A 48,030-nucleotide genomic window follows, 5' to 3' on the forward strand; every position below is an offset into this window, starting at 1 on the left:
TCCAGGACGTCACCATCAACCTCAACGGCCACCACCTCACCGCCGCCGACCCCCTGACCCCCGAAGCCGAGAAAATCCTCACCGCCCTGAACATCCCAACAGGGCACTAAAAACTGTGCAACTCAGGTTGAGCCGCGGCCGCCGTCCGGGCGACACTCAAGTGAGGGCCGGGAAGCGCAGTCGGGGGCGCATACCCGGCCCTCTCCCCTTGGCTCCGGCGGCCGCCCACCGGGCGCCACCGGACCCGGAAGGCTCTCGCGGACGCACCGGTGTCCTTGCGGGGTCCCACCACGGCCCCTGCCACGGCCACGAGTGTCCACAGAAATGACATTGGGCCGTACGGGTCTCCCACTTGCCGACTAAAACCGCGGAATCACGCGGTTTTCAAACCAGCATCAACGTCGTCGGGCATCCAATGTCATTTCTGTGGACATCCAGCAGGAGACACAGCCCATCAACGCCGGACGTTATCCACAGGGGCCAACCACTTCCTGGCACCTCAGCCTCCAGCAGTCCAAGAATTGCTTCATGGATGACGATGTACTGACCCGTGTGGGTAACGCGCTTGGCGCTGTTGCGCAGGCTGAGCTACATCTGAACCGTACCGAGCGCCGCCGCCTCCAGGCCCTGGTGGACGCGGGAGAGCTCAAACGGTATCCGCACGGAATCGTAGCGCTGCCCGACGTCGATCGACGCATCCTCATCGCCCGCCTTCACCGAGGTCTTATCACCTGCGAGCATGCGGCCGCCTACTATGACCTTCCGCTTCCTTCGCCACCACGCAGTGTCCATGTTCTGACTCCGCAAGGGCGTCGAGTACCTCCGTTATGGGGTGAACACAGGCACGAGACCCGTGGGCGTTCCGTCCTTCGGCTGGAGGACTTCCCGGTTGTCTCACTCGCCCGCTGCGTCTCCGATCTCCTGTGCTGCGCAGAAGAGTGGACGGCTCTGGTCGCCGCCGACGCCGCCCTGCATCAGGGCAGAACTACTCGCCAGCAAGTATCCGCATATCTGCGCGGTCCTCGCCGTGTTCTTGGCCGGAATCGCCTTGAGCGCACCAGTGATCATGCTCGCAGCCCGTTGGAGACCCTGGCCAGAATTCAGCTGCGGGACGCCGGAATAGATGTTGCCGACGGCATAGTGATCTCAGGCGTTGGAGAAGTGGACTTGGTGGTAGCCGGATGGCTGATCGTCGAGCTCGACGGCTACGAGTTCCATTCCGACCAGTGGTCCTTCCACCACGACCGGGAACGCGATCGCGAACTGGTCCGGCAGGGTTATACACCCATCCGCTTCACGTCCAACAACGTGCGTTCAGGGAAGATCGTCACTGACGTCAAGCGGATTCTCTCCACCCGCCCGTAGGCGATGTAGGGAGTCGAAGCGCCGTGCCCGGCTAAGCCTGATGTCCACAGAAATGACATTGGATGCCCGACGACGTTGATGCTGGTTTGAAAACCGCGTGATTCCGCGGTTTTAGTCGGCGAGTGGGCGACCCGTACGGCCTAATGTCATTTCTGTGGACACGCACCACGGGGAACACGGAGAATCAGTGCCCGGCAGAGCCCGTGGGCACGGCGGAGCCGATCGACGTCGGCCGGCTCCAGCGCAGGTAGGCCGCCGTCGCGGCCAGGACCAGGATGCCGCCCACCCAGAAGTGCGGCATCCACAGAAGCAGCCGCCACCAGCCGTAGCGCGAGAGCGACTGGCCGGCCAGGAGCCGCAGGACCAGGCCCGCCGAGCCGACCAGGCCATAGGTCATGAGCAGGACCCCCGAGACCCAGCCGAAGGCCAGGCGCATCCAGCGCGGCACCCTGATGACGTCCGGGCGCAGGAGAGCGAATCCGTAGACGACGAAGCTCAGCTTCACCAGCCCGGAAACAAGGACGACCACAACCAGCCAGGCGGGCAGCTCCTGGGCGAGCCGCAGGGCCTCGCCCTGAAGAGCCGTGTCGACCAGCCACGGGGACCCCAGCGCCCAGGACACACTGACGCAGCCGAAGAAGGCCCACCACAGCATCATGGCAAGCACCACAGCCCGCGACCGGCCCGTCATCTCAACGGCCCCTCGGGCCTACTCGGCCTCGACCAGGATCGTCACCGGACCGTCGGCCTCCATGTCAATGAGCATGTGGGCGCCGAACCTTCCGGTGGCCACCTCCAGGCCGCGCCCGCGCAGGTCCTCGGCCACGGCCTCCACCAGGGGCTCGGCCACCTCGCCGGGCGCCGCCTTGTTCCAGGTGGGGCGCCGCCCCTTGCGCGTATCGGCGTACAGGGTGAACTGGGAGACGACGAGCACCGGCGCACCGGCGTCGGACACCGACAGCTCACCCTCCATGAGCCGCAGGTCCGCGATCTTGCGGGCCACCGTGGCGACCTGCTTGGGGCCGTCGTCATGGGTGGCCCCCACCAGGACCATGAGGCCGGGCCGGGTGATCTCCCCGACCACCTCGCCGTCGACCCGGACGGCCGCCCGACTGACCCGCTGAATGACCGCGCGCATCAGCGACCAGGGCTCCAGTCGCGCGGGCCGCGGCCGGCACCACCGCCACGCCCCGGGCGGCGCTGCGAGGCTCGCCCCGGAATCCGGATCGAGGAACGCACCCGCACCGGCATCAGCGCCTGCAAGGCCGGGCGCACATCCACCAGGTAGATGGCACTGGCCACCACGGCCAGCAGACCGATGAACGACACCCCCGTCGAGGCCCCTGCGACGTACACGGCCAGAAGGGCCTCATACGCCAGGAAGGTCCCCACCACGGCAGCCACCGCGTTGACGACGAGCCAGAAGTTCTTGCTGCGCTTGTCCGCCGCGGCGTAGTACTGAGCCGGCCGCAGCGCCGAGTCGATGAGCGCCCAGACCCCGAGGACCGCGGCGGAGACCTGCGCCGCGCACCAGATCACGGCGACAGCGAGGGCGAGATAGTAGGCAACGAGACTGAGGATGCTCACGCGCCCCAGGCTACCGGTCGGTGGCCCACGATCCCAGCGATACGGCCACGCCCAGCGAGAACAGTTGACGCCTCACGCACCCGGCAGCGGCGCTCCTCGCCGCCACCCGACGGTAGGGCGCCCGACGCCGGGAGCGGATCAGAGCCTCAGACCCTTGCGCAGCTCCGCCCCGGGACGCTCGGAGGGACTGGCCTGAGCGCGACCCTCGGGCGAGACCAGCGGCTCCTGGGCGGCATCGACCCGGCCGACGGCGACCGTCTCACCGGTGCCCTCATCGACCTCAGTGATCTCCACGGTCAGCTGCTCACCCACGGGCACGGCGCGGCGCAGCAGGGCCAGGGCGATGGGGCCGAGCTCGTGGTGGCGCGCCACCGAGGTCACGGCGCCCACGGTCCGCTCCCCCATGCGCACGACCGCCCCCGGCCGCGGCAGGTCACCGCCCAGGCCGTCGAGCTGGAGCACCGTCAGGCGCCGCGGCGGGCGTCCCAGGTTGAGGGTGCGTGCAATCGTCTCCTGGCCCGGGTAGCAGCCCTTCGTCAGGTGCACGGCCGTGCGCAGCCAGTCCATCTCGTGGGGGATCGCGCGAGCATCGGCCTCGCGGGCCCGGCGGGGGCGACCCGCCTCGACGCGCAGCGCCTCCCAGGCCAGGGCCCCGGCCAAACGCCGGTTCGTCCCGGCGGCGAGGAACGTTCTCGCCACGGCGCCCACGCCGCTGGTGGGAACCAGGACGAACCCGGCCCGGTAACCCTCGCCGGGATGCGGTCGTTCCAGTCCGACGTCGTAGCTCGTGCCGCCCTCGACGACGCCCGGCCACGGGTCGCGCCACAGTCCGATGAGCGAGCCCTGCACCTCGGCGCCGGCGGCCTCAGTGGCCTCAGTGGCGTCAGTGGCCTCGACGGCGTCGCCGGCGTCGGTCTGAGCCCCCGCCGCCGGTGGCGCGGTGTCGCGCGCCGCCTGAGCCAGGGCGTCGAGCCCCTCCCCCAGGGCGCCCAGTGCCGCGACGTCGGGCCGCTCGGCGACCTCGACGCGCAGCATGAAGCGCATGGAGTCCAGGAAGGCCGCCAGGTCCGCGCCGCCGCCGGCCTCGGTGACGAGCCAGAGGGTACGACCGTCGTCGAGGGCCGCGAGCGCGTGGGTGATGTGCCCCTGGGCGTCGAGGAGGAGCGTCTCCACGCCGCCGTCGCCCGGTTCCAGTGCGGTGAGCACCTGGCTGGACAGGGTGGTCAGCCAACTCAGGCGGTCCTGCCCGGTCACGGCCACGACGTCGCGCGCCAGGGCGCAGGTGGCTCGTCCCTCGGCCAGGGCGGCCTGCTCGCGGCCGGGGTCGCCGAGGTGGGCGGGGACGGCCTCATCGGGGTCGCCCGGAGCGGAGGCGACGGCGCCGGGACGGTTCAGCAGCGGGGAGGGGAGCATCAGGCGGTCGGCTCGGCGTCGTCGGAGTCTGAGGAGTCGGAGGCGGGCTCGGAGGAGTCTGCGGGCTCGACCGGGTCGAGGGCCGATCCGGGCTGGGCGGCGGGGTCGCCTAAGTCGTCGACGCGGCCGAGCCTCCCGGAGGCGTAGGTGGTCACCTCGGTCTTACCGAAGGCCGCCATGTCCTGGGTCCACATGAGGTCGCCGCCCACGAGCCCGAGCATGCGGGTCATCTCCTCCACGGCGACGGCGGTGCGGGCCCGGCCCACGGCCTGGGTGCCGACCTGGGCGCGCGGCCCCTGGATCCATCCCTCCCAGACGGCGACGTGGCCGGCGGGGTCGGCCGAGACGAGCTCGAGCCGGGTGACGGGGATGAGGGGACCGCCGGCGTTCTCGGAGGGTGTCTCACCGGAGGCACCGGCCTCACCGGCGGCGTCAGAGGAGTCAGCGGTCTCGGTGGTGGCCTCGGTGGCAGTCTCGGCGGAGGCGCCGTCGGGCTGCTCCTGGCCGACGGGCCGCCAGTAGGTGGTCTCGGTGGACCAGATCTGGGCGGGGGCCAGGAGGGAGGCGCCCTGGAGGCCGGGCATCTCGAAGTCGAGGTTCTTGGAGCGGGTGGCGTCGACCGTCCAGATCGTGGTGGTCTGGCGCAGGTAGGGGCCGCCGTCGTGGTCGAAGGTCATCTCCTGGTAGACGGCCTGCTCGGGCACGGTCTCGCCGTAGGTGAGGATGCCGTAGCCGCGCCAGGTTCCGACCAGCCAGGCCAGCGGATAGAGCTCGGGGGCCAGGTCGTCAGGAAGCGTGAATGCCATGCCCGCAGCCTACGACGTCGGCCCGGCCCGGCACACACGCGCACCGCCAACCGACCAGGCTGCCCGACCCGCCAAGCTGCTCGGGACACCCAGGTCGCACCTTCGCGCGCATCGGGGACTGCGTCTGACCTCGGGGACTGCGTTTTCTCGCAGATGACTGGGCTCTGACCTCAGTGGTTTGCGTCGAAACGCAGTCCTCACGCGGAATGTAAGTCACCGCTCCAGGACAGTGCGGCCCTGGCCGGAGCCGCGGACCAGGAGGTCGCCATCAGCCGGCGAGGAAGCCGCCCATGAGCCGAGCGATCGCGTACACCGGAACGCCGACCGACAGGATCGGCACGAGCGCGGAGGCCACGGCCGCCCGTCCCCCGGGCACCCACCGGTGGGTCCACAGGACGCGGTTGCCTGCGGCCATGAGCACCCCGGCCACGAAGCCGACGACGACGCAGGCCACGGCGCTTTGCAGGGCCGCCGTCGTGCTGATGTGGGACAGGCCGAAGAAGCCGGCCGCGGCCAGCACGTAGCCGGCGCCGCCGGCGAGCAGCGCCGGAACCGTGACGGTGAGGGCCTCCAGCACGCGGGCGCGCACGTTGAGGACGGTCAGCACCGCGCCGACGAACAGGGCCAGACAGGTGGGCACGACGACGGCGGGGTCGGCCAGCCCCGGCTCCAGGGCGCACCAGGCCGAGCCGGAGACCACCACGAGACAGCCCGCCACCGTCGAGGACAGGTCCTCGACCAGGTTGTGCCGGCCGTCGCGCCGCAGCATCTGGCCGACGAAGGCCAGCAGGATCGAGAAGGCCATGACCAGGCCGGCGACCCCCATGTCGTCGAGGAGGTAGACGCTGGTCGCGGCCGCCAGGCCGCTGATCGTCATGACGATCGTGGCCCCCAGGTCGTGCCGGGCGCGCACGAGCGCGGGCCAGCCCTGGGCTGCGGTCGGCACCAGGAGGGCCACGAGGACCAGCCTCACCCATCCGGGCAGCACGGAGCCGACCGCCAGCAGCAGCGGCACCAGGCCTGCGAAGGCGAGCCGGGTCCAGGCCGGGTCCACCAGGCCCGGCTCCTTGGGGCGGTTGGAGGCCCGGCGAGTGGCGTAACCGAGGTCCTCGGCGAGGTTGAGGGTGTCCACCGAGTCTCCCGATCGGGCCGATGCCGGGGCGTCGGGAGAACCGGCCGAGTCACCGGAGGCCGCCGAACGGGCTGAGCGCGGGGAGGCGGCCGAAGCGGTCGACCGCCCGGAGCCGCCCGAGCCACCTGGGTCGCCCGAGCCGATGACACTGGCCCAGTCCGTTGCGCCACGGACGGCCGCAGGCGCCGTCGGGACGGCCGCACCGCTGGAGTCGTCGCGGGAGTCACGGGAGGCTCCACGGGCGCGTGCAGCCTGCTGAGCTCGTCGGTGATGGGTAGTCACAGCACGCATCGTCCCACACCCGGACGGCCGCGGGCCCCACTCCGGCGTCTCCCGATCCGGTCATTTGTCTCCCCGCGGATTCCGCTCTCGGCCAGGTGTGGTTGACTTGCCCCGACAGTATCGCCGCTGCTCAGCTCGTCTGCGCCGGTGAGTCCCGGTCGAGAGCCCCGGAGGGAGCAGTCATGCGGATCATCATGTTCACTCGTGAGAGCGACGCCACCGATGTCCTGCCCGCAACCTCCTTCCTCGACTCCCAGGTGGAGTGCCTTCCCCCGATCCCCTCCTCCTATGCGGAGGTGGACAGCGCCGACGTCGTCATGATCGACGCGCGCGGGGACCTGACCCGGGCCCGCGCCCTGTGCCAGCTCTTCACCGGTCCCATGGACTGCCCGCCCATCATCCTCATCCTGGAGGAGGGCGGTGCCGCCGCCGTGCAGATCGACTGGGGGGCCGCCGACTTCGTCATGGCCGGCGCCAAGCCCGCCGAGCTCTCGGCCCGGCTGCGGCTGCTGCGCGCCCACGTCCCGGTGGTGGACGAGGTCGACGACGACCGCATCGACGTCGGCGACCTCGTCATCGACGTCACCGCCTACACGGCCCGCCTGCGCGGTTCGATCCTGGACCTGACCTACAAGGAGTTCGAGCTGCTGAAGTTCCTGGCCGCCAACCAGGGGCGGGTGCTGACCCGCGACGCGCTCCTGCACGAGGTGTGGGGCGAGGACTACATCGGCGGCTCGCGCACGGTGGATGTCCACATTCGTCGTCTGCGCGCCAAGTTGGGCACCGAGCACGACCACCTCATCGGCACGGTCCGCAACGTCGGCTACCGCCTGGACGCCCCCGAGGACGCGTAGAGGCGGGGACGTCAGGCCTAGTCCGGGCAGGTTCGGCAGGGCCGTGGTACAGCGCTCCCGACCGACTGGTGGACACCGGCGCCGCCTGTGTTCCGGACCTGTACACTCTTGGGCGGCGTCGGGCCGTGACGGGCCCCGGGCTCCAACTCAAGCCGCCGCGAGCGGCATTCGCGCCGACTGGCGCTCTCCGGCCCGACGTCCTCACTCTCCTGATACCGAGTCGGGCATTTTTCGCGTAGCCCTACCGAAAAACGGTTGTCCTACGCGAAAAATGTCCGACTCGACGGATCCGATCGGTGGCGTACCCGCCCCCTCAGCCGAAGCGGCCGGAGATGTAGTCCTCGGTGGCCTGCTCGCTGGGGGCGGAGAAGATCTTGTCGGTGGAGTCGTACTCGACGAGGTGGCCGGGCTTACCGGTGGCCTCCAGGTTGAAGAAGCCGGTCATGTCGCTTACACGCGAGGCCTGCTGCATGTTGTGGGTGACGATGACGATCGTGTAGTCCGTCTTGAGCTCGGAGATGAGGTCCTCGATCGCCAGCGTGGAGATGGGGTCCAGGGCGGAGCAGGGTTCGTCCATGAGCAGGACGGCGGGCTTGACCGCGATGGCGCGGGCGATGCACAGGCGCTGCTGCTGGCCGCCCGAGAGTCCCAGCCCCGGCCGGTCGAGGCGGTCCTTGACCTCGTCCCACAGGTTGGCCCCGCGCAGGGAGGCCTCCACCAGGTCGTCGGCGTCGGACTTCTTGATCCGGCGGTTGTTGAGGCGCACGCCGGCCAGGACGTTCTCGGCGATGGACATGGTGGGGAACGGGTTGGGCCGCTGGAAGACCATGCCGATGGCGCGGCGCACCTGGACGGCGTCGACGCCGGGGCCGTAGAGGTTGACGCCGTCGACGATGACCTGGCCCTCGACGCGGGCGCCGGGGATGGTCTCGTGCATGCGGTTGAGGGTGCGCAGGAAGGTGGACTTCCCGCAGCCGGAGGGGCCAATGAGGGCGGTGACGGACTTGGGCTCGATGACGACGTTGACGTCCTTGACGGCCAGGAAGTCGCCGTAGTAGATGTTCTCGCCGATGACGTCGATGCGCTTGGACACGTCGGTTCCTTTACCTGAGGTGGACGGTGGAGTGCTCTGGGGGCTCTGGAGGTACTGGGCGCGCTGCGGCTCGGGCCGGGCTCAGCGCCGGCCGCCCTTGGGGCTGAAGTACTTCGAGATGAGGCGAGCCGCGAGGTTGAGCAGCATGACGAGGATGATGAGGGTCAGCGCCCCGGCCCAGGCGCGTTCCATGGCGGCGGCCTCACCACGGGAGTACTGGTCGTAGACGAGCACCGGCAGGGTGGCCATGGAGCCGTCGAGCGGGTTGGTGTTGGTGCGGATCGTCAGGCCCACGGTGATGAGCAGCGGCGCGGTCTCGCCGATGACGCGGGCGATGGCGATCATGACGGAGGTGGTGATGCCGGCCACCGCGGTACGCAGCACGACCTTGACGATGGTGAGCCACTTGGGCACGCCGAGCGCGTAGGAGGCCTCGCGCAGATGGGAGGGGACGAGCTTGAGCATCTCCTCCACGCCGCGGATGACCACCGGCGTCATGAGGACGCTCAGGGCGACGGCACCGATGATGCCGGCCTGGTAGCGGGGTCCGGCCGCGACGAGGAAGATCGAGTAGGCGAACAGCCCGGCCACGATCGAGGGGATGCCGGTCATGACGTCGACGAGGAAGGTGATGGCCCGGGCGATCCAGCCGCCGTTGTACTCCACGAGGAAGATGGCGGTGAACAGGCCCAGCGGCACCGAGATGAGCGTGGCGATCCCGGTGATCTGGAGGGTCCCGACGATGCCGTGGTAGAAGCCGCCGTTGGAGGCGTCGGCGCCGCGCATGTTGGTGGTGAGGAAGTCGTAGCCGAAGCGGGCCGAGCCGCCGGACAGGACCATCCACACCAGGGAGACCAGCGGCACCATGACGATGGCGAAGGACAGGTAGATGAGGAGGGTCACCAGGGTGTTGCGGCCCCAGCGCTCGCCCTCGCGCACCCAGGAGACGGCCGTGGCGCCCACCACCCACGTCAGGGCGGTCAGGGTGACGACGGCGGCGATGCTCCAGCCGGCCAGCAGCCCGACCCCGCCGACGACGACGAAGGCGGCTCCCAGCGCCGCCCAGATGAACCAGTCGGGCAGGCGGTAGGAGGTCAGGGGCACGCCCTCGATGGAGGGCGGGTCGGCCAGGGGGTCGACGGGGGCGGCCGGGGCCTCGGCGGCCGCGAGCGCGGCCTTGAGGGACTTGGGGGCGGGCGCCGCGCCGGCCGGATCGGCGGAACCGTCGGCAGCAGAGCCAGTGGGGCCAGTAGGGCCGGCGGGCTCGGGGCGCAGGTCGACGCCGTCGGAGGCCGTGCTAGACCTGGGGTCGGCAGCGGGGCCGCCAGCCGGGTCGGGCGTGTTCGTGGGTGTCATGTCAGCTGGCTCCTGAGAACTCGGAGCGGCGCGCGATGATCCACCGCGCCAGGGAGTTGACCGCGAAGGTGATGATGAACAGGACCAGGCCGGTGGCGATGAGCACGTTGACGCTCAGTCCGTAGGCCTCGCGGAACTGCGAGGCGATGTTGGCGGCGATGGTCTGGTGCTGGCCGGCCTGGAGGATGCGCAGGTTCAGCCCCATGCCGGGAGAGAGGATCATGAGGACCGCCATGGTCTCGCCCAGGGCGCGCCCGAGCCCCAGCATGGAGGCGGAGATGATGCCGGAGCGGCCGAAGGGCAGGACTGCCTGACGGATCATCTCGTAGCGGGTGGCGCCCAGGGCCAGGGAGGCCTCCTCCTGGAGGGTGGGGGTCTGGAGGAAGATCTCGCGGATGGTGGCGGTGATGATCGGCAGGATCATGACGGCCAGCACCAGGGAGGCGGTGGTGATGTTCTTGGCCGGGGCCGTGTAGTCGGCGAACAGCGGGATGAAGCCGAGGTTCTCGGTCAGCCAGGTGTTGACCGGGTCGAGCAGGGGCACGAGCCACAGGAAGCCCCACAGGCCGAAGACCACCGAGGGGATGGCGGCCAGGAGGTCGACCATGTACCCCAGCACCTGGGCCAGGCGGCGCGGGGCGAAGTGGGAGATGAACAGGGCCACCCCGATGCTCAGCGGCACCGCGACGCCCAGGGCGATGGTCGAGGACAGCAGCGTGCCGAAGACGAGCGGGGCCACGTAGCCCCACAGCCCGCTCTCGCGCATGAAGGAGACCGACTCGAGGGTCTCGCGCGAGGCCGTCAGGGCGGGCAGGGCCTCCCGGATGAGGAAGGCGGCCACGAGGGCGAGCACCACCATGATGAGGGTGCCGGCCCCGAAGGACAGGCCGGTGAAGATCCGGTTGCCGGTCTGCCCGGGGGCCTTCCCGGGCTGGATGGCGGCGTTATCGGCGGCATCGGGCGCGGTCACGGCGCCCGCTGGGGGCGGTGGGGCCGACGACGGTGCGGTGGTGCTGGCCACGGCTGACCCTCCTCGGGGTGTCTGGGGCGGCGGCTGGGCGGGTGGGTTGTCGGTGGGCATGTGCGGTGCGGTTCGGTGCGGTCCGGTGCGGCGACTGGCCGGCCAGCGGCTCAGGCCTCGATCTTGTCGATGGCGGCATTGATCTTCTCGCGCATCTCCCGGGTGATGGGGGCGCAGCCGGTGGCCTTGGACGAGGTGTCCTGGCCCCTGGTGGAGGCGGCGAAGCGCAGGTAGGCCTTGACGATGGCGGCGATCTCGGCGTCGTCGTAGCTCAGGCGGGCGACGAGGTAGGAGACCAGGACGATGGGGTAGGCGCCGTCGGCGTCCGGGCTGGGGGTGTAGACCAGGCGGGTCTCGTCGGCCTCGGCGCTCAGGGTGGCGGCGTCGAGGGCGGCTGCGGCGGCGTCGGCTGAGACGGAGACGAACCTGCCCGACGCGTCCGAGTCCTTCTCACCCGACTTGTCCGAGCCGTCCTGGTCGGACTTCTCCGAGTCACCGTTGTCCGACTCGCCGGAGCCATCCTTGTCCGACGCGTCCGAGTCCTTCTTACCCGACTTGTCCGAGTCGTCCTTGTCGGAGCCGTCTTTGTCCGAGCTGCCGATGGCGACGGTTCCCAGCGTGGAGGGCACCTTGGAGGCGTCGGCGTAGCCGATGGCGCCGACGGCGGCGGAGACGGTCTGGATCATGCCGGCGGTGCCGTCGCCGGACTGGCCCCCGCGCAGCGGCCAGGTCTCCTCGGGCTCGTGGGTCCAGACCTCGGGGGCGATCGTGGCCAGGTAGGTGGTCAGGGCCTTGGTGGTGCCGGAGTCGTCGGAGCGGCCGACGACGATGATCCGCCGGTCCGGCAGCGCGGCCTCGGGGTTGAGGGCGACCAGGGCGGGGTCGTTCCAGCGGGTGATGGCACCGGCGAGGACCTTCGCGAGGATCTCGCCGGTCATGTTGACGTGGGACTCTCCGGTGAGGCCGGGCAGGTTGTAGGCCACGGCGATCGGGGAGATGTAGAGGGGCAGCTCGACGACGCCGCCGATCTTGTCGATCTCGGCGGTGGTCATGGGGGTGTCGGTACCGGCGAAGTCGACGGCGCCCTCGACCAGCTTGGTGCGCCCGGCCCCGGAGCCGCCGCCGGCGTAGTCGACGGTGGCGCGTAGGTTGGCGCCCATGAAGGCGTTCATCCAGGCGTCCTGCGCGTCGGACTGGGAGGTGGCGCCCGCGCCGCGGATCTCTCCCTCCAGGTCGCTGGAGGCGTTGGGGTCGGGGGCGCCGGCGTCGCGCCCGCAGGCGGCCAGCGCGGTCAGGGCGGCCGCGCTCAGGGCGCCCAGGGCGCCGCGACGGGTCAGGAGCACAGGCTCTCCTCGCTGAGTCGGGGTTTCAGTCGGGTGCCGGGCGGATGTCTGGCAGCGCAGACGATAGGCGCCCCGGATGAAGGTTCCGGGTGACTGCGGTAAACAGCGGGTGAACTCCTCTTGTGAGGACCGCCACCGGGTTCCGACGACGTCGGACGACGTCGGATACGGCCTCGGCCTCAGAGAGCGCTCGGCGCGCGCTCAGCGCCCCTCGGACAGGACTGGGCGCTGCTTCTCGATGGCGACGGCGCGGATCTTGCCGCGGGGGCGGCGGGCCATGTGGACCACGAGGATCTCCCCCGTCTTGAGCCAGGGGTCCCGGTCGGGCACGGAGCGCAGGAGCTTGCCGGGCGCGTACTGGGAGACGACGTCCATGATGGTGGGCAGGACGGGCCGGTGGGTGCACAGCGCCGTCGGCTCCTCGCGCGCGCCCAGGACCTTCTTGACCACCGAGCGCGCACCCTTGGGGCGCTCGGCGTGGGCCATCTCGGTCAGGGCCCCGGCCGTCTCCAGGGTCAGGCCGGCGGCCGTGGCGTAGGGGGCGACCGTGTCCACGCAGCGCTTCCAGGGACTGGTGATGACCCGGCCAACCCCGTATGCGGCCAGGATCGGGACGAGGGCGCGGGCACGGGTCTCACCCTGGTCGTGGGTCAGGGGGCGGGTGGCCTCGTCGGTCTCCTTGTCCCGCTCCTTGGGGCGGTTCCACACCGAGCGCTTGACGGCGCGGCCGTGGCGCACGAGGACCAGGGTCCAGGTGTCGAGCTTGCCGTCCTCCCACAGGTCGACCAGCTCTCCGAGCAGATCTCGGTCGTAGGAGTGGGTCAGGCGCTTGCGGGCCTGGCCCACGCGCAACCACTCGACGTCGTCGATCTCCTTGGTGGAGGCGGGCTTGACGGCGGCGCGGGCGGCGACGGCGGCCGAGGAGCCGGGGGCGACGCGGGCGGCCCAGTAGTGGACCTCCTTGCGGGTGCCGTCGCCGATCTTGTAGCGCACGCGGCTGAGCGGTTGGCCCAGGATCACCTGGACGCCGGTCTCCTCGGCGACCTCGCGCACGGCGCAGGTGCGCACGGACTCGCAGGGGTCGACCTTGCCCTTGGGGATGGACCAGTCGTCGTAGCGGGGGCGGTGGACCAGGAGCACCTCGAGGTGCTTGCCCTTCTCGCGCCACACGAGGGCGCCGGCGGCCCGCACCGTCTCGCGCGAGCCGTTCTTACTGCTGGACGGACTCATGGCACGGCCGTCTTCAGTGACGACCCTTGACGCGCGAGCGCGCCCGGGCCATGAGGCTGTCCTGGATGTCCTCGAGGCGGTTGCCCTCGGCGTCGAACAGGTGGCGCTCCCAGGAGCTGTCGGGCTGGAGGTGCCAGGAGGAGACGTCGTCGGAGGCGCAGTGGGTCACCAGCCACTCGAGGTCCTCGACCATGGCGGGGTCGGTGATGCGCACCAGGGACTCGACGCGGCGGTCGAGGTTGCGGTGCATGAGGTCGGCCGAGCCGATGAACAGCGTGGTCCGGCCGCCGCCGGCGAAGGCGTAGATGCGCGAGTGCTCCAGGAAGCGCCCCAGGATGGAGCGCACGCGGATGTTCTCGCTGAGGCCCTCGACGCCGGCGCGCAGGCCGCAGATGCCGCGCACGACGATGTCGACCTGCACCCCGGCGCGTGAGGCGCGGTAGAGGGCGTCGATGACGGTCTCGTCGACGATGGAGTTGACCTTGATGCGGATCCAGGCGGGCAGGCCGGCCCTGCGGTTGGCGATCTCCTGCTCGATGTGCTCGACGAGCCCGTCGCGCAGGCCGCGGGGCGCCACGAGCAGGCGACGGAAGCGGGCCCGCGGGGCGTAGCCGGAGAGCTGGTTGAACAGGGTGGTCAGGTCCTGGGCGACGTCGCGGTCGCAGGTCAGAAGCCCCAGGTCCTCGTAGCCGCGGGCGGTCTTGGGGTGGTAGTTGCCGGTGCCGACGTGGCAGTAGCGGCGCAGGCCGTCGGACTCCTGGCGCACCACCAGCAGCAGCTTGCAGTGCGTCTTGAGGCCCACCATGCCGTAGACGACGTGAACGCCGGCGCGCTCGAGCTTGCGGGCCCAGGAGATGTTGGCCTCCTCGTCGAAGCGGGCCTTGATCTCCACGATGGCGACGACCTGCTTGCCGGCCTCGGCGGCCTCGATGAGGGCGTCCACGATCGGGGAGTCCCCGGAGGTGCGGTAGAGGGTCTGCTTGATGGCCAGGACCTTGGGGTCGGCGGCGGCCTGGGCCACGAACTCCTGGACGGAGGTGGAGAAGGAGTCGTAGGGGTGGTGCAGGAGGACGTCGTGCTCGCGCATGGCGGCGAAGACGTCCGGCGCCGAGGAGGACTCGTAGGCGGCCAGGCCCGCGGCGGTCACCGGCACGAAGCGCGGATACTTCAGGTCGGGGATGTCCAGGTCGTGGAGCTGGTTGAGGCAGGTCAGGTCCAGGGGCGCGGGCAGCTCGAAGACGTCGTCGGCCTTGAGGCCCAGGGCGCGCACCAGGTAGCGGCGGGTGAAGGAGGAGATGGTGTTCTCCACCTCCAGGCGCACGCAGTCGCCGAAGCGGCGCCGCTCGAGCTCCTTCTCCATGGCCTTGAGGAGGTTCTCGGCGTCGTCCTCCTCGACCTCGAGGTCCTCGTTGCGGGTGACCCGGAAGAGGTGGTGCTCCAGGATGTCCATGCCCGGGAAGAGGTGGTCGAGGTGCTGGCCGATGACGACCTCGAGGGGGATGACGGCGCAGCCGGCGGACTTGTCGGCGGCGTCGAGCTCGCGGCCGGGGACCTGGACCAGGCGCGGCAGGGAGTCGGGCACCTTGATACGGGCGAAGTGCTCCTTGCCGCTGCGCGGGTTTCGCAGGATGACGGCGAGGTTGAGGGACAGGCCCGAGATGTAGGGGAAGGGGTGGGAGGGGTCGACCGCCAGCGGGGTGAGGACCGGGTAGATCTGGTGGCGGAAGTAGCGGGTCAGGCGCTCCTGCTGATCGGAGTTGAGCTCGTCCCAGCCCAGGATGTTCACGTTGTGCTCGGCCAGGGCGGGGCGGATGTCCTCCTGGAAGAGGGCGGCCTGGCGGGCGGTGAGCTCCTTGGCGCGGCTGGTGACCTGGGCCAGGACCTGGTTGGCGTCCAGGCCGGAGGCGCGCACCGGGGTGATGCCGGCCTTGATGCGGCGCATGAGCCCGGCGACGCGCACCATGTAGAACTCGTCGAGGTTGGAGGAGAAGATCGCCAGGAACCAGGCGCGCTCCAGCAGGGGCAGGGTGCGGTCCTCGGCCTGCTCCAGGACGCGCTCATTGAAGTCCATCCAGGTCAGCTCGCGGTCGATGAAGCGGTTCTTGAAGGACTTCAGCGGCGGCAGGAGGTCCTCGGGGTCGACCTGGGCGGTGTCGGCGGAGGCGGCCGAGGCCGCGGCGTCGGCGGCGCTGGCCGAGCTCAGTGAGGAGGCTGAGGAGGCTGAGGAGGCGGCGCTGGCGGGGCTGACGGCGTGGCCCGAGCTGGCGGCGCTGCCGGGGACGAAGGTGCCGCGCTCCCCCGGCGTCGCGGTCGAGGGCGTCGCCAGGGTCTCGGCTGCGGAGGGGGCCGACTGCGAGCTGGCGGAGGTGATGGAGGACGGGGCGATCGCGGGGGTCGCCGTGCCGACGGGGCCGGGGGCCGGGGCGGCCTCGCCGTCGATGATCTCGTCGAAGTCCTCGTCCTCGTACTGGGGGCCGGAGTCGTCGGCGAAGTCGCGCGGGTCGGCGACCTCGATGATGTGCTCCTCCTCGGCGTCGTCGGCGTCGGGGTCCGATGACTCGGGGCCGTCGGGCTCGTCGGCGCTCGTGGCGCCCTCGGGGGCGACGGCGGGCCGGGCGGGCTCGACTGCGGTCTCGGTGGGAGCAGCGGAGCCGTTGGTGGGACCGGCGGAGGTGGTGGAGGCGGCGGGATCCGCCTTGGTCGCGGCCGCCTCGGGAGAGGCGGCCGACTGGGGAGCCTCGGCAACCTCGACAACCTCAGCGCCCTCGGTGCTCTCGACAGCCTCGGGCGCCCCGGTCGCTTCGACGGCGGCCTCCGGGGTGTCGTCGGCCGGCTGCTCCTCGGGCTCCTGGGGGCTCGGGTGACGCATCCACCCGCCCAGGAAGCGGGAGAGCGGCGTGGGGGCGGAGTGGGGCGCGTCGTTGGTCATGGCCACATGGTCCCACGTCCGGGCGACCTTGTGGGGCGGTGATCACGTCCCGGTTGCGGGGAGCGCGGCCAGGCCGGGACCTGGCCCGCTTCTCCTGCTCCTCGGGCCCCTGTGCGGGCCCACCGACGGGGCCCGATCAGCTCCCTGCCCGGCGCGCTTGTCCAAATCTGCGGCAAAGCCTCCGATCGGGCTCAAGCCGGCGACGCAGAACCGCACAATTCCAAGGTTCTGCTTTCGCGTTGAAGAGTTCTTGGGTCCCTTTGCTGCAGTTTTGGACATTCAGATCCCCGACGGCCTCCGGGAGGCGCCCTCAGTCGAGCAGGCCGGCGGCGGCGCGGCGGGCGGAGTCGGTCAGCTCGTCGGCGGTGGCCAGGAGGGCGGAGTCGCGGCGGGTGACGCGGTCGGCGAGCTCATCGGCGTCGTCCTCGATCCACACGGGGTTGGAGCCGGCCGCGAGGGCCCGCAGGAAGTCGGCGGTGGCGGTCAGCAGCGGGGCGATCTCGGTGACTGAGTCCTCGACGCCACCGGTCAGCACGACGTCGAGGCGCTCGCGCAGCTCGGCGGGGGCAGGCACGGCGCGCGCCTGGCCGAGGGCGGTCTCGAGGCGGGCGGTGGCGTCGTCGTCGGCCCCGGTGAGGTCGACGACGGTGGCGTAGCGGCGGGCCACGAGCCCGGGGTCGCGGCGGATCCACTCGCGCACGAGGAACAGGCGCCACAGGGTGCCGGGCAGGGTGGTGGCCGGGGAGTCGGCCCACAGCTCGGCGATGTCGTCGACGCCGTTGGTGGCGACCGCGGCGACGACGCCGGAGCGGGTGATGGGGTCGTCCTCGGTCTCGGTGCCTGGGAAGCCGCCGATGAGGGCCTGGGCGGCGCGGTGGGCGAGCTCGGAGGCGACGGCGGTGTCGGCGCTGCCCTCGATCTGCTCGGCGGCCTCGGGGTCGAGCCGGGCGGGGCGGTGGAACTGGCGGACCATGGGGACTCCTCACGCGGGGCGGGCGCGCCGGCGACCGCGCGCGGCCCCATTGTCTCGCGGCCGAGGCGCCGATCCGCAACGGTTCACTTCCGGCCGACGGCGGAGGTGGGCGAGGCGGGCGGCGAGTCTGAGGGGCCGGCGGTGAGCTGAGGGGCCAGCGGCGCGGCGAGTTCGACACAGCGGTCGGTTGTCCGGTTATGCTGACCCCTGCCGACGACGTCTGGACTCCGCTTCCGGCCGTCGGTGCGCCCCCTTAGCTCAGTTGGTCAGAGCTGCGGACTTTTAATCCGAAGGTCGTGGGTTCGAGCCCCACAGGGGGTACAGCCCCAGCCTCGGCCCCGGAAGGAACCACCGGGGCCTTTTCCGTACCCGGGACGTAAGGTGCTGGCACCCAGCCGCCCTCACTGCGGGTGGGATAGAGGTAGGCAACCCCTACTCCGAACACCTCAGCAGCCATAGCCAAGTCACCCGCGGTCCAGCGCACCTTGCCGCGCAGGCGGCTGAATGTACTGATCGGGAGGGTTGGTTGTCAGCTCGCGGCGGCCATGTCGATGGTCAGGCGCAGGTCCAGCGCGCGGGCGATACGCCAGAGAGTCGAGACGGAGGGGACCTGTCCACCGTTCTCGATGGCGGAGATGACTGACTGCTGGGTTCCCATGCGTCTGGCCAGCTCGGTCTGGGTCAGTCCTGCACGCGTGCGTGCGGCGTAAACAAGCTCGGCGAGCTGCAGGCGGGCCTCTTCCTCGGCCTCAGCAGCATCGAATCGGGCGCGCTCGTCCGGGGTCATGGCGGCCAGGGCCTCGGCCTCGGCCTGCCGGAACGGTGTGGTCGTCATGATTACTTCCTCTTCTTTCGGGCTTCCTTGGTCGCCGCTTGGGCGGCTTGGTGGGCCGCCTGGGCCAGCCGGGCTCGTAGGATCTCCCCTCGCTCGTTCTGGCGCTGCTTGGGGCTGATGCCGAGGTAGCGTGCGGTTGTCGGCAGTGATGATTGGCGCATACAACTCGGCTGTCAGTGCCTGCGGCCAGGAGCTCTGTAGCGAAGGTGTGACGGACCTGGAGGGCAGTCGCCTGAATGTCGGCGCGGTGCGGCGCGTCGGCAATCACCTGGCCGATGCCCTCACCGGTGACGGGCCGCGTCGGCTGGGTCGATGACGGGAACCAGCACCCCCGCTCCGGCCTGGTGGCGGCCTCGGTGTTGGCAGCAGCGTGGTTCAGGCGCTGGCGAGGTACTTCTCGACGGCGTCGCGGATCACTGCGCTCGTGGTAGTGCCGTGTGTCCTCACGTACTCAGTGAGGGCCGCGTCGGTGGCGGGGCTGAAGCGCACGTGGCGGGCCGGGGACCGGCCGGCACCGGTCGCGTGAACCTCCCCCAGGTTGGGACGACCTCGGAAGATTGCGTCGAGCTCGTCGTCGCTGACGCGGGTGCCCGGGCTGGTGCGCAGGGTGGTACGTACGGGCTTCACGCGGCCGGCGACGATGTCCTCGTCATAGGCGTCATAGTAGGCGTCATCATTACGCTCGTTGATCTCGGCCATGATCGATTCCCCTCTCCTGTGGTTCAGCGGTCGTCCCGCGGGACGATATAGCGGTACAGGTCCGTCACTTCCATGGCATGGAAGATCTTGCGGTTGCCGCGGCCGTCGACGGCGACGCCGACCTCGATGTAGCGCATGGCATGCTGATGGGGCAGACCAACGAACATGAAGCTCCTCTCCCCCGGCCGCCTCGCCGGAAGGTCGGCGTATCCGGCATGGTGCAGCACCGCATATACGGCGTCCTCGCGGGGAATCCCGTGCTTGTCGGCGGAGGAGGAGAACTCGAACGGCACGCCATTATGGTAACACCATAATGGTGGTGGGCAATCCCTCGTCGCGCTCCGCTGGTACCAGGTTTTCGCGATTCGGCAACGAAAACTGACATCTATCCATCTTTCTTCGCCGTCCCGACCACCCATACCGGCCCCCAGCGTGAGCCGACGTGATGCAGGCGGGGTGAGTGACTTACCTGTGTCGGGCTCAGTAGTGACCAGAGTTGAACCTCGTGCGGGAGGCGGGGCCAGCATAGGGCGCCGATCACGGGCTGCTGCTGGTCGGGGCTGACGCCGAGTTGCGGGCGGGGGTCAGCGGGAGGTGCGGACTGGCATGATGGGGCCTTGCCTCCCTTCGGCACCTTCTCCCGGAACACCCGTTGTCCTTGTCGGGGAGGAGAGGAGCTGGGAAGGAGGTGAGGGCCGTGTCCAAGCCGAGAGGTCGACACGTCAGAGTCCCCAAGGACAAGGTAACGGCCCGGAAGGTGAGCGAAATCCTTAACTCTCTCGCTCGCCTTGTCCGGGCCGTCGGTGTCCTTGTGGATGCCCTCAGCAAGTGGATCGGCTAAGCCATTCCCTTGCTAGGGGAGTCGCCCGGCCGTTACCCGGGTGGCTCCCCACCATTATGGCCGGCGACGCTCCACCATGTCCACACCTCGACGAGACTCATCAAGGATGCCCGCGTAAGAGGCTCGGTGCCTCATGTAGGACTGCCCGCGAAGCTCGTGGACCGTGGTGGGCATGGGAAGCGAGTTGCCCGCCGCAGGCCAGAGCCAACCCGGCAGGCACCGGCCCGACAAGGCCGCACGCACCGCCAGGCCCAGGCCGCCCCTGCCCGGACCTTCTTAAGCCACCGGCAGGCGAGCTCAGCCGCCCTCCTTGGCAGCGTCGAGCACTCGGCCGAGGTAGCGGCCGAACTTCTCGGTGATGCTGCCGTGGTCGTCGTCGGGCCACTCGCTCCAGGTGCGGCTGAATCCCGCCGAGCGGTAGTAGGCCAGGCTGTTGCGGGCATGCCCGATGCCGTCGAAGCCGTCGACGCTGTCGCCGGGCACGTCGCGCGTCCCAGTCACCCAGTTCAGCCGGAGTCGCCCTTTGACGTCGTCGGAGAACGTCGACGTCCCGCTCTCCGGCGCATCACCGCCCCCGAAGAGAAGGAAGCCGCCGCCCACCATACGCTCGGCGTAGGCGGGGAAGAACCACTGGCTGATGAACTCCGAGCCGCCGGAGTAGCCCACGAGCCAGACCTGCTCCGTGTTGGCCCCGCACTCGGCCGCCACGTAGTCGAGCGCCTCCTCCAGGAAGCGGACCTTCTCATCCTGGTCATCCAGCCACCAGATCCCCTCATCCCCGGGAGAACGCACCGAGACGACGTCGTAGCCGCGGGCGCCCGCCGCCTCGACCACTCCCCCGGCACCGGCCAGGCCGCCTTGGGACCTTTCGCCACGGCTCTGGCCGCCCTGGCTGTGGAAGGGCTGACCGTCACCGTCGAGGTAGACGACCAGACCCACCGGCACGTCGGTGGCCGCGTAGAAGATGCAGTCGGAGGTCTCGTCATCGGTGTCGGTGTAGGAGAAGGCGGCGGGGACCGACAGGTCTCCGGACGTCGGTCGCAGGCTCGGGGCGACACTCGGACCGCGTGAGCGCAGGTGCGGCGGTGGGCTGGGGTGCGCGGCCGCCTGCTGCGGCCCGCGGGGAGCGCACCCGGCCAGGAACAGACCCGCCATCGCCCCGGTCAGGGCGCGACGCGAAAGATGCGCTGCCACGATCTCCACTCACTCTCCCGGTCTTCGTCAGCCACTCGACCGTAGCACCGCCTCCTCACTCCCGCGCGGCCAGCGCCGGCCGGCCGACCTGGGGGCGGCAAGGCTGCGGAGCAGCCCGACGGCGTCAACCTCCAGGGCGTCCGCCGATTGCGGCTCATCGCGGGAATCTGGGCCGGATCTCCATCACCGGCCAGCCCCGTGGCGCCGTCCGCCAGTTCCGCTGCGTCTGCTCTGCCCGCCGCGGCCGGCGGACTGGCCTGCCCCGCGCGCGCCGCTCCTGCTGCTCCCGCCGCGCCGCTTGGCCCCGCGGCCGCGGCCGCCGTGACCGGCCCGGTCTCGCCCGGCTTCCGCATGGCCGTGGCCCGGACGCCCGGTGGAGGCCCGCCCACTGGGGCTGCCGCCCTTGACGGCCACGCCCTCGGGCATGTCCTCGAGGGCGACGGCGTCGGCGACCTGCCCCACAAGGGCCGTGACGGCGTCGTCGTCGGGCCGGATGCGCTCGATATCCGCGCGGATCCGCGCCTTCTTGAGCAGGACCTGGACGTCGTGCTTCTGCTCGGGCAGGACGAGGGTGATGACGGTTCCGGCGGCCCCGGCGCGGGCGGTGCGTCCGGAGCGGTGCAGGTAGGCCTTGTGCTCGGCGGGCGGGTCGACGTGGACGACCAGCTCGACGCCGGAGACGTCGATGCCCCGCGCGGCGATGTCGGTGGCGACCATGACGTGGACCTGCCCGGTGGAGAAGGCCCGCATGGCGCGCTCGCGCGCGTTCTGGCTCATGTTGCCCTGCAGCTCGACGGCTGGGATGCTGGCCTGGACGAGCTTACGGGCCAGGCGCCGGGCGAGGTGCTTGGTGCGGGTGAACAGGATCCGCTGCCCCTGCCCGGAGGCGAGCCGGCGCACGAGGCCGTCCTTGGCGGTCTTGTCCGCCACCATCCACACGCGGTGGGCCATGGCGTCCACGGGCGAGGTCGAGGGGTCCACGGAGTGCTGGAGCGGCTCGTGCAGGAACTCCTTGACCAGCGTGTCCACACCGTTGTCGAGGGTGGCGGAGAAGAGCAGGCGCTGGCCGCGCCGCGGGGTGGCGCGCAGGATGCGGCGGACGTTGGGCAGGAAGCCGAGGTCGGCCATGTGGTCGGCCTCGTCCAGGACGGTGATCTCGACCTCGTCGAGCTCGATGAGGCCCTGGCCCATGAGGTCCAGGAGGCGGCCGGGACAGGCGACGACGACGTCGACCCCCGCCTTGAGGGCCTTCTCCTGAGGCTTGGCGGAGACCCCGCCGAAGATGGTGGTCACGTCCATGTCGACGACGCGGGCCAGGGGCTCGATGACCTCGGCGATCTGGAGGGCGAGCTCGCGGGTGGGGGCCAGGACCAGGCCGATGGGGTGACCGGGGCGGGCCTTGTCCTGCTGGGCCAGGCGCTGGACCAGCGGGAGGCTGAAGGCCAGCGTCTTGCCCGAGCCGGTGCGGCCGCGGCCCAGGACGTCGCGTCCGGCGAGGGTGTCGGGCAGGGTGGCGGCCTGGATGGGGAAGGGCGCGGTGAAGCCGCGGGCGTCGAGGTCGGCGGCGAGGTCGGAGTCCACGCCGAGGGAGGCGAAGGTGGCCTCCCCGGCGGCCGGGGTCTTTCCGGAGGCGAAGCGGTGGGAGGCGGAAGGGCGGTGTGCGGCCACGAGGGTCCTGTCGGTTGGGACCGCGGCACGCCGACGCGAGTCGCTGGCAGCGTGCGCGTCGGTGCGTGGGTGCCGGCGTTCGCGGCTCCACAGCGCACAGCGTCGGTGAGTCGACGCGCGCCGGGACCGGGGCACCAGCCAGGCCGGGCGGCGCCCGGACCAGGAGACATCCTGCCCGAGATTCCGCCGTTCCCCAAGGGCGCCGCTCACACGCACGCCGGACGCTCCGGATTCACTGGGCCTTCAGGACTCACCCGAGAGTTCCCGAGAGGCTGGGGCCTGTCGGGATACGGCGAGGACCGCCCCGTAGCCCCCGATGTGTCACTCTGGGCGACTTTTCATCCTGCAGCTGCTCATCGTTACAGCCAGCGAGCCGTCCTGACCAGCGGTTTCACGGTGCAGCTCAGTCGTGAAGCCCGCAGGCCGGAGGATGAGCCTGCGGAAAAGTCTCCGCTTGAGACATTTTGAGCCCGTATGCCCACTATCGACCCGACGGACGCGTCGGACGCGGCGAGCGGCCGTCCGTGCTGGCCAGGGCGACGGCCGCCGAGACCAGCACGAGCCCGATCACCTCCCAGGCACCGGGCAGCTGGCGCAGCACCGCCACCCCCACCAGCATCGACGTCGCCGGCATGAGGGAGGACAGCAGCGCGAAGGTGTCGGCACCGAGCCGCTTGAGCACCACCTGATCGAGGCCGTAGGGCACCGCGGTCGACAGGAGCCCGACCCCCAGCGCCATCGCGGCGGAGCCGGCCGAGGTCAGGGCGATGCCTGCCGTCCCGGCGGCGAAGGGGGCGTAGACCAGCGCGCCGAAGACCATGCCCACGGCGAGCGAGTCGATCCCGACCCCGGCGGCGGCCACGCGTCGCCCCAGAAGGATGTAGACCGCCCAGGCCACACCGGCCGCCAGCGCGAGCAGGACGCCCGCCCTCTGCCCCGGCTGCCCCAGGTCGACGCCGAGCCCGGAGATGGACACGACCCCGAGCAGCGCCAGCACCGCCGCGCAGCGCGGCCGCCATCCCCGTCCCGTGATGGCGGCGACGCAGACCGGTCCGAGGAACTCCAGGGAGACGGCCGTGCCCAGCGGAAGCAGCGAGATCGCCGCGTAGAAGATGACATTCATCGTGGCCGTCGCGGTCCCGAAGGCGGCGGCCGCCGCCAGCGTCCTGCGCGTCCACCTCCTGCGCCAGGGGCACCTGAGAGCCATGAGCACGGCGGCCCCCACCACCAGGCGCCACCAGGCCACCGTCGTCGACGGCATGAGCGCGAACAGGGAGACGGCCAGCCCCGCACCGAGGTACTGGGAGGAGGCGGAGACAACGAAGACCAGCGGAGCCGGAACCCTTCCCACAATCGAACCGGCTGAGCCTCCTTCGCCGGCAGCACCCGCATTGACGCCCTCGCTGCGGGGAGGGCGGGGACTGTCACTGACCACCCACGTATTCTCACCCGTCTCGCTGAAGGCGCTTCACCCGTGGGCCACTCGCGGCCGCCCCGCAGCCACAGCCCCCGCAGCCGGGGTCCTCCTACTTGCCCAGGCGGCGCTCGCGACTGGCGAAGTCGCGCAGCGCCCGCAGGAAGTCCACGCGCCGGAAGGCCGGCCAGTTGACCTCGCAGAAGTAGTACTCGGAGTGCACCGACTGCCACAGGAGGAAGCCGGAGAGCCGCTGCTCGCCCGAGGTGCGGATGACCAGGTCGGGGTCGGGCTGGCCCTTGGTGTAGAGGTGGTCGGTGATGTCCTCCTCGTTGAGGGAGGCGGCGACGTCCTCCAGGCTCGCCCCGGCGGCGGCCCGCTCGCGCAGCAGCTCGCGCACGGCGTCGGCGATCTCCTGACGCCCCCCGTAGCCGACGGCGATGTTGACCTGCATGCGCCGGCCATCCGGCTCGGCGGCCGCTCCCGTCTCCCCGTTCGGCTCAGGGACATCAGCGGCCGGTGGCTGGGACCTGGCGACGGCGGCGCGCAGGCGCTCGGCGAGCGGTTCGGGCAGGAGGTCGACGGCGCCCACGAGCCGCAGCCTCCAGCGTCCGGTCTCGGCGAGCTCGTCGACGGCGTGGGCGATGATGTCCAGCAGTGGCGAGAGCTCGGCCGGGTCGCGTGAGAGGTTGTCGGTGCTCAGCAGCCACAGGGTGACGACCTGGACCCCCATCTGCTCGGCCCACCCGAGGAACTCCTCGATCTTGTCCGCGCCGCGCTTGTGGCCCTGGGCGGCGCCGAACCCCATGGACTTGGCCCAGCGCCGGTTGCCGTCAAGAATGACCCCCACGTGGTGCGGCACGGTGGCCGGGTCAATGCGCGCGGCCAGCCGGCGCTCGTAGATGTCATAGAGGAGGTTGTCGCCTGCCATGCCGTTTCCTCGGGGTTCCTCGGTGGGGTTGTAGGGACGGGGACCCGACGGCGCGGGGCCGTCTCCAACGGTATCGCGCGCCGTCCCTCCCGCGCTGGGCGAGACGGCTAACAGCCGGGTCAAATCCGGCCGTCAGGTTCGTCCAGGGTTACCAGGGCACAACAGGAGTGTGCCGGGACGTTCGGCCGCACCGGCCCGCTCGACGGCGGCCTGGGAGCCGGCCGGAGGGGACGGCCGTGCCGCCCGGATCACATCGCTCTCCAGACGGCTACCACGACAACCTACGCTCACGTAACCTACGGACTCGTAAGGTTCGGGACCGGCCCAGGTCCCGGCCCGCGCGACCCAGCCAGAAGGACGCTCACGCCCATGTCATCGCCATCGTCACCGACGCCGTCACCGACACCGACACCGCCGGCGCCGGAACCGCGTCGCAGCGCGTCCACGAGCGCCAAGGGCGTCATCGCCGCCGTCAAGCCGCGGCTGCGCGGCTGGATCCACGCCGGAACCGCGCCGTTGGCCCTGGCCGCGTGCATCGTGCTGACGGTGCTGGCGCCGGGGGCGGGCCTGAAGTGGGCCTGCGCCATCTACCTGACCTGCTCGCTGCTGCTGTTCGCCAACTCCGGCGTCTACCACATCGGCACCGGCCACTGGCCCGCGAGGGTGGCGGCCACGCTGCGGCGGATCGACCACGCGAACATCTACCTGCTCATCGCCGGCACCTACACGCCTCTGTCGGCGGCACTGCTGCCGATGCGCACGGCCGCACTGGTCCTGGGCATCGTGTGGGCCGGCGCCGCGATCGGCACGACCACGAACCTGCTGTGGATGAACGCGCCGCGATGGTTCACCACCGCCCTCTACGTCATCCTGGGCTGGGTGGCGCTCTGGTTCCTGCCGCAGTTCTGGAGGACCGGCGGCCCGGTGATCGTGTGGCTGCTGGTGGCCGGCGGCGTGACCTACACGCTGGGCGCCGTCATCTACGCCCGCAAGACCCCCGACCCCTCGCCGCGCTGGTTCGGCTTCCACGAGATCTTCCACGTGTGCACCGTGGCGGCGTGGGCCTGCCAGTGCGTGGCCTGCTTCCTGGCGGTGCTGCGGTAGCGCGGCAGGCGGGTCGGCCGGTGCCGGGAGCACTGCACGAGGGCCGCTGCGAACCGCCATACCGGCGGGCCGGCTATCGTTCCCACCGGTTTTCCTGATAACCACGGCCGACGCCGATCGGGCAGGTCAGCGCCGATTCGCCCACCCCGGGACGCGCCCGCGAACCAGCAGCACCCCAACACCTTCCGCCATGCATTCAGTGTTCTTTCAGACTGCGGCGTAGACTCGCGCTTCAAACCCGGTCGGCCCCATGAGGAGCCGCCGGGTGTCGTCGTCGCAAGGTGGCCCGGCAGGCCGCCGCGCGACCAGCACCAGTCATCCAAGGAGGACCCCATGTCCGAGCAGTCACAGGGCACCTGGCTCACGCAGGAGGCCTACGACCGCCTGTCCGCCGAGCTCGAGCACCGCAAGACGACCGAGCGCAAGGAGATCGCCCAGCGCGTGGAGGCGGCCCGCCAGGAGGGTGACCTGAGGGAGAACGCCGGCTACCACGCGGCCCGCGAGGAGGCGGGGCTCAACGAGGCGCGCATCATTCAGCTCGAGGAGACCCTGGAGAACGCCCAGATCGGCGAGGCGGCCGACGACGGCTCGGTCTCGGCCGGCACGATCGTCACCGCGAAGGTGGCCGGCAAGGAGCAGGTCTTCGCCCTGGGCGGCCAGGAGATCACCGAGGACGTGCCCGACGGCGTCAAGGTCTTCTCCCCCGACGCCCCACTGGGTCAGGCCCTCATGGGCCACCGCGCGGGCGACACCGTCTCCTACGAGGCCCCCACCGGCCGGGAGATCAAGGCCCAGATCGTCAAGGTCGAGCGAGTCTGATTTCTCTTTCCACCGAGCCGGGCATTCTTCGCGTAGGACGACAGAATTTCTGTTGGACACCGCGAAGAATGCCCGGCTCGGCGTCTGGCTCCTCGCGGTCAGTGAAGCGCGGGCGGGAATAGGGGCCGGGCGCAGTAACGTGTCCTCATGTTCAACGCCCTTCGTCACTCGCTCAGCGGCGCGGCGCCGGTCGGCCGCGAGACGCCGGTCCTGCCCGCCCCCGGAGACCACCCGGTGCTGGGGACACCCCTGGACGGCCCCTGGCCCGAGGGCAGCCGGATCCTCTACCTGGCGGCCGGCTGCTTCTGGGGCGTGGAGCGCATCCTGTGGCGCCAGGACGGCGTCATCTCGACGTCGGTCGGGTACATGGGCGGCCAGACGCCCAACCCGACCTACCAGGAGGTGTGCACCGGGGCGACCGGTCACGCCGAGACGGTGCGCGTCGTCTACGACCCGGCCGTGTGCGGCGAGGGCGGCGAGACGCTGCTGCGGACCTTCTGGGAGAACCACGACTCCACGCACCTGAACCGGCACGGCAACGACGTCGGCACCCAGTACCGCTCGGCGGTGTGGACGACGACGCCCGCCCAGCACGAGGCGGCCGCAAGGATCCGCGAGGCCTTCCAGGGCGAGCTGACGCGCCTGGGCCTGGGCACGTGCGTGACCACCATCGAGGACGCAGCGGACGCGCCGGATGGCTTCGGCGGCCCCTACTACCTGGCCGAGGACTATCACCAGGCCTACCTGCACAAGAACCCCAACGGCTACTGCAACCACGGCCCCAACGGGTTCACCTGCCCGGTCGGCATCACGGACCTGCCCGCGCAGGTCGACGTCCTGGCCCCCGACGACGCCCCGGCCTGAGGCGGGAACCCGCCAACCCAACCCAGCCTTTGAAGGCTAAACCACCAGGGTTCTCACACGTTGCCTTGAGACACTCGCGAACGGCCGCGGGCCCGCACTCCCAGCCTTGAGCGCCCGTGACCGCGTGACCTGTTTCCCTGCGCACCACAGGAGGCTCAACCCCGATGAGCAGCCAGATCGCCAGCACGCCGTCGCCGGATCAGACACCGGAGCGGACGGACCGGACGGGACCGGAGACCCACTGGTCCGAGGACGCGGACTTCCAGTGGCGCGCCGCGACCGAGCTGCTCATCGCCCTGGGGGTCCCCCGCTCCACCGCCCGCCTCACCCGGGACCTGCGCACCTCCATCGCCCACCTGGAGGAGGTCGATGCGCGCCTGCCACGCGACGGCAAGCCGCTGCCGGAAGCCGACCGCCTCACCCGCAACAACGCCGTCGACGACGTCGCCCGGGCCATCCTGCCGCTGGCGCACGCCACCCTGGAGCGGATCCGGGCCCAGGAGCTGCGCACCGAGGTCGTCGGGGTCGACTACGACGCCCTGTGCGACGCCGTCGAGCAGCTCGAGGCCACCTACCGCGCCGGCTGGTGGCGCGCGGCCGAGCGGGAGGGCGCCGACTTCTTCCTGCGCGAGGTCGAGGCCCTCGACCGCCTCAACGTGCCTCCCATCCGGGCCACCTGGCGCGACGCCGGCAGGATCGTCAGCGTGCTGCGCAAGATGCCCGACTCGACGCTTCGGCGCGTTGCCCGCACGAGCAACCCCATGGCACTGCGCCTCAAGGTGCTGTTCGGCCTCCAGGCCGGCTACCGCGACGGCCTGTTCGACAAGACCATCTCGATCCCCCGCCTCATCCACACCAGGACCAGCGAGTACCGCAGCGAGTACCGGGCCGGCTCAGCCGCCTAGCGCGAGCCGAGCGGCCACCACCAGCATGACGGCCGCGACGAGCAGGTCGATGACCCGCCAGGTCCGGGGGCTGGCCAGTGGCTTGGACAGGGCGTGGGCCCCGAAGCCCAACCCGGCGAACCACACCACGGAGGCCGCCATGGCACCGGCCGCGGCCATCCACCGCTGCGAGCCGTAGCTGTTGGTGACGGTGCCCAGCATGACCACGGTGTCGAGGTAGACGTGGGGGTTGAGCCAGGTCAGCGCCAGCGTCGTCAGGGCGACCGAGGAGGCGGGTCTGGCCTCGGACTGCTCCAGCGAGCCGGGTCGCAGCGCCGAGCGGATCGAGGAGGCGGCGAAGCCCACAAGGTAGAGAACGCCTCCCCAGCGCAGCACCTGAAGCACCCACGGAGCCATGGAGGAGACCCAGCCGATCGCCCCGGTGCCCGTGGCGATGAGGAGGATGTCGCTGAGCGCGCAGATGAGCACCACGAGCCCCACGTGCTCGCGGCGCACCCCCTGCCGCAGCACCCAGGCGTTCTGGGCGCCGATGGCCAGGATGAGCCCCAGCCCGGTCCCGAAACCGGTCAGCGCGGGGGTATAGGACAGCACAGGCACGGCAGATGTCATGGCACCCATCAATATCAACATTTTTCTCAAAAACGACGCGGCTCCGGGTCGATTTTGAATTTTTTGTCGAAGTGAGTGAGTGAGGGAGAGGGCGGGGAGGAGGGGCTCACCAGCGTCGGCCGGTGGGTCTGACCCCGGCAGCGGCCAGTCGCTGCAGCATCTGCGCCCCGGCGTCACCCCATGCCTGCGACCATGTCCAGCGGGCCACCGTCAGACCCGAGGCCCGCAGTGCGTCCTCCCGGAGCTTCTCACGCCACACGACATCCTCCGGATCCTGCCCGAAGGAGGCCGACCGGTACTTGACTCGGCCGTCGAACTCCCCGGCCACCTCATGGTCCGGCCAGTAGTAGTCCAGGATGTAGAGCTCCCGCCCGACCCGCACACTCACCTGCAGCTCCGGCTTGGGAAGACGGTGCTCCCACATGCGGACACGGGACATGGACTCGCCCGGCGACTCAGATCGGCCGTCGGCCAGGCGCACGGCCTGACGAGCGCGGGGGCCGCCACGCGCCGTAGCGGGCAGACGCTCCAGCGCCTCCTCCATGGCGTCCACGGAGCACAGCCTGTTGTGCAGGGCCGCGTCCATGGCGACGACCCCCGCCATGAGTCCGCTCCATCGAGCCAGGTCAATGAGTGAGTCCGGCAGTGCGACAGCGAGATGCCCGCCCACCCTGACGACCTCAGTGCCTCGGCGCTGGACGTGGCGCCACAGCAAGGAGGTCCGCACGCGCCCGGGACACCCATCCACGACCTCGACCCTGCGCAGGACCGTCCCCACCAGCGGCAGCCCGTAGGCGGCGACAGCAGAAGCACCCGCCAGCACCAGGTCCTCGCCGTACTTTCGTTGCGCCGCCTCGAGCAGCAGCCCGTAACGCTCCGTCCACGAAGCCTTCTGCCAGGCCGAGCGGGGCGCGTACACGCCTGCAGCGACTCGCAGCCAGTCGTGACTGAGGTCCGGACGCGCACACGCAGCGTCGTCGAGACCGGTCTCGTTCCACAGAAGAGGGAGCAGGGCCCCGCCGTCGGCCAAGGGCAGGGAAGAGATCGAGGTGGTCATGCCCCTATGCTGCCCACAGCGCCCCGGCACTCACCTGGCACGCTTGTCCTCCTGTGGAAACAGGAGGCCGACGACGTCGATGTGGACACCTGCATCACGGATCACTTCGACCGAATCTTCACAGATGACCCGGAGCCGCGTCGTTTCTGAAGTTTTTGTCGAAGTGTGGGAGGCCGACCGCCAGTCCTCGGCGGGTCGTCAGGCCAGCTCCAGCCTGCGGTAGCGGCTGACGGCGGCGGCGACGTCGACCATGCGCGGGCGCACGAGGAAGGCGGGCCGCTCGCGCTCGTCGGTCAGGGCGTCCAGCCCCTCGTCGTTGAGCAGGGCCTCGAGGTCGTCGAGGCACTCGCGCAGCGGGGAGACCCCGTCGAAGCGCTGTTCGAGCAGGGCGCGCAGGGCGTAGGCGATGGCCTCGGCCTGGCCGGGGTCGACGACGCCGCCGACGTCGGAGATGTCGATGTCCTCGCGGTCCAGGACGAGGGTGGAGGTGCCCTGGGCGCGGGTGCGCACGGGGCCGCGGCGGGTGCGCGGCGGGGCGGGCTCGGGCACGCGCCGGCGGGGCGCGGCGAAGTCCTCCAGCTCGGTGAGGGGCCGGGGCTGGTCGGCCACGACCTGGCGGGCCCGCTCGGTGACGTCGCGCAGGTGGTAGGCGTCCATGAGCAGGACCCGGTCGGCCACGTCCAGGTAGTCCCCGGAGCCGCCCATGACCATGACCGTGGAGACCCCGCGCCGGCGGAACAGCGCGGTGATGCGGTCCACCAGCGGGGTGATGGGCTCACGGTCACTGGCGACCAGCTCGCGCATGCGCGAGTCGCGGATGAGCAGGTTGGTGGCGGAGGTGTCCTCGTCCAGCAGAAGCACGGTGGAGCCGGCCTCGACCGCCTCGATGATGGAGGCGGCCTGGGAGGTGGAGCCCGAGGCGTTGCGGGTGGTGAAGGCGGCGGTCTCGCGCCCGCCCGGCAGGTGGGAGATGAAGGGGGTCAGGTCCACCCCGGTCACGGCGCGCCCGTCGGCGGCCCGCACCTTGACGGCGTCGGGGAGCGTGGCCACGAGCTCACGCCCGTCCCCGGGCACGTGCGGGTAGACGCCGCGCTCGATGGCGCTCAACAGCGTCGACTTGCCGTGGTAGCCGCCGCCGACGATGACGTTGACGCCGGCCTCGACGACGGTGCCTCGCACGCGCCCGGCGTGGGGCAGGTCGACCTCGGCGGCCATGGAGTCGGGGGCCTGGAGGGGGACGCCGTCGTCCAGGGGCTCGTCGCTGACCCCGGAGCGGCGCGGCAGGACGGCGCCGTCGGCGAGGAAGGACACCCAGCCGTTGCGGGCCACGGCGGCGCTCAGGGCCCGGTGGTCCTCGAGGGTGGCGACGTGGTGCACGAGCCGGTCGCCCCGCTCGCCGGTGAGGTCCATGGCCTCCTCCAGCTCGCGCACGAGGTCGCGCCCCACGATCCGGGAGGCCTCGTTGCCCCGGATGGAGCGGCCCTGGGCCGGCAGGGCCAGGCGGGCGCGGATCTCCAGGACCCAGCCGGGTTTCTCGCCCGTGTCATCCGGGCGCACGATGACGCTGGAGCGCTGAAGGATCTCCTGACCCGGGGAGGCGATCGACAGGGCGGTGCCGCGGAAGCCGGCGTGTAGCTCGCGGGTGAGGAAGTCGCCCACGGCCAGGCGCCGGTCGACGTCGGCCAGCAGGTCGGCCTTGTCGAGCAGGGCCAGGCTGTTCAGGTCGGTGGGCACGTCCACGTGGATGCGCGTGGGCGGGGCGTAGGGGTCGGACTGGACGCGGTCGATGTGCAGGAACCAGCCGGCGGGGGCCCGGTAGCGTCCGACGATCGCCTTGTAGGCGGCGTAGGAGCGCCCGTCGAGGGCGTGGAGGTGGCCGACGAGGTCGGCCAGGAGGCCGTCGCGGGGCTCGTCGTCGTAGACACGGCGCGAGCGGCCGCGCTCGCCGCCCCGGTAGCCGCGGTCGCCGCCGCGGTCGCCGCCGCGGTTACTGCCGCGGTCCCCTCCCCCGCGGCCTCCCCGGTAACCCCGATCGCCGCCGGAGCCTCCCCGGTAGCCGCGGTCGCCACTGCGGTCACCGCGTCCGCCCCTGTCGTCGCGGTGGGAACCGCCTCGCTCGCTGCGCTCAGTCATGGTGGAAACCCTACCCACCCGCTCGGCCGCGCAGCCGCAGCAGATACGACGTCGCCGTCGGCGCCCACAAGTGGTGCCGACGGCGACGCGAGGAGCCGGAGGGCTCAGCGGTGATCCGGTTGTCCGGTTTCGAGCCTCAGCGCAGGGAGGCCAGGGCGTCGGAGTGGGCGACGACGTCGCGCACCATGGCCGGGACCTCGGGGTCGTGGAAGGCGGCCGGGGAGAAGGCGCCGTCGGCGAAGTCGGTGTTGAGGGACAGGAACACGTTGGAGGGCACGACGCTGGCGCCCATGCCCTGGAGGATCTGCTGGAGGTGGCTGACGGCGCGGATGCCGACGCTGTAGGAGTAGCCGACCACGCCCACGCCCTTGTTGGCCACGGCACTGGCCTGAAGGAAGTCGATGGCGTTCTTCAGGGCCCCGGGGATGGAGTGGTTGTACTCCGGGGTGACGAAGATCAGGGCGTCGAAGGACTTCAGCGCGGCGTCGAAGGCGGCGCCGGCCGGGTCGGTGGGGACGGCCATCCGGGGCGGGAGCTCCTCGGCGAACAGCGGCAGGTTGAAGGAGGCGATGTCGACGACCTCGGCGTCGACGCCCTCGATCTGGTTGGCCTGGTCGACCACCCACTGGGCGATGGCGCCACCCACACGGTTGGGGCGGACGGAGCCGACGACGACGGCGAGACGGGTCATGGTGTTTCTCCTGGTGAGGCGAGTCGGGGCACGGCCGGCGTCAGGTGGAGGCCACCGGGGCGCTCTCAACGCGCCCGGCCGCGACGAGTGATTCGTCAACAACCTTATGGGACTCGCGCCAGAAACAGCGAGCCCTTATCTCATGACACCTGCCACAGCGGATCGCCGCCCGATCGAGCCCCACCGATCAGGGCACCGATGTCACGGGTTTGTCACGGTTCAGCGGGCCAGGAAGAAGCGGAAGGCGGGGTCGGCGGTCTCCTCGTTGTAGGAGTAGCCGAGCCGGTCCATGTGCTCGGTCAGCTCGACGTCGTCGGGCCCGGCGGCGAAGGCGCACAGGATGCGGCCGTAGTCGGCGCCGTCGGTGCGGTAGTGGAACAGGGTGATGTTCCAGCGCGTGCCCAGCACCTCCAGGAAGTGGACGAGGGCCCCGGGGGACTCGGGGAAGAGGAAGGAGAAGAGGCGCTCGGGCACACCGGGGGTGGCGCGCCCGCCGATCATGGAGCGCACGTGGACCTTGGCGAGCTCGTCGTCGGTGAGGTCGATGACGTCGTAGCCGGCCTCCTCCAGGTCGGCCACGATCGCGGCGCGCTCCTGATTGCCTGCGATGCGCACGCCCACGAAGATGCGGGCGGGGTCGGTGGCGGCGCGGGCCGCGGAGAGACGGTAGTTGAACTCGGTGACCGAGCGGGTGCCCAGGATGGAGGCGAAGCGCAGGAAGGAGCCCTGCTCCTCGGGGATGGTGACGCCCAGGATCGCCTCGCGCTGCTCACCGATCTCGGAGCGCTCGGAGATGTAGCGCAGCTGGTGGAAGTTGAGGTTGGCGCCCGAGAGGATGAAGGCCAGGCGCTCACCGGCCAGGTGGTGCTCGGCGGCGTAGCGCTTGAGGCCGGCCAGGGCCAGGGCGCCCGAGGGCTCGGAGATGGCGCGCACGTCGTCGAAGATGTCGCGCACGGCGGCGGAGGTCTCGTCGGAGGAGACGGTGACGACGTCGTCGAGCAGGGCGCGGCACATGCGCAGGGTCTCCTCGCCGATGCGGCGCACGGCCACTCCCTCGGCGAACAGGCCGACGTGGTGCAGGGTGATGGGCTCACCGGCCAGCAGGGCGGCCTTGAGGCAGGCCGACTCCTCGTGCTCGACGCCGATGACCTTGATCCCGGGCATGAGCTGCTTGATGAGGACGGCGACGCCGGCGGCCAGGCCCCCGCCGCCCACGGGCACGAAGACGCGGTCGAGGTGGGCGTCCTGCTGGATGAGCTCCAGGCCGATGGTGCCCTGGCCGGCGATGACGCGGGGGTCGTCGAAGGGGGCGATGAAGGTGCGGCCCTCATCCTCGGACAGGCGCATGGCCTCGGCCTTGGCGGCGTCGAAGTTGTCCCCGTGGAGGCGGACCTCGCCGCCCAGGGCACGCACGGCATCGACCTTGATCTGGGGAGTGACGGTGGGCATGACGATGATGGCGCCGACCCCCAGCAGGGCGGCGGAGCGGGCCACGCCCTGGGCGTGGTTGCCGGCCGAGGCGGTCACGACGCCCCGCTCGCGCTCGGCCGGACCCAGGGAGCGCATGGCGTTGTAGGCGCCGCGGATCTTGAAGGAGTGGACCGACTGGAGGTCCTCGCGCTTGACCTCGACCGTGTTGCCCAGGCGGGCCGACAGGGCGGGCATCTCCTGGAGGGGCGTGTGCTCGGCCGCCTCGTAGACGGGGGCCTTGAGGATCTCCCGCAGGTAGCGGGCGCTGTCCCAGGCGGGAGTTCCGTTGCTGCTGACGCTGTCGAGCTCGTTCACGAGTGACAGCGTAACGGGCCGGACACCGCCCGGCTCAAACAGGACCGCCGCACGCATCGCACACGCCCTTGGCGGCACCCTCGAGATTCGCAACGCCGCCTGACACACGACCGAGCTCCGCACCGACTCCGGCGGCCCGCACTTTTCTCCAGGTCGCTTATGTCTGACGGCGAGGACCCCTATGAGAGTCCGCAGAGCGGGCGCCTCCGCCGTCCCCCGGAGCGGGCGGGAATAATTCGGGCGAACCGCAAGGTTGGTATGCACACCCTACGGAAAGGAGCCGCCATGTCGCTCCAGCTCTCGAGCTCGTCCCCGCCGCCCCGTCGCGTGAGGCCGCCCAGGACCTCATCGCCCAGGTCTCCCAGGCCGTCGAGGCCTCCGGCGCCTCCGTCCTGGAGTCACAGGTCACCGCCAGCCACGAGCGCATCTTCACCGTCGTCGAGCTCGGCTCCGACGACGTCGCCGCCCTGACCGAGGCCGTCCGGGCCGCCGCGGCCGACGCCAAGGTCACCGGCCCCGACGAGGTCCGCCTCGTAGGCGCCCAGATCGAGGACGTGCGCGCGCTAGCCCGCAAGGCCGACTACCTCGTGGAGTGGGACATTCCCGAGGAGATCTCCATGGAGACCTACCTGGCCCGCAAGAAGGCCAACTCCCCCAAGTACGCCCAGGTCCCGGAGGTGAGCTTCCTGCGCACCTACGTGCGTGAGGACACGGTCAAGTGCCTGTGCTTCTACGACGCCCCCGACGAGGAGGCCGTGGTGCGCGCCCGCGAGGCCGTCTCCACTCCGATCGACCGCCTCCACGCCCTGGAGGGCTGAGGCTCACTCAGGGCGGCCGGGCGGCGCCGCGGCGCACCGCTCGACGTCGCACCCCGGCTCCCGCCACTGGTGGCCGTCTCCCGACTCAGCGCCTGGCGCTGCGGGAGGCGGCCACCGCCGTCACCGCCAGAACCACGAGGGCGGCGGCGGGCGTGGCCACGGCCCAGGGGGCGCGCTCGATGTAGGGAAGCGCCTCGGACAGGACCAGGCCCCACTCGGGGGCGGGGGCCTGCGCGCCCAGGCCGAGGAAGCCGAGCCCGGCCAGGGCCAGGGCGATCCCGGGCAGGCGCAGCGCGGCGTGAGCGACCAGGGGCGCCAGGACCCCGGGGAGTACCCGGGTCAGCGTGATCCGCACGCGCCCCTCCCCCAGGACCGGGGCCAGGAGGACATCGGGGCGGCGCCTGGCCTCCTCGATGAGGGCGCAGGCATGAGCGGCCAGGGGCGCCCAGCCGACGCCTGCCACGGCGATGGCCGCACCCATGGAGCTCGGGCCGGTGACGGCGGCGACGACGAGCCCGGCCAGGACCGGCGGGGCGGCGTTGGCCACCTCGATGAACCCGGTCGCCGCCCGCGGCACCAGCCCCACGAGCAGCGCGATGAGGAAGCACACGACCGTGACCGCCAGCGCGCTGGTCACGGTGGAGGCGGCCCCGTGGGCCACGCGCGCCAGCACGTCGCGCCCCAGGGCGTCGGCTCCCAGCGGCATGGCCGGGCCCGGACGCTCCAGGCGGCGCGCGACGATCGCGTAGGGGTCGCGCCCGATCCCCCAGGCGACCATCGCCGCAAGTAGTACCACCCCGACCCCGGCGATGACTCGGGCCGTCCGGCCGGAGCGGGCCGGCGGCGCGGGCGCGGCGAGTGATCCCGACCCGGCGGCGCCACCGAGCAGGAGGCGGCGAGCGAGCTGACCCGCGGCCCCGGCGCCCAGCGCCAGGGCGAGCAGCAGCAGGATGCCCGCCTGCAGGGAGGGGATGTCCTGGGCCATGGCCGAGCCCAGCAGGGCGCGCCCCAGGCCGGGGATGGCGAAGACCTTCTCCACCGCGACCGCTCCACCGGTGAGCCCGACGACGACGAGCGCCACCTGCCCGGCCAGGGGCGCCAGGGCCCGGCGCAGGACCCCCGCGGCGAGGGCCCGGCGGGGCAGACCCGCCGTCGTCCAGGTCCTCACCCACCGCTCGGCCAGCACCGAGGAGATCGAGTCGCAGACCAGCCCGCCCAGGTAGCCGCCGGCAGGCAGGCCCAGGCTGAGCGCGGGCAGGACGACCTGCTCGGGCCTGCCCCAGCCGTACGGGGGCAGGAGGCCGGCGTAGACGGACAGGGCCAGGAGCAGCACCGGCGCCAGGAGGTACTCGGGCAGTGAGGTGAGCACGGCGGCGACAGAGCCTCCTCGCCGGAGCACCCGGCCGCGCAGCCCGTCGGCCAGGACCGGGGCGGCCAGCGCGACGACGACGATGAGGGCGATGGTCAGAGCCGTCGCCATGAGCGTCAGCGAGACACCGAAGGCCCTGACCTCCCCCGGGCCGACCGGGGCGCCCGAGATCCATGAGCTGCCGAGGTCCCCGCGCAGCAGGCCGCCGAGCCAGTGCCGGATACTGCCCAGGGGGCCGCCGGCCAGCCCCAGGCGCTCGCGGATGGCGTCCAGGACCTCGGGGGTCGCCTCGCGTTCGGCCGAGCTCGCGCGCAGGATCGTCAGGGCTGGGTCGTTGCGGCTGAGCCAGGGCATGGCACCGATGAGCAGGACCAGGCAGGTCAGGGCCGCGGCGCGGGAGGCGAGCGGCACCGGGTCCCACTGCCGTAGCCGTGCCCATCGCAGCGGATGGCGCCTCTGACGGACCGGGGTTGAGGCGCCGGCCGCGGCAGTCGTCTCAACCGGGCCGCCTGCGCCAGGCTCAGTGGAACCCGGGAGCGCGGCCGGCCCAGCCCGTTCAGCACTCACGGACGACCCGGTGGCCGCGTCGTCGGCCGGGGCGGGCCGAGTGCTCGTCCTGCGGCTCATGTCAGCTCGGTGGCGGAGGTGATGAGGGCGCGCTCGCGGGGGTCGCGCTCGGCGCCCTTGAGCCCGGCGGCCTCACCCTGGAGGACGCGCTCGTGCAGGAGGGGCACGGCAGCCCCGGTGGCCAGGATGGCCTGCTCTGCGGCCATGACGGCCTTGTGGCGCTCGGGCCCGGCGGCGGTGGCACCGGCGGTGGTCAGGGCCTGGTCGACGGCGGCGTCGGACAGGAGGCTCAGGGCGAAGGATCCGGAGGAGGAGAAGTCGGAGACCATGTAGGCGACCGGGTCGCCGGAGTCCAGGACGGTGGCGCGCGAGAGCAGGACCATGTCGAACTTGCCGGCCAGGGCGTCGGCCTCCATCTGGGAGTACTCGCGCACGTCCTGGGTGACGCTCACCCCGATCTTCTTGAGCTGGTCGGCCAGCAGGCCGACGATCTCGGCAAGCTCGGGGCGGTCGGTGTAGGAGCCCAGGGTGACGGTGGTGCCGGCGGGGACGCTGCCGGCCGCGGTGGCGCCGGGGACCTTGCCGGTGGCGGCCGCGCCGCTGGTGCCGGCGTAGGTGGTCGACCCCCAGGCCCGCTGCTGGGCGGCCCAGGGCAGGGCGGGTCCCAGGAGCCCGGCGGCGGGGTCGGCGTGGCCCTCGTAGACGCCGGTGACGAGGGCGGCGGGGTCGACGGCGTCACGCACCGCGGCCCGCAGGGCGGGGTCGGTGAAGGGGCCGGAGCGGGTGTTGAGGTAGAGGGTGGCGGTGCGGGGCATGGGGACCTCGTGGAGGAGCGCCTCGTCGAGGGTGGCGGCCTGGGCGACGGGGACGGCCTCGACGAGGTCGGCCTCACCGGTGCGCAGGGCGGCGCCACGGGCGGTGCCGTCGGGGACGAAGGTGACGTCGATGCCGGGGGCGGCGGCCTTGGTCCCCCAGTACTTGTCGTTGCGCTCCAGGGTGGCGCCGGCGGTGCCGTTGACCTTGGTGAGCCTGAAGGCGCCGGTGCCGTGGCCGACGGGGTCGACGGCGCCGTCGTTGCCGTCGGGGTAGGCCGCGGCGGCGAGGATGGCCAGCTGGGGGCTGGACAGGCGCTGGGGCAGGAGGGGGTCGGGGGCGGCGGTGGTGACGACGAGCGTGCTGCCCTCGGCGGTGGCGGTGAGGCTGGTGCCGTCCAGGACGCGCGGCGGGGTGGTGTAGCCGGCGGCGAAGGTGAGGCAGGCGGCGGCGCGTGCGGCGTCGAGGGCGGTGCCGTCGTGGAAGGTGACGCCGTCGCGGATGGTCAGGCGCCAGGTGGCGGGGTTGTCGGCCTGCTGCTCCCAGGCGGTGGCCAGGCCGGCGACGGCATTGCCCTCGGCGTCGAGGTTGATGAGGGTCTCGGCGCAGGACCAGCGGGAGAGCTTGAAGGCGTCGTCGGACAGGGGGTTGAGGCCGCTGCGTGGGGGCTGGAGCATGGCCAGGCGGATGCGGCCGCCGGCGCTGCCCGTACCGGCGCGGCCCGAGCAGGCGGCGACGGCGGCCGTGGAGGCGCCCAGGCCCAGGAGCGCGAGGAGGCGGCGGCGCGAGACCTCCGGGGACGGGACGACGGCGTGGGTGAGGGATGTGGCGTTCAAGGTTCTCTCCTTCTGGGTGGGTTCGGGGGGACGACGGCGCGGCGGGGCCGGACCGCGTCCCACGGGATGCCCGGAGGGCGGGACGGTGAAACGGGTGGGTCAACTGGGGGTGAGGCTGCCGGGGGACGTCAGTCGGGTGTCGGCGACCAGTGGGGCAGGGTGGGGACGGCGTCGCGCAGGGCGCGGGTGGCGGAGTGGGCCGGGTGGGTAAGGACCTGGGCCATGGGGGCGTCCTCAACGATGCGGCCGTCGTCCATGACCAGGGCGCGCTGGCAGACGCGGGCGACGGCGGCCAGGTCGTGCGACACCACCAGCAGGGCCGGGGCGGGCACGGCGCTATCCGCAGCCGGGGCGGGTCGGGCGCCATGGTCAGCCGGGGCGGGTCGGGCGCTATCCGCAGCCGGGGCGGGCCGGGCGCCGGCGACTGAGGGCGACGCGGCCTCGGTCGCATTCGTGCTCGCGGGGTCCCCGGCCACCGACGGGGCCTCAGCGTTGGGTTGAGGACTGGGGTCGGGACCGGGCTCGGCATCGCGCTTGTCGTCGGTGGGCTCATCGGTCCTGGCGGTGTCCTCGATGGAGGCGAGCAGGTCGAGGGTCTGGCGGCGCAGGGCCGGGTCGAGCCCGGAGACCGGCTCGTCGAGCAGCAGGTAGCGCGGCCGGAGCACCAGTGCCCGGGCGATGGAGACCCGCTGGGCCTGGCCCCCGGAGATCTCATGCGGCCGGGAGCCCCAGGTCTCACGCGGGATGCCCAGGTCTTCCAGCATCCTGCGGGCGCGGCGCTCGGCCTCGTCACGGCGCTGCACCACGCCCAGGGTGCGCAGCGGGGTGGCCACCTGCGCCAGGACCGTACGCCGGGGGTCGAGTGTGGCGGCGGCGTCCTGGGGCACGTACTGCACGGCCCGACGGAAGGGCCGCAGCACCCGGGCACCGCCCCGGCGCACGGTTCCACCATCGAGCAGGACCTTCCCCTTGTCCCCCGGACCCGGGGAGTCGAGCAGCAGCAGGGCCCGCAGCAGTGTCGTCTTCCCGCACCCCGAGCGCCCGATCAGCGCGACGTTCTCCCCCGGCGCCAGGTCGAGGTCGACGCCGTGCAGAACCACGTTCTGCTCACCGTCGGGTCCCGGGTGGCAGCGGGTCAGGCCACGCACGGCGAGTCCGCTCATGCGGCGAGCCCGGCCGATACTGCACCGCCCTCGCGGCCCAGGCGAGTCGCGGAGGCTCCCACGGCGGTCAGTGCGCCGTCGATGGTCTCCTCGGAGGCGGCCTCGCACATGGCGACCGTCACCGGGTGCTCGGGGTGGGACAGGACCCGGGTGGTGGGGCCCTGCTCGATGATGGCGCCGTCGTGGAGGACGACGACGTTCTCGCAGATCGCGGCGGCGGGCAGGTCGTGGGTGATGAGGAGCAGGGCCGGAGCCCTTTCGGCGCGGACGGAGTCGGCGCCACCAGCACCGTCCGCGTTGTCAGCGCCGTGTGTGCCGTCAGCCTCATCCGCGGCCTCTGCCACATTGCGCGCGGCGGTCAGCCGGCTGAGGAGGTCAAGGATCTCGGCGCGGGCCAGGACGTCGAGGGCAGTGGTGGGCTCATCGGCAATGAGGACGTCGGGGCGGGCGGCCAGAGCGAGCGCGAGGGCGGCGCGCTGGCGCTGTCCACCGGAGAGCCTGCCCGGCACCCGCTGCCCCAGCTCCGCATCGAGTCCGACGGCGCGAAGCATCTCCTGGGCGAGCTGCCGGCTGCTACCGGGGCCCGCCCCGCCCGCGCGGGCGGCCAGGGCGATCTGGCGGCCGACCGGGATGAGGGGGTGCAGGGCGGTGGAGTGGTCCTGGCAGGCCAGGGCGATGCGGCAGTTGCGCGGGCGCTGCGCGGCTGGCAGCCCCAGCAGGTTCGTGCCCTCCGCCCCGCCGGCTCCGTCGCGAGAGCCGGCGGGTGAGTCGGCCACCGGGTCAGAAATAGAGTCGACAGCAGAGCCAGCAACAGAGCCGGCGTCGTCGGCCTCGACGGTCAGGGAGCCGCTGACGGAGAGCCCGTCCGGGACGGTGCCCGCGAGCGCGGCGCAGGTCAGGGACTTGCCGGCCCCGGAGGCGCCGACCAGGGCGGTCCTGCTTCCGGGCGCGAGGCGCAGGTCGACGCCGTCGACCAGTGCCGTGTCGCCGGAGCGCACCACCAGAGATCTGAGAACGATTGTCACACGCAAACTCTAAATGCGAGTGACAACGATTTTCAAATATGCGATCGGTCGAGCCGGCCAACCCGTGTTACGAGGCTTGTCGCGCGTCGCGGTCGCACCGTAGAGCTCGCGGACGGCCCCACAAGGGCCAGTCGCCGACCTCTATGGTGCGTCCGCGGCGGGTCAAGCGCTCGGGCTACTTGACGCCGAGGCGCTTGAGGTCGCGCACGGCGCCCAGGTCCGCGCTGGTGGCGAGCATCGCGTAGGCGCGCAGCGCGGCGGAGATCTTGCGGGACCGGTCCACGTGCGGGGTCCAGGCGGCCTCGCCGCGGGACTCCTCCTCGGCGCGGCGGCGCTCGATCTCCTCGTCGCTCAGGCGCACCGAGATGGAGCGGCCCGGGATGTCGATGTCGATGATGTCGCCGCTGCGCACCAGGCCGATGAGCCCGCCGGCCGCGGCCTCCGGGGAGACGTGGCCGATGCTCAGGCCCGAGGTGCCCCCGGAGAAGCGCCCGTCGGTGAGCAGGGCGCACTCCTTGCCCAGGTGCATGGACTTGATGTACGTCGTCGGGTAGAGCATCTCCTGCATGCCGGGGCCGCCGCGCGGGCCCTCGTGGCTGATGATGACGACGTCGCCGGACTTGACCTGCTTGCCGAGGATCCCGGCGACGGCGTCCTCCTGGGACTCGAAGACGACGGCGGGCCCGGAGAAGGTCAGGATCGACTCGTCCACGCCTGCGGTCTTGACGATGCATCCCTTCTCGGCGATGTTGCCGAACAGGACGGCCAGGCCCCCGTCGGCGGAGTAGGCGTGCTCGATGTCGCGGATGCAGCCGTCTGCGCGGTCGGTGTCGAGGGACTCCCAGCGGGAGGCCTGGGAGAACATCTCGGTGGTGCGCACGCCGGCAGGGGCGGCGAGGTAGCCGGTGCGGATCTCCTGGCTGACCTGGGAGCCGGGGACGCCGTCGGGGCCGGGGCGGGCGATGTCGTAGGCGGCGAGCTCGTCGCCCAGGGTGGAGCGCAGGACGTTGGAGGTGGAGGTCTCCAGCAGGCCGCCGCGGTCGAGTTCGCCGAGGATGCCGAGGATGCCGCCGGCGCGGTGGACGTCCTCGATGTGGTAGAGGTTCGTCGACGGCGCCACCTTGGCCAGGTGGGGGACCTTGCGCGAGAGGCGGTCGATGTCGGCCATGGTGAAGTCGACCTCGGCCTCCTGGGCGGCGGCCAGCAGGTGCAGGACGGTGTTGGTGGAGCCGCCCATGGCGATGTCCAGGCTCATGGCGTTCTCGAAGGCGGCCTTGGTGGCGATGGAGCGCGGCAGGACGGAGGCGTCGTCGTGCTCGTAGTAGGCCCGGGTGATCTCGACGATCTGGTGGCCGACCCGCTTGAAGAGCTCGCCGCGGTCGGCGTGGGTGGCCAGCAGCGTACCGTTCATGGGCATCGCCAGTCCGAGCGCCTCGGTGAGGCAGTTCATGGAGTTGGCGGTGAACATGCCCGAGCAGGAGCCGCAGGTGGGGCAGGCCAGGCGCTCGATGGCGCTGATGGTTTCGTCGGCGACTGTGGGGTCGGCGGCGTCCATCATGGCGTCGATGAGGTCGAGCTTGCGGGTGGTGCCGTCGGCGGCGGTCATCTTGCCCGACTCCATGGGGCCGCCGGAGATGAAGATCGCCGGGATGTTGAGGCGCATGGCGGCCATGAGCATGCCCGGGGTGATCTTGTCGCAGTTGGAGATGCACACCAGGGCGTCGGCGCAGTGGGCGCTGACCATGTACTCCACGGAGTCGGCGATGAGGTCGCGGCTGGGCAGGGAGTAGAGCATGCCGTCGTGGCCCATGGCGATGCCGTCGTCGACGGCGATCGTGTTGAACTCCTTGGCCAGGCCGCCGGCGGCCTCGATCTCGGTGGCCACGAGGCGTCCGACGTCACGCAGGCCCACGTGCCCGGGGACGAACTGGGTGAAGGAGTTCGCGATGGCGATGATAGGCTTACCGAAGTCCGAGTCCTTGACGCCCGTGGCCCGCCACAGAGCACGGGCGCCCGCCATGTTGCGGCCGTGGGTGGAGGTAGCGCTGCGATACTGCGGCATGAGCGGTTCCTTTTCGGGCAGGCGGACTGGAACGGCGTCGCAAGGCGCCGGCCTCAGGGGAATGGCCAGCGCTTCACGACGCCGTGTTGCCACAGCGTATCCCCAGCCGGCCCCCGGCGCCGCACCGCATCCCCTCCCTGAGACGTGATACCGCTGACCCGGCGCGATCCCGGGGCCTTGCCCGCCCCATCGCCGACGGCGGCCATGAGGTTCTCGAAGGCGGTATTTCCGGAACGCTCCTCTTGCGTCATCGGCCGCGGTGGCGGCGCTTGGCCCGCTGACGACGGCGCTCCCAGGCCTCCGCGGCCTCCTGGCGGCGGCGCCGGCTCCGGTTGCGGGCCACTCGGGCCGAGGTCTCCTCCCGGGCGGCGGCCAGGGCGGCCTGGGCGGCGGTGGAGGGACGCGCTCTGGCGGCATCCTTGGCCGCCTGCCGGGCGGCGCGCTTGGGGTTGGGGCGACGCCCCGTCGTCGGCGAGCCCGCCGACCTGGATGCCGGTACCGGCGCGGATGCGGCAACCCTGTCGATGAGATCGCCTCCGTGCTTCAGGAGGAAGTCGTGGAGCTCGACGTCGCTGGGCTCGGCCCCGAAGACGTGCCGGGTCGCCTGCACAGTACCCGCGCCACCATCTTGATGACGTTCGTGGTGCTCAAGGACGCCGACCCAGAAGCGGCCGTCGAAGAAGACGGTGAGCTGAGCCGATACTGCGGCGGGGGTAGTGACCTGGTTGTCGGAGGCGGGCATGGGAGCTCCTTCGGGTGCGAGTGATCGCACCCGGTGCAGCTGGAGTCCCCGTGGCGGCCGACGAGCGGCAACCCCCGAGGTGACGAACGCCTGGTTGTTGCGTGCCCACGACGAGATCGGCGCGGGCGCGGGGCAGGTGGCCCCGACGGCGTCATCCGGACTTCCTCCGGACCGTGCAGTTCGTGATACCGGGTGTGGCGCGAGCGCGCCGTCTCCAGGGTATCGCAGCTGTCGCAGCCCCGAGCCGCAGCAGCAAGCGCGCACTCGTGCGGCAGCCCTGCGGTCTCCTGCCGGTGAGAGGCCGCTCAGGCATCGGTCAAGCAGCCGCTCGGCCTGACAGCAGTCTTGCGGGCGGTCTCAACCGCTCTCCGCGGCTGGACCTGAGAGGCGCTCGCACCAGGCCGTTCAGGCGTAGCTGGCGGTGATCCGGTGCGAGGCGCCGTCAAGAGTCATGGTCCCACCGTGCGGCACGATCCACTGGGGGCGGGTGTGTCCAAAGGGGACCCCGATGCAGATGACCGCCTCAGGGTTGTAGTGCCCGATGGTCTCGACGACGGCGTCGCGCTGTTCTGCTCGGAATCGGGCCCTGGCCGGGGCGTCCCTGCGGTCCTCCAGCGAGGAGGCGGGCGGGCGGGCCACGAGGACCGCGTCGACGGCGGTCAGCAGTCCCCGCTCGCCCATGGCGCGCAGGATCCACGCCACCTCAGAGGCTGACGGGAGCATCTCGGAGGTCTCGATGAGCATGACGGCGCCGTCCAGGACATGGGGGTCGGCCGGGAACCGGCCGGCGGTCAGCACCCACTGGAGCACCTCGAGGCAGCCGCCCCAGGTGGGGCCGGTCACCGAGCGGGACGGCCCCGCCCAGGTCCAGGGCTCGGTGGCCTCGCGCTCGCCGAACTCGGTGAGGGCGCGGGGGTCGAGCCAGTCGAGCCCCATGTCCTCGGACTCCCCCGGCTCGGCGATCTCCAGCTCGGCCCCGGTCAGCAGTGCCGCCCGCAGCGAGTTGAGGTGGATCGGGTCGACGTGCGGGCCCGGGCCGACGTGGACCTGGGTGGAGCCGCCGTAGAAGCTGGCGATGCCCAGCGACCACAGCCACTGGTGGAGGTTCGTGTTGTCGCTGTACCCGAGGAAGGGCTTGGGGTTGGACAGCGCCGCGGCGCCGTCGAGGTGCGGTATGACCGCGATCTGGTCATCGCCGCCCACGGTCGCCAGGATCGCGCGGATGCTCGGGTCGGCGAAGGCGGCATTGAGGTCACGGGCGCGTTCCTCGGGCGAGGCGCCGAGCTGCCTCGTGGTCGGGTACTCCACGGGGACCAGGCCGGTGAGAGCGGCGAGCCTGGCCATGGCCTGCTCGTGAACCGCCGGGGCGAAGCCGGGGGCCGCCAGGGATGGGGACAGGATCGCAACGCGATCACCGGCACGGGCCTTGGGTGGAAGCAGCTTCATCGCGCCGTCATAGCAGCCGCGTGAGGGAGCCCGCAAGCATCCGGCTCCTTCCACGGCTTCGTGTGGTCAGTACTTACGCGGGTGGCCCTCCCCACGCGAGGGGAGGGCCACCCGCAGGTCGTGTCGACGTCGAGGCGCCCAGGGGCGGATGAGAGGCCCCCGCGCCCGATTACAGAACGCCCAGGATCTCGGTGACGAAGACGAGGGTGTCGCCTCCGCGGATGCCGGCCTGCGGGACGCCGCGGTCGCCGTAGCCGAGCTCGGAGGGGATGGACAGCAGGAGACGCGAGCCCACGCGCTGCCCCACGAGGGCGTCGTCCCAGCCGCGGATGACCATGCCGACGCCGACCTGGAAGTTCAGCGGCTGGCCGCGGTCGTAGGAGTTGTCGAAGACGTCGCCGCCCCAGATCTGTCCCAGGTAGTTGGCCACGATCGTGTCGCCGGCCTCGACCACCTGGCCGTCACCGGCGTCGAGCACCTGGACCTGCAGCCCCTCGGGGGCCTCGGGGCCGGGGAAGGTGAGCATGGGCTTGGTGCCCTTGGCACCCTCGACAGAGGGCATGTTGATGTTGATCATGCGGCGAGCCTACGTGAGGGCCCAGGCCCGACACCGCCGCGAGCCTCGGCCCAGCGCGAACTGTCCGGGCGGGAGTCGCCCAGCGCCCTGCACAGGCCTGGCGCGGGGTCTGCGCTGCGGGCGCCCCGGGGCAGGCGACCCTGCCGTGGCGCGCGGCGGGCACCCACCGGACACACGCAACGGGGCCGGGACGCATGTGACGCGTCCCGGCCCCGAACGAGATGATGGCGCGGCTTGAGTCAGTCGCGGAAGTAGCTCAGCAGGCGGAGGAACTCCACGTAGAGCCACACGATGGTGACGACCAGCCCGAAGGCGGCGGCCCAGGCGTAGCGCTGGGGCAGCCCGTTGCGGACCCCGTTCTCGATGAACTCGAAGTCGATCGCCAGGAAGAGGGAGGCCAGGATGACCCCGATAATTCCCAGCGGGATGCCCAGCGGGATCCCCATGATGGTCATGGAGCGCAGGCCCCAGGCCCCGCCGACCACGCCGGTCATCGACAGGCCGAGGTTGATGAGGCTGAAGAGTGCGTAACCAAGCGTGGCCACGACCACCACCCGGCGGAACCGCCCCTGGACCCGGAAGCCGCCGTAGGAGTAGGCGGCGAGCATCGCACCGAAGGTGGCCAGCGTCGCCAGCACGGCCTGGACGACGATGCCCTCGTAGCGGGCCTCCATGAAGCCGGAGATGCCGCCGAGCAGGAGGCCCTCGAAGGCCGCGTAGGCCAGGATGAGGGCCGGGGAGGGCTCCCGCTTGAAGGAGTTGACGATTCCCAGGACGAGGCTGCCGAAGATGCCGGAGAGCATCGCCATGCCACCCAGAGCGAAGGCCGACTCGTCGGTACTGGTCACCAGGTTCCAGGACAGGGCGCCCAGGGCCAGGATGACGGCGAACATTCCGGCGGTGCGGATGATGACGTCGTCGTAGGTCATGCGGCGCATGTCCGCGTTGGTGGCCGACGGCGCCTGGTACTGGGCCTCCAGGCCGGCCATCTGCTCAGGACTCACCTGGCCGTAGCCGGTGGTCTGACCGTACTGGTTGGAGGCCTGACCGTACTGGCCGTACTGCTGCCCGTAGTCGGTGGCCTGCTGGCCGTACTGACTCGGCTGCTGCCCGTACTGTCCGGCCTGGTAACCGGGCATCGTGGGGTAGCCGTTGGGTGTCTGGGTCGGGGCCGACCCTGCCACCCGGGCGCCCTCCTGGAAGGCGGCGCTACGGCTGAAGAAGGGGTTGCTCATGATCCTCTCGTCCTCTCTGAGGGGTCTGGGGCGGACGGTCCGGAGGGACCTCCGCTCGCAGCCCGGCCGACCGGTTGAGGGCCGCTACCGGAAACTGCGCTCATTATGCGCATCCCCGGCACGGTGAGGGAAACCCTTTTCCCTCAGGACGTAGTCCCCAGGGGAGAGATACCCATCCCTGTTGGGGTCCTATTCGGGAGCCTCCGGCACCTGGTTCCAGCGCCGTCCTTCCGCCTCCGCGGTTTCTCCGACCGATCGTTTCTCATCCTCCAGGATGATCCGCATCCCTCTGGCGGCCAGGCTTCGTCCGGTTACGGGTTCGTCACCCCGGCCGATTCGCCGACGACGGCGCGTTCCTAGGCTGGAGTCATCCGGTTGGTCCCCGGGAAAAACCAGGCGACTCAGCCGCCGCCGGACACCAGCCGTCCCGCAGCCACCGAGCTG

Annotated in this window: 41 protein-coding genes and 1 tRNA gene; 8 read left to right on the plus strand and 34 right to left on the minus strand. The window is 71.4% G+C overall.

From position 1 onward, the window contains the following. Positions 1 to 426 precede the first annotated feature (426 nt). Positions 427 to 1,365 carry a DUF559 domain-containing protein gene (locus tag HCR68_RS05115; protein ID WP_243858943.1) on the plus strand — a complete coding sequence of 313 codons (939 nt, stop codon included), beginning with the start codon at positions 427 to 429 and terminating at the stop codon, positions 1,363 to 1,365. A 184-nt stretch (positions 1,366 to 1,549) separates the two neighbouring features. On the opposite strand, the gene HCR68_RS05120 is transcribed toward HCR68_RS05115, so the two are convergent. The 6 genes from HCR68_RS05120 to HCR68_RS05145 form a co-directional block, all read right to left on the minus strand. Then, positions 1,550 to 2,023, minus strand: coding sequence for a DUF3995 domain-containing protein (locus tag HCR68_RS05120; RefSeq protein WP_243858944.1), 474 nt, complete (start codon positions 2,021 to 2,023; stop codon positions 1,550 to 1,552). A 51-nt stretch (positions 2,024 to 2,074) separates the two neighbouring features. Then, a complete protein-coding gene (gene dtd, locus HCR68_RS05125; RefSeq protein WP_167147076.1) occupies positions 2,075 to 2,503 on the minus strand; it encodes a D-aminoacyl-tRNA deacylase in 429 nt (142 codons plus the stop codon). Then, on the minus strand, positions 2,503 to 2,952 hold the full coding sequence (locus HCR68_RS05130; RefSeq protein ID WP_167147079.1) for a DUF2516 family protein: 450 nt from the start codon (positions 2,950 to 2,952) through the stop codon (positions 2,503 to 2,505). Before HCR68_RS05130 ends, dtd begins: the two co-directional genes overlap by 1 nt. 138 nt (positions 2,953 to 3,090) lie before the next feature. Next, entirely contained in the window at positions 3,091 to 4,365 is a 1,275-nt protein-coding gene (locus tag HCR68_RS05135) for a glycine cleavage T C-terminal barrel domain-containing protein (protein ID WP_167147082.1), read from the minus strand. After that, a complete protein-coding gene (locus HCR68_RS05140; RefSeq protein WP_167147085.1) occupies positions 4,365 to 5,171 on the minus strand; it encodes an FABP family protein in 807 nt (268 codons plus the stop codon). The genes HCR68_RS05135 and HCR68_RS05140 overlap by 1 nt, the downstream gene beginning before the upstream one ends. 268 nt (positions 5,172 to 5,439) lie before the next feature. After that, positions 5,440 to 6,594, minus strand: coding sequence for a hypothetical protein (locus HCR68_RS05145; protein ID WP_167147087.1), 1,155 nt, complete (start codon positions 6,592 to 6,594; stop codon positions 5,440 to 5,442). Between the two features lie 173 nt (positions 6,595 to 6,767). On the opposite strand from HCR68_RS05145, the gene HCR68_RS05150 reads away from it, so the two are divergent. Then, entirely contained in the window at positions 6,768 to 7,439 is a 672-nt protein-coding gene (locus tag HCR68_RS05150) for a response regulator transcription factor (protein ID WP_167147090.1), read from the plus strand. A gap of 313 nt (positions 7,440 to 7,752) precedes the next feature. On the opposite strand, the gene pstB is transcribed toward HCR68_RS05150, so the two are convergent. From pstB to HCR68_RS05185, 7 genes are all read right to left on the minus strand, one after another. Next, on the minus strand, positions 7,753 to 8,532 hold the full coding sequence (gene pstB, locus HCR68_RS05155) for a phosphate ABC transporter ATP-binding protein PstB (protein WP_167147093.1): 780 nt from the start codon (positions 8,530 to 8,532) through the stop codon (positions 7,753 to 7,755). 81 nt (positions 8,533 to 8,613) lie between these two features. Then, positions 8,614 to 9,888 carry a phosphate ABC transporter permease PstA gene (pstA, locus tag HCR68_RS05160; RefSeq protein ID WP_208320509.1) on the minus strand — a complete coding sequence of 425 codons (1,275 nt, stop codon included), beginning with the start codon at positions 9,886 to 9,888 and terminating at the stop codon, positions 8,614 to 8,616. A gap of 1 nt (position 9,889) precedes the next feature. Next, entirely contained in the window at positions 9,890 to 10,909 is a 1,020-nt protein-coding gene (gene pstC / locus HCR68_RS05165; RefSeq protein WP_167147095.1) for a phosphate ABC transporter permease subunit PstC, read from the minus strand. 110 nt (positions 10,910 to 11,019) lie between these two features. After that, positions 11,020 to 12,252, minus strand: coding sequence for a phosphate ABC transporter substrate-binding protein PstS (locus HCR68_RS05170; protein ID WP_167147098.1), 1,233 nt, complete (start codon positions 12,250 to 12,252; stop codon positions 11,020 to 11,022). Positions 12,253 to 12,453: 201 nt separating this feature from the next. Further along, positions 12,454 to 13,482 (minus strand): NUDIX hydrolase, encoded by a 1,029-nt coding sequence (locus HCR68_RS05175; protein WP_167147101.1) that lies wholly within the window; start codon positions 13,480 to 13,482, stop codon positions 12,454 to 12,456. A gap of 13 nt (positions 13,483 to 13,495) precedes the next feature. Then, a complete protein-coding gene (locus HCR68_RS05180; protein ID WP_167147104.1) occupies positions 13,496 to 16,411 on the minus strand; it encodes an RNA degradosome polyphosphate kinase in 2,916 nt (971 codons plus the stop codon). A gap of 310 nt (positions 16,412 to 16,721) precedes the next feature. Continuing rightward, complete coding sequence (locus HCR68_RS05185; RefSeq protein WP_167147106.1) at positions 16,722 to 17,384, minus strand: hypothetical protein; 663 nt, start codon at positions 17,382 to 17,384, stop codon at positions 16,722 to 16,724. A gap of 247 nt (positions 17,385 to 17,631) precedes the next feature. Here HCR68_RS05185 and HCR68_RS05190 point away from each other — a divergent pair. Beyond that, a tRNA-Lys gene (locus HCR68_RS05190) sits at positions 17,632 to 17,705 on the plus strand. Positions 17,706 to 17,913: 208 nt separating this feature from the next. Here HCR68_RS05190 and HCR68_RS05195 read toward each other — a convergent pair. From HCR68_RS05195 to HCR68_RS05225, 7 genes are all read right to left on the minus strand, one after another. Continuing rightward, positions 17,914 to 18,219 carry a helix-turn-helix transcriptional regulator gene (locus HCR68_RS05195; protein ID WP_167147108.1) on the minus strand — a complete coding sequence of 102 codons (306 nt, stop codon included), beginning with the start codon at positions 18,217 to 18,219 and terminating at the stop codon, positions 17,914 to 17,916. Positions 18,220 to 18,594: 375 nt separating this feature from the next. Then, the gene (locus HCR68_RS05200; RefSeq protein ID WP_167147110.1) at positions 18,595 to 18,918 is read right to left on the minus strand and encodes a gamma-glutamyltransferase; all 324 of its coding nucleotides are present in this window, start codon (positions 18,916 to 18,918) and stop codon (positions 18,595 to 18,597) included. Positions 18,919 to 18,941: 23 nt separating this feature from the next. After that, positions 18,942 to 19,211, minus strand: a complete 270-nt coding sequence (locus tag HCR68_RS05205; RefSeq protein WP_167147113.1) for a hypothetical protein — start codon at positions 19,209 to 19,211, stop codon at positions 18,942 to 18,944. A gap of 845 nt (positions 19,212 to 20,056) precedes the next feature. Next, the gene (locus tag HCR68_RS05210) at positions 20,057 to 20,914 is read right to left on the minus strand and encodes a hypothetical protein (RefSeq protein ID WP_167147177.1); all 858 of its coding nucleotides are present in this window, start codon (positions 20,912 to 20,914) and stop codon (positions 20,057 to 20,059) included. 222 nt (positions 20,915 to 21,136) lie between these two features. Further along, complete coding sequence (locus HCR68_RS05215) at positions 21,137 to 22,621, minus strand: DEAD/DEAH box helicase (protein WP_167147116.1); 1,485 nt, start codon at positions 22,619 to 22,621, stop codon at positions 21,137 to 21,139. A 481-nt stretch (positions 22,622 to 23,102) separates the two neighbouring features. Next, a complete protein-coding gene (locus HCR68_RS05220) occupies positions 23,103 to 23,975 on the minus strand; it encodes an EamA family transporter (protein WP_243858948.1) in 873 nt (290 codons plus the stop codon). Between the two features lie 172 nt (positions 23,976 to 24,147). Beyond that, positions 24,148 to 24,966 carry an isoprenyl transferase gene (locus tag HCR68_RS05225; RefSeq protein WP_167147121.1) on the minus strand — a complete coding sequence of 273 codons (819 nt, stop codon included), beginning with the start codon at positions 24,964 to 24,966 and terminating at the stop codon, positions 24,148 to 24,150. A gap of 369 nt (positions 24,967 to 25,335) precedes the next feature. On the opposite strand from HCR68_RS05225, the gene HCR68_RS05230 reads away from it, so the two are divergent. The 4 genes from HCR68_RS05230 to HCR68_RS05245 all read left to right on the plus strand — a co-directional run bounded on the left by HCR68_RS05230 (position 25,336) and on the right by HCR68_RS05245 (position 28,658). Beyond that, positions 25,336 to 26,070, plus strand: coding sequence for a hemolysin III family protein (locus tag HCR68_RS05230; protein WP_167147124.1), 735 nt, complete (start codon positions 25,336 to 25,338; stop codon positions 26,068 to 26,070). A gap of 333 nt (positions 26,071 to 26,403) precedes the next feature. Next, complete coding sequence (greA, locus tag HCR68_RS05235) at positions 26,404 to 26,889, plus strand: transcription elongation factor GreA (protein ID WP_126415034.1); 486 nt, start codon at positions 26,404 to 26,406, stop codon at positions 26,887 to 26,889. A 147-nt stretch (positions 26,890 to 27,036) separates the two neighbouring features. Continuing rightward, positions 27,037 to 27,753 (plus strand): peptide-methionine (S)-S-oxide reductase MsrA, encoded by a 717-nt coding sequence (msrA, locus tag HCR68_RS05240; RefSeq protein WP_167147127.1) that lies wholly within the window; start codon positions 27,037 to 27,039, stop codon positions 27,751 to 27,753. A gap of 164 nt (positions 27,754 to 27,917) precedes the next feature. Continuing rightward, a complete protein-coding gene (locus HCR68_RS05245; protein WP_167147130.1) occupies positions 27,918 to 28,658 on the plus strand; it encodes a hypothetical protein in 741 nt (246 codons plus the stop codon). On the opposite strand, the gene HCR68_RS05250 is transcribed toward HCR68_RS05245, so the two are convergent. From HCR68_RS05250 to ilvA, 5 genes are all read right to left on the minus strand, one after another. Continuing rightward, entirely contained in the window at positions 28,647 to 29,267 is a 621-nt protein-coding gene (locus HCR68_RS05250; protein WP_243858945.1) for a LysE/ArgO family amino acid transporter, read from the minus strand. The two genes, HCR68_RS05245 and HCR68_RS05250, sit on opposite strands and share 12 nt — an antisense overlap. A 106-nt stretch (positions 29,268 to 29,373) precedes the next feature. Further along, a complete protein-coding gene (locus HCR68_RS05255; protein ID WP_167147135.1) occupies positions 29,374 to 30,324 on the minus strand; it encodes a hypothetical protein in 951 nt (316 codons plus the stop codon). Between the two features lie 198 nt (positions 30,325 to 30,522). Next, complete coding sequence (locus HCR68_RS05260) at positions 30,523 to 32,457, minus strand: ABC-ATPase domain-containing protein (RefSeq protein WP_167147138.1); 1,935 nt, start codon at positions 32,455 to 32,457, stop codon at positions 30,523 to 30,525. Positions 32,458 to 32,593: 136 nt separating this feature from the next. Further along, positions 32,594 to 33,148 (minus strand): NAD(P)H-dependent oxidoreductase, encoded by a 555-nt coding sequence (locus tag HCR68_RS05265; protein WP_167147141.1) that lies wholly within the window; start codon positions 33,146 to 33,148, stop codon positions 32,594 to 32,596. Between the two features lie 219 nt (positions 33,149 to 33,367). Then, positions 33,368 to 34,990, minus strand: a complete 1,623-nt coding sequence (gene ilvA / locus HCR68_RS05270; RefSeq protein ID WP_167147144.1) for a threonine ammonia-lyase, biosynthetic — start codon at positions 34,988 to 34,990, stop codon at positions 33,368 to 33,370. 497 nt (positions 34,991 to 35,487) lie between these two features. Between ilvA and HCR68_RS14195 the strand changes: the two genes are divergently transcribed. After that, positions 35,488 to 35,751 carry a DUF4242 domain-containing protein gene (locus tag HCR68_RS14195; protein ID WP_243858946.1) on the plus strand — a complete coding sequence of 88 codons (264 nt, stop codon included), beginning with the start codon at positions 35,488 to 35,490 and terminating at the stop codon, positions 35,749 to 35,751. An 85-nt stretch (positions 35,752 to 35,836) separates the two neighbouring features. Here HCR68_RS14195 and HCR68_RS05280 read toward each other — a convergent pair whose 3' ends face one another. From HCR68_RS05280 to HCR68_RS05320, 9 genes are all read right to left on the minus strand, one after another. Then, complete coding sequence (locus HCR68_RS05280; protein WP_243858947.1) at positions 35,837 to 37,531, minus strand: ABC transporter permease subunit; 1,695 nt, start codon at positions 37,529 to 37,531, stop codon at positions 35,837 to 35,839. 212 nt (positions 37,532 to 37,743) lie between these two features. Further along, the gene (locus HCR68_RS05285) at positions 37,744 to 39,336 is read right to left on the minus strand and encodes an ABC transporter substrate-binding protein (RefSeq protein ID WP_167147150.1); all 1,593 of its coding nucleotides are present in this window, start codon (positions 39,334 to 39,336) and stop codon (positions 37,744 to 37,746) included. A 128-nt stretch (positions 39,337 to 39,464) separates the two neighbouring features. Then, the gene (locus HCR68_RS05290; protein WP_167147153.1) at positions 39,465 to 40,499 is read right to left on the minus strand and encodes an ATP-binding cassette domain-containing protein; all 1,035 of its coding nucleotides are present in this window, start codon (positions 40,497 to 40,499) and stop codon (positions 39,465 to 39,467) included. Further along, positions 40,496 to 41,524, minus strand: a complete 1,029-nt coding sequence (locus HCR68_RS05295) for an ATP-binding cassette domain-containing protein (protein ID WP_167147156.1) — start codon at positions 41,522 to 41,524, stop codon at positions 40,496 to 40,498. Before HCR68_RS05295 ends, HCR68_RS05290 begins: the two co-directional genes overlap by 4 nt. Before the next feature lie 175 nt (positions 41,525 to 41,699). Then, positions 41,700 to 43,586 (minus strand): dihydroxy-acid dehydratase, encoded by a 1,887-nt coding sequence (gene ilvD, locus HCR68_RS05300; protein WP_167147159.1) that lies wholly within the window; start codon positions 43,584 to 43,586, stop codon positions 41,700 to 41,702. A gap of 247 nt (positions 43,587 to 43,833) precedes the next feature. Further along, positions 43,834 to 44,328: a YjdF family protein gene (locus HCR68_RS05305; RefSeq protein ID WP_167147162.1), complete on the minus strand. Its 495-nt coding sequence runs from the start codon at positions 44,326 to 44,328 to the stop codon at positions 43,834 to 43,836. A gap of 405 nt (positions 44,329 to 44,733) precedes the next feature. Beyond that, complete coding sequence (locus tag HCR68_RS05310) at positions 44,734 to 45,774, minus strand: S66 peptidase family protein (protein WP_167147165.1); 1,041 nt, start codon at positions 45,772 to 45,774, stop codon at positions 44,734 to 44,736. Positions 45,775 to 45,943: 169 nt separating this feature from the next. Beyond that, positions 45,944 to 46,351 (minus strand): FKBP-type peptidyl-prolyl cis-trans isomerase, encoded by a 408-nt coding sequence (locus HCR68_RS05315; protein WP_167147168.1) that lies wholly within the window; start codon positions 46,349 to 46,351, stop codon positions 45,944 to 45,946. Between the two features lie 239 nt (positions 46,352 to 46,590). Further along, positions 46,591 to 47,586: a Bax inhibitor-1/YccA family protein gene (locus HCR68_RS05320; protein ID WP_167147171.1), complete on the minus strand. Its 996-nt coding sequence runs from the start codon at positions 47,584 to 47,586 to the stop codon at positions 46,591 to 46,593. Positions 47,587 to 48,030: the final 444 nt, after the last annotated feature.

Source organism: Actinomyces sp. ZJ308, from assembly GCF_011752065.1.
Taxonomy (GTDB): domain Bacteria; phylum Actinomycetota; class Actinomycetes; order Actinomycetales; family Actinomycetaceae; genus Actinomyces.

What these genes read in the sequence shown, in the direction of transcription:
- greA (WP_126415034.1), top strand. Translation starts at nt 26,404, where the DNA reads ATGTCCGAGCAGTCACAGGGCACCTGGCTCACGCAGGAGGCCTACGAC.
- HCR68_RS05255 (WP_167147135.1), bottom strand. Translation starts at nt 30,324, where the DNA reads ATGACCACCTCGATCTCTTCCCTGCCCTTGGCCGACGGCGGGGCCCTG.
- HCR68_RS05260 (WP_167147138.1), bottom strand. Translation starts at nt 32,457, where the DNA reads ATGACTGAGCGCAGCGAGCGAGGCGGTTCCCACCGCGACGACAGGGGC.
- HCR68_RS05175 (WP_167147101.1), bottom strand. Translation starts at nt 13,482, where the DNA reads ATGAGTCCGTCCAGCAGTAAGAACGGCTCGCGCGAGACGGTGCGGGCC.
- HCR68_RS05180 (WP_167147104.1), bottom strand. Translation starts at nt 16,411, where the DNA reads ATGACCAACGACGCGCCCCACTCCGCCCCCACGCCGCTCTCCCGCTTC.
- HCR68_RS05320 (WP_167147171.1), bottom strand. Translation starts at nt 47,586, where the DNA reads ATGAGCAACCCCTTCTTCAGCCGTAGCGCCGCCTTCCAGGAGGGCGCC.
- ilvD (WP_167147159.1), bottom strand. Translation starts at nt 43,586, where the DNA reads ATGCCGCAGTATCGCAGCGCTACCTCCACCCACGGCCGCAACATGGCG.
- ilvA (WP_167147144.1), bottom strand. Translation starts at nt 34,990, where the DNA reads ATGCGTGCGGCGGTCCTGTTTGAGCCGGGCGGTGTCCGGCCCGTTACG.
- HCR68_RS05245 (WP_167147130.1), top strand. Translation starts at nt 27,918, where the DNA reads ATGAGCAGCCAGATCGCCAGCACGCCGTCGCCGGATCAGACACCGGAG.
- HCR68_RS05135 (WP_167147082.1), bottom strand. Translation starts at nt 4,365, where the DNA reads ATGCTCCCCTCCCCGCTGCTGAACCGTCCCGGCGCCGTCGCCTCCGCT.
- HCR68_RS05195 (WP_167147108.1), bottom strand. Translation starts at nt 18,219, where the DNA reads ATGACGACCACACCGTTCCGGCAGGCCGAGGCCGAGGCCCTGGCCGCC.
- HCR68_RS05230 (WP_167147124.1), top strand. Translation starts at nt 25,336, where the DNA reads ATGTCATCGCCATCGTCACCGACGCCGTCACCGACACCGACACCGCCG.
- HCR68_RS05225 (WP_167147121.1), bottom strand. Translation starts at nt 24,966, where the DNA reads ATGGCAGGCGACAACCTCCTCTATGACATCTACGAGCGCCGGCTGGCC.
- HCR68_RS05150 (WP_167147090.1), top strand. Translation starts at nt 6,768, where the DNA reads ATGCGGATCATCATGTTCACTCGTGAGAGCGACGCCACCGATGTCCTG.
- pstA (WP_208320509.1), bottom strand. Translation starts at nt 9,888, where the DNA reads ATGACACCCACGAACACGCCCGACCCGGCTGGCGGCCCCGCTGCCGAC.
- HCR68_RS05210 (WP_167147177.1), bottom strand. Translation starts at nt 20,914, where the DNA reads ATGGCGGGTCTGTTCCTGGCCGGGTGCGCTCCCCGCGGGCCGCAGCAG.
- msrA (WP_167147127.1), top strand. Translation starts at nt 27,037, where the DNA reads ATGTTCAACGCCCTTCGTCACTCGCTCAGCGGCGCGGCGCCGGTCGGC.
- HCR68_RS05315 (WP_167147168.1), bottom strand. Translation starts at nt 46,351, where the DNA reads ATGATCAACATCAACATGCCCTCTGTCGAGGGTGCCAAGGGCACCAAG.
- HCR68_RS05290 (WP_167147153.1), bottom strand. Translation starts at nt 40,499, where the DNA reads ATGAGCGGACTCGCCGTGCGTGGCCTGACCCGCTGCCACCCGGGACCC.
- HCR68_RS05305 (WP_167147162.1), bottom strand. Translation starts at nt 44,328, where the DNA reads ATGCCCGCCTCCGACAACCAGGTCACTACCCCCGCCGCAGTATCGGCT.
- HCR68_RS05250 (WP_243858945.1), bottom strand. Translation starts at nt 29,267, where the DNA reads ATGACATCTGCCGTGCCTGTGCTGTCCTATACCCCCGCGCTGACCGGT.
- dtd (WP_167147076.1), bottom strand. Translation starts at nt 2,503, where the DNA reads ATGCGCGCGGTCATTCAGCGGGTCAGTCGGGCGGCCGTCCGGGTCGAC.
- HCR68_RS05140 (WP_167147085.1), bottom strand. Translation starts at nt 5,171, where the DNA reads ATGGCATTCACGCTTCCTGACGACCTGGCCCCCGAGCTCTATCCGCTG.
- HCR68_RS05185 (WP_167147106.1), bottom strand. Translation starts at nt 17,384, where the DNA reads ATGGTCCGCCAGTTCCACCGCCCCGCCCGGCTCGACCCCGAGGCCGCC.
- HCR68_RS05120 (WP_243858944.1), bottom strand. Translation starts at nt 2,023, where the DNA reads ATGATGCTGTGGTGGGCCTTCTTCGGCTGCGTCAGTGTGTCCTGGGCG.
- HCR68_RS05265 (WP_167147141.1), bottom strand. Translation starts at nt 33,148, where the DNA reads ATGACCCGTCTCGCCGTCGTCGTCGGCTCCGTCCGCCCCAACCGTGTG.
- HCR68_RS05200 (WP_167147110.1), bottom strand. Translation starts at nt 18,918, where the DNA reads ATGGCCGAGATCAACGAGCGTAATGATGACGCCTACTATGACGCCTAT.
- HCR68_RS05310 (WP_167147165.1), bottom strand. Translation starts at nt 45,774, where the DNA reads ATGAAGCTGCTTCCACCCAAGGCCCGTGCCGGTGATCGCGTTGCGATC.
- HCR68_RS05145 (WP_167147087.1), bottom strand. Translation starts at nt 6,594, where the DNA reads ATGCGTGCTGTGACTACCCATCACCGACGAGCTCAGCAGGCTGCACGC.